This window comes from Pseudomonas sp. 28 E 9 (assembly GCF_900004785.1).
Lineage (GTDB): Bacteria > Pseudomonadota > Gammaproteobacteria > Pseudomonadales > Pseudomonadaceae > Aquipseudomonas > Aquipseudomonas orientalis_A.
On record NZ_CVTK01000050.1, the window covers coordinates 249,977 to 294,947 of the forward strand.

Below are 44,971 nucleotides of genomic sequence, written 5' to 3' on the forward strand. Positions count from 1 at the left end.
CGTGATACTGGCCGGGCGGCCGTAGTCGAACAACTCATTCATGGCCGCGCGGATGGTACGACCGCTCATCAGCACGTCGTCGATCAGCACCAGGTGCTGGCCTTCAACCTCGAACGGCAGCGCCGAGGGTTGCACTTGCGGGTGCAGGCCGTTCTGGCTGAAATCGTCACGGTAGAAGGACACATCCAGCGTACCCAGCGGCGAATCACTGCCCAGCGCTTCCAGCAAGGCCTGGGCCACCCACACACCGCCGGTGCGGATGCCAATGAAGCGCGGTTCGCTGATGGCGCGGTGTTGCAGATGGGCCGTGAGGCGCGTGGCCATCTGGCTGATCAGTTCGGCGGGGTTCGGCAAGCTCATGGTGGCTCCTTCAAGGCAGGCGATGGTGTGTAGGAGCGAGCTTGCTCGCGAAGAACCCACAGGCACCGCGTTTATCCAGGTCATGCGTTATCGTTGACGTTCTTCGCGAGCAAGCTCGCTCCTACAAAAAGCGTTGATGACAGGCAAGCCGCGTCAGTCAGGATTCAAATAAAGCGGTGTTTTCATCCAGCCAGCCCTGCAACAACAGGGCGGCGGCGATGGCGTCCACGGGGTTGTCGCGGTAGCTGCCTTTCTGTCCGCCACGGTCGCGTCGCTCGCCCTTGGCTTCAAAGGTGGTCAGGCGTTCATCGTGGGTATAGAAGGGCAGGTTGTAGCGGCCGTTGAGGCGGCGGGCGAATTTTTCGGCGCGCAGGCACATGTCGCTGGGGGTGCCGTCCATGTTCAAGGGCAGGCCGACCACCACTGCATCGGGCTTCCACTCCTTGATGAGGGCTTCGACCTGGTTCCAGTCCGGCACGCCGTTCTGGGCCTTCAATGTGCACAGCTCGCGGGCCTGGCCGGTAATTACCTGGCCGACTGCCACGCCGATCTGCTTGGTGCCGTAGTCAAACCCGAGAATCAAACGCAAGGCCATCAGGCGTGCCCCGCCTGGCTGGTCAACAGGCTGAGGTTGACCCGCAGCTTGGCGGCGGCCGCTTCCAGGCGCAGTTCGCTGGCGGTGTTGAACAGGATGTCGGCGTCGAAGGGGCAGGTCAGCCAGGCATTGCTGGCCAGTTCGGCCTCCAGTTGCCCGGCTTCCCAGCCGGCGTATCCCAGGGTGATCACACTTTGTTCAGGGCCGACGCCATCGGCAATCGCGAACAACACGTCCTGGGACGTGGACAGGGATACGCCCTCAAGGTCCACCGTGGCCTGGAATTTCGGCCCGGTGGGGTGCAACACGAAACCGCGATCGGTCTGCACCGGGCCGCCGATATAGATCGGCACGCCCTGGCAACTGGCGGGAGGGTCGATTTCCGGGCGCAGCTGCTCGAGGATATCGGCCAGGTTCAGCGCCTGCGGGCGGTTCACCACCAACCCCATGGCACCATTGGCCGTGTGCTCGACGATGTAGGTCAAGGTCTGCGCAAAGTTCGGGTCGGCCATGTGGGGCATGGCGATCAGGAAGTGGTGCTTGAGGTAGGTCGGGCTGACATTTTTCATGTCCGCTAGTGTGGCGTCGGAGGGGCGAACTGACAAGCTGAGCGTGACCCGAATAGAGCGCCGTCTGCTTTTCTGTAGGAGCGAGGCGGGCGGCTAGCCCTTGCTCGCGAAGGTCGTTAACGATGACGCAGTGTTATCAGGTAGTCCGCGCCGCCTATGCGTTTTTCGCGAGCAAGCTCGCTCCTACAGTGAAGGAAAGTGCTGGAGTCAGTTGCTGGACAGCCGATCGCCCCTGGCGAATTTCCAGGTACGGATGATTTCCAGGCGGTCCACGTCGTTCAAGTCGCCGGTAAAGGGCGCAAAGGGTGCGGCCAGGCGCACGATGCGCTGGGCGGCCTGATCCAGCAGGGGCTGGCCGGATGACTCCAGCACCTGCACTTCATAGAGCGAACCGTCGCGGTTGATCGACACCAGCAGGCGCAAATTGCCATAGATCTGCTGGCGGCGTGCTTCTTCCGGATAGTTGAGGTTGCCGATGCGCTCGACCTTCTTGCGCCATTCATCCTTATACCAGGCGCCTTTGTCGCGCATGGTCGAGGCGGCGTTCAAGCGGTAGATGCGCGGGCGTTTGGCGTAGAGCTGTTGTTCGTGGGCCAGTTCGGCTTCCAGGCTGGAAATTTCGTCGGACAGCGTCGAGCTGTCGAATGTCGGCGCAGGCTTGACGGGCTCGGGGTTGGGCTCGGTTTTGGTTTTTTCGCGCTGGGTCGGGGCTTTTTGCGGCTTGGGCGCGACGGTGGTCACGGCAGCCTTGGGCGTCGCCTGTTTGACTTCCGGCCTGGCGGCCGGTGGCGGGGTGACTTTGTTGACCTTGTTGTCCTGGAACGGCGCCACTTCGGTGGTCTTGGGTACGGCTTTCTTGTCGAGGGTGCCGCTGCCTTGCTGGTTTTCCTGGGCGAGAAAGTCGGCCTTCTCGGGCTTTTTATCGCTCTTGAAGGTGGCGAGCGTGATTTCCAGGGTCTTGGTGATCTGTTTGGGTTCGACCAGGGTGAAGCCCACGCCGAGAATCAGTGCAAGGTGAACCAGCGCCGCCAGGAACAGGGTAAATCCGAGCCGATCAGCCGGGCGCACGCCGCTGTGGGAGAGTTCGGGGGGCAGATCGGACGGGAGCGTCATGACAAAAAAACCAACATCGCGCGTTTCACAGGTGGCGCATGATAACGCAATGTTGGCGTGTGTCCGGCTGTTCTATGTCACTTGGCTTGTAGCTTGCGCTCAATGGCCGCCATCAGCATTTCGCCGATGTTCGTGCCAAATGCGTGATCAATCTCGCGAATACAGGTCGGACTGGTGACGTTGATTTCGGTGAGGTTCTCACCGATTACGTCAAGTCCTACGAACAGCAGGCCTTTTTCGCGAAGGGTCGGGCCGACTTGGGCGGCGATCCAGCGATCCTTGTCCGACAGCGGTCGCGCTTCACCACGGCCACCGGCGGCCAGGTTGCCACGGGTCTCGCCGGCCGCCGGGATGCGCGCCAGGCAGTAATCCACCGGCTCGCCGTCGATCATCAGGATGCGCTTGTCGCCGTCCTTGATCGCCGGCAGGTAGGCTTGGCCCATGATCTGCTGGGTGCCCAGCGCGGTCAGGGTTTCCAGGATCACCGACAGGTTCGGATCGCCCGCGCGGTGACGGAAGATCGAGGTGCCGCCCATGCCGTCCAGCGGCTTGAGGATCACATCGCCATGTTTGGCGGCGAATTCACGCAGCACGTCGGCGCGGCGGCTGACCACGGTCGGCGGCGTGCACTGCGGGAAGAGGGTGGCGAACAGTTTTTCATTGCAGTCGCGCAGGCTTTGCGGCTTGTTGACGATCAACACGCCGGCGCGCTCGGCCTGCTCCAGCAGGTAGGTGGAATACACGAATTCCATGTCGAACGGCGGGTCCTTGCGCATCAGGATCACGTCCAGATCGCTCAGGGGGCTGTCGATTTCATCCTGCAGCTCGAACCACTTCTCGGGGTTGGCGAATACCTGCAACGGACGCATCCGCGCACGGGCTTCGCCGTCGCCCTGGTAAAGGTCGCGCTGTTCCATATAGAACAGGCTCCAGCCGCGGGCCTGGGCGGCCAGGAGCATGGCCAGCGAGCTGTCCTTTTTATAGGAGATGCTGGCAATAGGGTCCATGACAATGCCGACGCGAACGCTCATGGGTTATTTCCTCTGGCAAATAGGGCGCATAAAAGTGGCGTCAGAGTGGCGCTGCGGCTGTTGCGGGTCAAGGAAAAACCACCAGGCGAGTGCCTCGATAGATTGCGCCCGGAGACTGTGCTAAAAAGACTGCCACAGCGCAGCAGCCCTTGAATTCCAAGGCCTGCGGGGCTCATCCTGTGACACATCAGGCAGTACACACCGAAAACCGATTCGCTGTGGCGATGGTAGAGCAACTATGGAACAGCATTCCAACGCCTTGAGAGTGATGGTGATCGACGATTCGAAAACGATCCGCCGCACCGCCGAGACGCTGTTGAAGAACGTGGGGTGCGAGGTCATCACGGCCATCGACGGTTTCGATGCCCTGGCGCGAATCGTGGATCATCACCCGCACATTATCTTTGTCGACATCATGATGCCGCGCCTGGATGGCTACCAGACCTGTGCCCTGGTGAAGAACAACCCGGCGTTCAAGTCGATCCCGGTGATCATGCTGTCCTCCAGGGACGGCCTGTTCGACAAGGCCAAGGGGCGTACCGTGGGGGTCGATCAGTTTTTGACCAAGCCTTTCAGCAAGGAAGAACTGCTGGGTGCGATCAAGGCCTATGTGCCTGCCTTCGCCGCAGTAGAACAAGCACACTGACGCCGCCCCCGAGGGCCGGCGCCGACCAATGTAGTGGGGAAAACCATGGCACGTGTTCTGATCGTCGACGATTCGCCGACTGAAATGTACAAACTGACCGGCATGCTGGAAAAGCATGGCCACCAGGTCTTGAAGGCCGAAAATGGCGCGGACGGCGTGGCCCTGGCCCGCCAGGAAAAGCCCGACGCAGTACTGATGGACATCGTGATGCCGGGCCTCAATGGCTTCCAGGCCACGCGCCAGTTGTCCAAGGAGCCGGAAACCAACGGCATCCCGATCATCATCATCACCACCAAGGACCAGGAAACCGACAAGATCTGGGGCGCGCGCCAGGGGGCCAAGGATTACCTGACCAAGCCGGTGGACGAAGAAACCCTGATCGCCACGCTGAACAAGGTGCTGGCCGGTTGACGGCACGCCATCATGACCGAGTCGCAAACCGCCTTTGAGCTGCTGCTGGACATTGACCGCCGCTGCCGCCTGCTGGCCGCCGACCTGCCGTCCCAGGAAACCCGCCTGCAACGCTGGAGCGGGATCGGCTTTCGCCTGGGGCAACACTGGTATGTGGCGCCCATGGGCGAAGTCGCCGAGGTGTTGCATGAGCCGCGCTGCACCCTGATGCCTGGAGTAAAGCCTTGGGTCAAGGGCGTGGCCAACCTGCGCGGGCGCTTGTTGCCGGTGATGGACCTGGGCGGGTTTCTCGGCCGGGAACTGTCCAAGGCGCGCAAGCAGCGGCGGGTGCTGGTGGTGGAATACAACGATCTGTTTGTCGGGTTGCTGGTGGACGAGGTGGTGGGCATGCAACATTTTGCACTCGACGCGTGGATGGCGAGTACCGCCTCCGGCGCGCCGTTTATCCAGGGCCAGTTCGATGGCGACCCGCAGTGGCAGGTCTTCAGCCCCTTCGCCCTGGCCCAGGCTCCAGGCTTCATGGATGTGGCCGCATGAGCACCGTGACCCCGCCCAAGCCCCAGGCGGCCTCGCGCAGCCGCTCGCAGATCATCGTGCTGTTTATCGCACTGATCGTGTTCATCATGCTGTTGTTCGCCAACTTCGCGTACCTCAACACCCAGTCCACCTACGACAAACAGTACATCGGCCACGCGGGCGAACTGCGGGTGCTGTCCCAGCGCATCGCCAAGAACGCCACCGAAGCCGCCGCCGGCAAGGCGGCCGCGTTCAAGCTGCTGGGCGAGGCGCGCAACGACTTTGCCCAGCGCTGGGGCTACCTGAAAAAAGGCGACCCGCAAACCGGCCTGCCGGCCGCGCCCACTGCCGTACGCGCCGAGATGCGCGCGGTGCAGACCGACTGGGAAGCCCTGCTGAAAAACACCGACGCCATTTTGGCCAGCGAACAGACCGTACTGTCGTTGCATCAGGTGGCCGCTACCCTCGCCGAAACCGTGCCGCAATTGCAGATAGAGTCGGAAAAAGTCGTCGACATCCTGCTCCAGCGCGGCGCCCCCGCAAGCCAGGTGGCGCTGGCCCAGCGCCAGTCGCTGCTGGCCGAGCGCATCCTGGGCGCGGTCAATACCGTGCTCGCCGGCGACGAAACCGCCGTGCAGGCCGCCGATGCCTTTGGTCGCGACGCCAATCGTTTTGGCGTGGTGCTCAATGGCATGCTCAACGGCAACCCCGGCCTGCGCATCACCCAGGTCGAAGACCCTGACGCCCGCGCGCGGCTGGGGGAAATTGCCGAACTGTTCGAATTCGTCTCGGGTTCCGTGGATGAAATCCTCGAAACCTCGCCGCAGTTGTTTCAAGTACGCGCGTCGGCGAGCAATATTTTCAACCTGTCGCAAACCCTGCTAGATGAAGCCTCGCACCTGGCCACCGGTTTCGAGAACCTGGCCGGCGGGCGCAGCCTGGATACCCTCGGCGGCTATGCGCTGGGGCTGCTGGCGCTGGCCTCGATCATCCTGATCGGCCTGGTGATGGTGCGCGAGACCAACCGCCAACTGCGCGAAACCGCCGAAAAGAACGAGCGCAACCAGAACGCGATCATGCGCCTGCTGGACGAAATCGAAGACCTGGCCGACGGCGACCTGACCGTCACGGCCTCGGTCACCGAAGACTTCACCGGCACCATTGCCGACTCGATCAACTATTCGGTGGACCAACTGCGCGACCTGGTGGCCACCATCAACCTCACCGCCGGGCAAGTCGCCGGCGCGGTGCAGGACACCCAGGCCACCGCCATGCACCTGGCCCAGGCCTCGGAGCATCAGGCCCAGCAGATCGCCGAAGCCTCCACCGCGATCAACCAGATGGCCCAGTCCATCGACCAGGTGTCGGCCAACGCCGCCGAGTCCTCGGCGGTGGCCGAGCGTTCGGTGGAGATTGCCAACAAGGGCAACGAGGTGGTGCACAACACCATCCACGGCATGGACAACATCCGCGAGCAGATCCAGGACACCGCCAAGCGCATCAAGCGCCTGGGTGAATCGTCCCAGGAGATTGGCGACATCGTCAGCCTGATCGACGACATCGCCGACCAGACCAACATCCTGGCCCTGAACGCGGCTATCCAGGCGAGCATGGCCGGCGATGCCGGGCGCGGTTTTGCGGTGGTGGCCGATGAAGTGCAACGGCTGGCCGAGCGCTCCTCGGCCGCCACCCGGCAGATCGAAACCCTGGTGCGGGCGATCCAGGCCGACACCAACGAAGCGGTCATCTCCATGGAGCAGACCACCACCGAAGTGGTGCGCGGTGCGCGGCTGGCCCAGGACGCCGGAGTGGCGCTGGAAGAGATCGAAGGCGTGTCGAAAACCCTGGCGGCGCTGATCCAGAGTATTTCCAATGCGGCGCAGCAACAGACCTCGTCGGCGGGGCAGATTTCGCTGACGATGAATGTGATTCAGCAGATCACTACGCAGACATCGTCGGGTTCCACGGCGACCGCCGAAAGCATTGGTAACCTGGCGAAAATGGCCAGCCAGTTGCGCCGGTCGGTGTCGGGGTTCACGCTCCCGCCGCCCAGGCAGGTCGAAGAGTGAAATGAGCTCCAAATGTGGGAGGGGGCTTGCCCCCGATTACGGTCTAACAGTCAAAAGTGGGTCGCCTGACACACCGCCATCGGGGGCAAGCCCCCTCCCACATTGGATCTCCATCGTTTGTGAGATACCAGCAACCCATGAATTCCAAGCGGAGCAGTTATGGTTGATCGGCACGACTACGTGGCCCTCGAATGGGTCAAGGGCGACATTGCCGAAACCCTGAAGCAGGCCCGTTCGGCGCTGGACGTTTACGTTGAAACCGGCGACGCCATTGAGGCGTGCCTGGCCGGTATCCACCAGGTACATGGCGCGCTGCAGATGGTCGAGTTCTACGGCGCGGCGCTGCTGGCTGAAGAGATCGAAGCCCTGGCCCTGGCGCTGCAGGCCGGGCACGTCGGCCAGCGCGACGAAGGTATCCGCCTGCTGCACCAGGCCCTCGGCCAATTGCCGCTGTACCTGGACCGCGTGCACAGCGCCCGTCGCGACCTGCCGCTGGTGGTGTTGCCGTTGCTCAACGACCTGCGCAGCGCCCGCGGTGAAAGCCTGCTGTCGGAGACCAGCCTGTTCAGTCCACAACTGTTGACCATCGCGGCGCTGCCCGATGAGGCACTGGCCCAACGCACGCCGCCGGACTTTCACCCGCAACTGCGCCAATGGCACGCACTGCTGCAACAGGCCCTGGCCGGGTTGCTGCGCGAGGACCACGGGCCGAGCAACTTGGAAGACATGGCGCGGGTGTTCGCGCGCCTGGAAGCGCTGTGCCAGGGCGCGCCGCTGTTGCCGCTGTGGCAGGTCGCCTCGGCGCTGGTCGAAGGCATGCTGACGGGCGTGATCGCCAACAGCCCGGCACTGCGCAGCCTGCTCAAGGCCAGCGGCAAGCAACTCAAGCGCCTGCTGGCGCAGGGCATCGGCGGGATCAACCAGCCGGCGCCGGACGAATTGCTCAAGAGCCTGCTGTTCTACGTCGCCAAAGTCACTCGGCCGACGCCGCGCATGCAAAGTCTCAAGGAACGCTACGGTCTGGATGAGGCCTTGCCCGACAGTGCCGTGGTCGATGCCGAGCGCGCGCGCCTGGCCGGGCCGGACCGCAACGCCATGGGCTCGGTACTCGGCGCATTGTGCGAAGAGCTGGTACGGGTCAAGGAGCGCCTCGATCTGTTCGTGCGCAGCGACCGCCAGCACACCCAGGACCTTGACCCGCTGCTGGCACCGCTGCGGCAGATCGCCGACACCCTGGCGGTGCTCGGTTTCGGCCAGCCGCGCAAAGTCATCATCGACCAGCTTGCCGTGGTATTGAGCCTGGTCCAGGGGCAGCGCGAACCCAGTGACGCCGTATTGATGGACGTCGCCGGGGCGTTGCTCTACGTCGAGGCCACGCTGGCCGGAATGGTCGGCACCGTCGAACCGCAAAGCCGTGAAGACAGCCGCCTGCCGACCACCGACCTGACCCAGATCCATCAATTGGTGATCCGCGAATCCTGTCAGTGCCTGCGCCAGGCCAAGGAATTGGTGATCGACTGCATCGAGGCCGACTGGGACCGCCAGCGCCTGGAATCCCTGCCTGAGCTGTTGAGCCAGGTACGCGGCGCCCTGGCGATGATTCCACTGCCCCGTGCGGCTAGCCTGATGCGCGGGTGTACCGATTATGTTGATGAGCAACTGATGGTCAATGACACCGCGCCCGCTGAGGCGCAGTTGGCGCGCTTTGCCGATGTGATCAGCAGCCTTGAATACTACCTGGAACGCATGCTCCAGGACCCCGACGCTGCGGGCGAAAAAGTCCTGGAACTGGCCACTCAGGCCCTGAGCGAGCTGGGCTATCTGCCGCAGGAAAAACCCTGGCGCCAGGCATTGGCTGCACCCGAGGGTGTCTTGTCCGGCGACACCGCGCCAAGCCAATCGCGGTTCGATGCGCTGGCCAGTCCCACCTCGCGTCTCAACCCGCCGGCCCTGCAACGTCCGGGCAGTCTGCTGCCGCCTCCCCGCGATGAAGCGCCGATTGACGACGAGTTGCGTGAAGTCTTCCTCGAAGAGACCGATGAAGTCCTTCAGGTGCTGCACCGTTACTTGCCCGACTGCGCGGACAAAACCGCCCAGGGCGAAATGCGCCGTGCCTTCCACACCTTGAAAGGCAGCGGTCGCATGGTCCGCGCCCTGGTCGTGGCCGAACTGGCCTGGGCCGTGGAAAACCTGCTCAACCGCGTGCTGGAGTGCAGCGTGGCGATCGGTCCCGAGGTGCGGCAGGTGCTGGATGAGGCGGTGGCGCTGCTGCCGGAGCTGATCGCCGACTTCGCCACCGGCCAACAGCGTCAGCGCGATGAGGTCGACGCCCTCGCTGCCCGCGCCCACGGGTGGGCCAGCGGCGCCCAGGTAGCGGTCATCGAGCCGCACGACCCGATGCTGCTGGAGATTTTCCGCAACGAAGCCCAGAGCCATCTGGACAGCCTCAACCACTTCCTGCGACAGGCCGCCGAACACATGCCGTTGCAGGTCAGTGATGAACTGCAACGCGCCCTGCACACCCTCAAGGGCAGCGCCTATATGGCCGGCGTGTTGCCGATGGCCGAACTGGCGCGTCCCCTCGACCACCTGACCCGCGAATACAAGGCCCATCGCCTGCCGCTGGACCTGGATGAAGTCGAGCTGCTGCTGGAAGCCGAAAGCGTGTTCCAGCGCGGGCTGCGTGAACTGGACAGCAATCCCCTGGCGCCGATCAAGGGCGCAGCGGACTTGATCAAGCGCACCCAAAGCCTGTTGGACCAACAGCTTGAAGCCCTGCTCAACGGCCCCGGCACCGGCCCGCACGTCAAGCGCGATCCGCACCTGATCACCAACTTCCTGGCCCGGGGCATGGACATCCTGCTCGACGCCGAAAGCCTGCTGCGTCGCTGGCAGCAACACCCCGGCGAGCGCCAGGAACTCACCGCGCTGCTGGACGAGCTGACCACCCTGGGCGAGGGCGCGCACCTCGCCGACCTGCACCCTATCGATCAACTGTGCGAAGCCTTGCTCGACCTGTATGGCGCGGTGGAAGAGAGCAGCCTGGCGGTCAGCGAACGGTTTTTCCATGAGGCCGAGCAGGCCCATGAAGCGTTGATCACCATGCTCGACCAACTGGCAGCCGGGCAGGAAATCAGCCCGGCGCCGGCACGGGTCCAGGCCCTGCGCGAATTGCTCGATGACGCCCTCGATCCGTCCGCCACCGGCCTGATCACACGTGACGGCAACCGCGCCCCGAGCATCGCCGAGCTGGGCGCCGCGACCGAGCAACTGAGCCGGCACACGGCGATGGACGACGAGATCGTCGACATCTTCCTTGAAGAGGCCGTGGATATCCTCGACAGCGCCGGGCAGTCCCTCAAGCGCTGGTTGCTGGAGCCCGAGGGCATGGCGCCGTTGTCCTCGTTGCAGCGCGACTTGCATACCCTCAAGGGCGGCGCGCGCATGGCCGAAATCGACGCGGTGGGCGATCTGGCCCAGGAGCTCGAATGCGTCTATGAAGGCCTGGTGGACCGTCGCTACAGCTACTCCACCGAGCTGTCCCAGGCACTGATGGCCAGTCATGAACGCCTGGCCTTGCAACTGGACGAGCTGCACCGGCAGCAGCCATTGAGCGACAGTGTCGAGCTGGTTGCCAGGTTGCGCGAACTGCGCCAGAGCAGTCTGCCGACGGCCCCGGTCGCAGCGGCGCAACCTTCGGGCGCCGACCCCGAGCTGCTGGATATTTTCCTCGAGGAAGCTGCCGATATTCTCGACAGTTCAGGCAGTGCATTGCTGCGCTGGCAGGCCGAGCCCGGCAACCGCCAGGAGGTCGAAACCCTGCTGCGTGACCTGCACACCCTCAAGGGTGGCGCACGCATGGTCGAGATCGGCCCGATTGGCGACCTGGCCCACGAGCTGGAGTTTCTCTACGAAGGGCTGTCCGCCGGGCTGCTGGCGCCGTCGCCCGAACTGTTCGCGCTGTTGCAGGGTTGCCATGACCGCCTGGCGCAGATGATCGACGCCGTGGCGGACGGCTTGCCGGTGGGCTCGGTGGACAAGCTGATCGAGCGCATCAAGAGCCTGGTGCACCCGGGCGAAGAGCCGGTGGTGCCGGTGGCGTTGCCGGCGGGTAAGGCGGAGACGGTGGTCGATCCGGCTGCCGACATGGTGAAGATCTCCGCCGAACTGCTCGACGACCTGGTCAACCTGGCCGGCGAAACCTCGATCTTCCGTGGCCGTATCGAGCAGCAGGTCAACGATGCGCGCACCGCGCTCACGGAAGTGGAAACCACCATCGAGCGCATGCGCGATCAGCTGCGCCGCCTCGACAGCGAAACCCAGAGCGGTCTTTTCAGTCGTCAGCAGACCGAGGCCGAGCGCCTGGGCTACGAGGAATTCGACCCGCTGGAAATGGACCGCCATTCGCAATTGCAGCAATTGTCCCGCGCGCTGTCCGAATCCGCCTCCGACTTGCTCGACCTCAAGGAAACCCTCGAGCGCCGCAACCAGGACGCCCACGACCTGTTGCAGCAACAGGCGCGCATCAACACCCAATTGCAGGAAGGCCTGATGCGCACGCGCATGGTGCCGTTCGAGCGCATGCTGCCGCGCCTCAAGCGCATCGTGCGCCAGGTGGCCGATGAGCTGGGCAAGGACGTGGAATTCGTGATCGGCAATGCCGAGGGCGAGATGGACCGCAACGTGCTGGAACGTATGGCGGCGCCGTTGGAACACATGCTGCGCAACGCCGTAGACCATGGTCTTGAGTCCCGCGAGGTGCGCCTGCAGGCGGGCAAGCCAGAGAAGGGCCGCATCACCTTGGACCTGACCCACGAAGGCGGCGATATCGTCTTCGACATGCGCGACGACGGCGCCGGCGTGCCCCTTGAAGCCGTGCGCCGCAAGGCGATCAAGCGCGGCTTGCTTGACCCCGATCAAGAGATCAGCGACCGCGACGTGCTGCAGTTCATCCTGCAACCGGGGTTTTCCACGGCGGAAAAGATCACCCAGATTTCCGGACGCGGCGTGGGCATGGACGTGGTGCATGAGGAAGTGCGCCAGCTCGGCGGTTCGATGGTGATCGACTCGATCCCGGGCGTGGGTGTGCATTTCAGGATTCGCCTGCCGTTTACCGTGTCGGTCAATCGGGCCCTGATGGTGCAATGCGCGGACGATCAATACGCGATTGCGCTCAATACCATTGAGGGCCTGGTGCGTGTGCTGCCCCATGAATTGGCGGGGCACTACCAGCAGGACCCGCCGCGCTATGAATACGCCGGCCAACGCTACGAACTGTTTTACCTCGGCGACCTGTTGCACACCGTCAGTCGCCCCAGGCTGCTCGGCCAGTACCAGCCGGTGCCGGTGTTGCTGATGCAGTGCAACGAGCGGCATGTGGCGGTGCATGTGGATGCCATGGCGGGGACGCGCGAGATCGTGGTCAAGGGCCTGGGGCCGCAGTTTGCCGGGGTGCAGGGCTTGTCCGGTGCGACGATCCTCGGCGATGGGCGCGTGGTGCTGATTATCGACCTGTTGGCGCACATCCGTGCGCGGCCACCGGCGTTGCCGGCGCAGTCGGTGGACACGCCACTGACCCTCAACGACCCGCTGAAAAAGCGCCCGCTGCTGGTGCTGGTGGTGGACGATTCGGTCACCGTGCGCAAAGTCACCAGCCGCCTGCTGGAGCGCAACGGCATGAACGTGCTGACCGCCAAGGACGGCATCGACGCCCTTGCCCTGCTCGAAGAACACACCCCGGACCTGATGCTGCTCGACATCGAAATGCCGCGCATGGACGGTTTTGAAGTGGCGATCCAGGTGCGCAACGACCCGCGCCTGATGCGCCTGCCGATCGTCATGATCACCTCGCGCACCGGCCAGAAACACCGCGACCGCGCCATGGCCATCGGCGTCAACGACTACCTCGGCAAACCGTACCAGGAGTCGGTATTGCTCGAGAGCATCGCTTACTGGAGCAAGTCCCATGCTTGACCACCGCACGAGCCAACTCACCGGGCTGTTGTTGCCGTTGGCTGATCGTCACCTGATCCTGCCGAATGTCGCGGTGGCCGAACTGATCGACTTCCAGCGCGGCGAACCGGCCAGCGATGCACCGCCGTGGTACCTGCGCCAAGTCACCTGGCGGGATCGGCACATACCCTTGATCAGCTTCGAAGCCGTGTGCGGCGAAGCCAGCGTGACCGGCGAACGCTCCAGGATCGTGGTGTTGAACGCCTTGGGCGGACGGCCGACGCTCAAGTTCATCGCAGTGGTGATCCAGGGCATTCCTCGCTCGTACAAACTCGACAGCGAATTGAGCTACGTGGACGTACCGCTGTGCCCGCTGGAACTGGCGGCGGTGCAGGTGGGCGAGCATGTGGCGAAGGTGCCGGACCTGATGGGGCTTGAAGCGCTGCTGGCCGAGTCCGGCCTGGCCTGAGCTTTGAGCGCTATGAAGATCCACTGTGGGAGGGGGCTTGCCCCCGATGACAGAGTGTCAGTTGATAAATCTCTGGCTGGCCCACTGCCATCGGGGGCAAGCCCCCTCCCACATTAAAGTATCGGTGTTTGACAGACTGCGGGTGGCTTCGGACTTTTCCTGCAAGATTTTGGGCCGTGCATGAACTTCTAAGGCGCTACTGAGCAAATGTGGGAGGGGGCTTGTAAGATGGAGTTGTTGTAGGCGAGTTCTGATTTGGATTAGGCGGGTATTCAGGCCGTAGTGGAGTGCTTAGTTTCTCCGTTCCTCACTGCCAGCAAGGACCCGCAAATGGCCTTAGTGTTAATGCCGCCGGATTTTGGATCATGGTGGGGCGGTGAGCCTATTGGTGATGACCCACGGGACCAATATTGGATAAGAAGAGGTATTGAATATGCCATTTCGCAAGGCCACTGAGCGCCTCATGCCTGTTCTGCGTAATTGCCTGCTTGTGGTCTGCCTGATCTATATCGGCGGCAGTTGGATCCTGTCGCCCGGAACACCCGACCTGGATGAAGTGGTGTTGAAGCATTCCCTGGGCAACGGTATGTCGATTTATGGTGCGCGAGATAGCCAAGGTGGTGCGACGGTGGGGTTTTCCTACAGGTACTACGTGCATAAGGATTTGGGAAGTGATCAGGAAATACTCAGCGCATTAGTATCTGCGCCTCCTTTTCTCAAAACAAAAGAGCCGGATGTTCAAGTCAATAATGAAGGGGGGGCTCTGCAGCTGGTTATTCAGGGAGAAGTGTATGAGTACCACAGTTATGCACTGGAAGGCCTGGGGAAGGTCAAGGTGATGATGGTGTTGTGATGGGCCAGCCTTCGGATTTTTCCTGCAAGATTTTGGGCCATGCATGAACTTCTCGGGGGCTGCTATCAAATGTGGGAGGGGGCTTGCCCCCGATAGCGGTGTATCTGCCAGAAATGTGTTAGCTGACCCACTGCTATGGGGGGGTAAGCCCCTCCCACTTTCTCCATTCTCAATCAATCCGCGCAAACCGCTCAATCACCGGCTGCTCCCGATGCTCGGCCTGCCACAAGTCGTAGGCACTCTGCATCGACAACCATAACTGGGCTGTACTCACACCGGCCCGTTCCAACCGGACGGCGAGGTCCGGGCTGACCGGGGCGTGGCCATGCAAGATCCTTGAAAAAGTCTCGCGGGCGAAGCCAAGACGTCGTGCCATTTCAGTAATGGTAATGCCCAAGGCAGGAATCACATCTTCAAGCAATATTTCACCTGGGTGAGGTGGGTTGTGCATACCCATATCAATGCCTCTACTCAGTGGTAGTCAAGATAGTCGACCAGTTCGACCTGGTCGTCGAACATCCGAAAAATGATGCGCCAGTTACCACTTTTCGGATGGGAAAGGCTAGAGAGGCGAGTTCCGAGCAACAACCTGAAAAGCCTGTCGGAGCATTCTTTGCTGCCTATCGGAAGGATGACATTGGGTGTGGCCTTCGGATTTTTCCTGCAAGATTTTGGGCCATGCATGAACTTGTGGTGAGAAGTCCGCGCGCCTAGTCTTCGTCACGTCATCGCAAAAAAGGGTGACACGGACGTGCAAGTCCGGTTACATGTCGGCGCACCAACGCCCATAGCCATTCAACGGGCGTTTTTTATGCCTGCTGTACGCGTTATGGCGGCTGTGCGTGGGAGATTCTTCGGGATCTGCCGGGGTCCGATATGCCCGGTCTTGCACACCTGCGCACAGCTGCCACCTTCATTCGCATGCAAGCGGAAGAGGGCAGTTTCCATCACATATCGGAGCTGTCAATCATGATCAAACCTACCCCCAATCCACCCCTCTTCACCGTAAACCCTCACCAAAACACCGAAACCCTGCTGGTCAACGCCAGCGAAACCCTGTCCTCCCTCAACGCGCTTACCTGCACCCTGGCCTTCGATCTGGACACCTCCCAGCGCGCCATCATGCTTGGAATTCAGCAGATGGCAGAGTTGGGTCAGTTGCTGGTCGATAGAGCGCTGGAGCAAGTCAGTCCTTCGCCGGAATTTTAAAGCGGTCCCAAATAGGGACTGATCGGTCCTTGTTTAGGACCGCTATCTAACAGGCGCCACAGAGCAAATGTGGGAGGGGGCTTGCCCCCGATAGCGGTGTATCAGCCACATATCTATTAGCTGACCCACCGCAATCGGGGGCAAGCCCCCTCCCACATTTTGAGTTTCATTACTCCCACCGTAATGATCCGTCGTCGGGCTTGATTGATGGCCTTCCGAATCACTCCTAAGGTAAAGCCCCACGACAGCAACCCCCCGTGGAGCAACCATGACAGCAACCATCACCCCCGACTCGCGCTGGACGCGGCGGCGCCACGAGAAGCAGCGGCGGCTCGGGCTGGTCAAGCAGTATGCAGACGGGGCGGTGTTGCCCAGTGACAAGATCGTCGAGGCCCTTGAAGCCTTGATCCTTCCCGGCGACCGCGTGGTACTGGAAGGCAACAACCAGAAGCAGGCCGACTTCCTCTCGCGCTCCCTGGCCAAGGCCGACCCGGCCAAGCTCCACGATTTGCACATGATCATGCCCAGTGTCGGCCGTTCCGAGCACCTGGATCTGTTTGAAAAAGGCATCGCCCGCAAGCTGGATTTCTCCTTCGCCGGCACCCAATCCCTGCGCATCAGCCAGTTGCTGGAAGATGGCCTGTTGGAAATCGGCGCGATCCACACCTACATCGAACTCTATGCGCGCCTGGTGGTGGACCTGATTCCCAACGTGGTGCTTTCAGCCGGCTTCATGGCCGACCGCGCCGGCAACATTTACACCGGCGCCAGCACCGAAGACACCCCCGCGCTGATCGAACCCGCGGCCTTCAGCGATGGCATCGTGATCGTGCAGGTCAACCAATTGGTCGACGACGTCACCGACTTGCCGCGCGTGGACATCCCCGCCAGTTGGGTGGATTTCGTGGTGGTGGCCGACAAGCCGTTCTATATCGAGCCGCTGTTCACCCGTGATCCGCGTCACATCAAGCCGGTACACGTGCTGATGGCGATGATGGCGATCCGTGGCATCTACGAAAAACACAATGTGCAGTCGCTCAACCACGGCATCGGCTTCAACACCGCCGCCATCGAACTGATCCTGCCCACCTACGGCGAATCCCTGGGCTTGAAGGGCAAGATCTGCCGCAACTGGACCCTCAACCCGCACCCCACGCTGATCCCGGCGATTGAAAGCGGCTGGGTGCAAAGCGTGCATTGCTTCGGCACCGAACTGGGCATGGAAAACTACATCGCCGCACGCCCGGATGTGTTCTTCACCGGCCGCGACGGCTCGATGCGCTCCAACCGCATGTTCTGCCAACTGGCCGGCCAGTACGCGGTGGACCTGTTTATCGGCGCCACCCTGCAAGTGGATGGCGACGGGCATTCCAGCACCGTGACCCGTGGCCGCCTCGCCGGTTTCGGTGGCGCGCCGAACATGGGCCACGACCCACGCGGTCGCCGCCACGGCACACCGGCCTGGCTGGACATGCGCCACGATGATGCGCCCGAAGCCTTGCTCGAACGCGGCAAAAAACTCGTCGTGCAAATGGTCGAGACCTTCCAGGAAGGCGGCAAACCCACCTTTGTCGACACCCTCGACGCGGTGGAAGTGGCGCGCAAAAGCGGCATGCCCCTGGCGCCGATCATGATCTACGGCGACGACGTCACCCACCTGCTCACCGAAGAAGGCATCGCCTACCTGTACAAGGCGCGTTCCCTGGAAGAACGCCAGGCAATGATCGCTGCCGTCGCCGGGGTCACCGCCATCGGCATGCGCCACAACCCCAAGGACACCGCCCGCATGCGCCGCGAAGGCTTGATTGCGCTGCCCGAAGACCTTGGCATTCGTCGCACCGACGCCACCCGCGAGCTGTTGGCCGCCAAGAGCGTGGCCGACCTGGTGGACTGGTCCGGCGGCCTGTACAACCCACCCGCCAAATTCAGGAGTTGGTAGATGCGCGCCCTCAAACTGCATGAAGTGAGCCTGGCCGATCGCCTGGCGGATAGGGCGGTCGATGCGCTGATCGACGAAGCGGATTTGTCGCCCAAGCCCGCCCTGGTAGACCGGCGAGGCAACGGCGCCCACACCGATTTGCACTTGGGCTTGATGCACGCCTCGGCGCTGTCGCTGTGGCCGATGTTCAAGGCAATGGCCGAGGCCGCGCTTGAAATCGGCGAAATCGGCCTGCCTCTGCGCGAAGCCCTCGGCCGTATTGGCCGCGAAGGCGAGCAAGCGATGCTCATTACCACCAACGGCGTAAATACTCATCGCGGTGCGATCTGGGCGCTCGGTCTGCTCACCGCCGCAGCGGCCCTGGACCCTGGCGGCGTTACGCTGAACGCGGCCAGATTGGCCTTGCTCGACGACCGACATGCGCCACAAACCCTGAGCCACGGCGCGCTGGTCGCCCAACGTTACGGCGCTCGCGGTGCCCGCGAAGAAGCGCAGTTGGGCTTCCCCTCGGTGACGCAACGCGGCCTGCCGCAACTGCACAAGAGCCGCCGGCAAAACGTCGGAGAACAGAACGCGCGCCTGGACGCCTTGCTCGCGATCATGACCGAACTGGCCGACACCTGCGTGCTCTACCGCGCCGGCTACGCAGGCCTGACCACCCTGCAACAGGGCGCCCAGGCCGTGCTGGACGCCGGCGGCAGCGCAACCCTGGCCGGCCGCCGCCAACTGCACGCGCTGGACCAACAACTGCTGGCCCTGAATGCCTCCCCCGGCGGCGCCGCCGACCTGTTGGCCGCCTGCCTGTTTATCGACCGCCTCGACGGAGCGTTGTGATGCAGACCCTATCCTTTGAATTCCCCGCCGGGCAGCCGCCAAAAGGCCGTGCGCTGGTGGGGTGCGTCGGCTCCGGCGACCTTGAAGTGCTGCTGGAACCGGGCACCGCCGGCACGCTGACCATCCAGGTACAAACCTCGGTCAATGGCGCCGAGCAACGTTGGCAGCACCTGTTCGAACGCATTTTCCAGGAACAGATGCCACCGGCCTTGAACATTGATATCCACGATTTTGGCGCCACGCCCGGTGTGGTGCGTTTGCGCCTGGAGCAAGGCTTCGAGGAGATCGGCCATGACTGATTGGCTCAACAAACACAGCTTCGTTGAACTCGGTGCTCGGCAGCGCGCCAAGGCGTTGCTGGATGCCGGCACCTTTCGCGAGCTGATCGACCCCTTTCAACGCGTCATGTCGCCGTGGCTCAGCCGCCAGGGCGTGGTGCCCCAGGCGGATGACGGGGTGGTCATCGCCAAAGGCAGCGTTGCCGGTCTGCCGGTAGTGATTGCCGCCATCGAAGGTAACTTCCAGGGCGGCAGCCTCGGTGAAGTCGGCGGCGCGAAAATCGCCGGAGCGCTGGAACTGGCCGCTGAAGATAACCGCAACGGCATCCCGACCCGCGCCGTGCTGCTGCTGGAAACCGGTGGCGTACGCCTGCAGGAAGCCAACCTGGGTCTGGCCGCCATTGCCGATATCCACGCCGCGATTGTCGACCTGCGCCAGTACCAGCCGGTAATCGGCGTGGTGGCGGGCAGTGTCGGCTGCTTCGGCGGCATGTCCATCGCCGCAGGGTTGTGCAGCTATCTGGTGGTCACCCGTGAAGCGCGCCTGGGCTTGAACGGCCCGCAGGTGATCGAGCAGGAAGCCGGGTTGGACGAATACGACTCCCGCGACCGGCCGTTTATCTGGAGCCTTACGGGGGGCGAACAGCGCTTCAACAGTGGGTTGGCCGACCGTTATGTGGCCGACGATGTGGCGCAGATCCAGCAGACCGTCAGCGCGCTGTTGCAGCAAGGCGCGCCCGAACAACACCGTAGCCGCCGCGCTGATTTTTATCTGGCGCGCCTGGCCGAACTGGACGCCACGGCGCAGATCGAACCGGCGACGGTGCGCACGCTGTATCAGGGAGAACGCCCATGAGAGGTTTGCAGTGGTTTAACGCGCTAAGCGCCGGCGCAACGCGGGTGCAAGGCTTGCCTGACTCGCTCAGGATCGCCGATGGCCAGTTGAACGGCCAGAGCGTGCGTTTTCTCGCCGTGGTCACCGACACGAACAACCGCTTCCCGCGCGCACGCAATGGCGAAGTCGGTTTGCTGGAAGGTTGGGGGCTCGCCAAGGCCGTCGATGACGCTATCGCCAGGGGTGACAAACGCCCGCTGATCGCCATCGTCGATGTACCCAGCCAAGCCTACGGTCGTCGCGAAGAAGCCCTCGGCATCCATCAAGCCCTGGCCGCCGCCGCCGACAGCTACGCCCGCGCCCGTCTGGCCGGACACCCGGTGATTGCGCTGCTGGTGGGCAAGGCCATGTCCGGTGCGTTCCTCGCCCACGGTTACCAGGCCAATCGCCTGATTGCCCTGCGCGACCCCGGCGTGATGGTGCATGCCATGGGCAAGGCCTCGGCGGCGCGGGTCACCCTGCGCAGCGTCGAAGAACTCGAAGCCCTGGCCGCCAGCGTGCCGCCGATGGCGTACGACATCGACAGTTATGCCAGCCTTGGGCTGCTCTGGGAGACGCTGACGGTCAGCCAGATTGAACAGCCCACGGCAGACGACGTGGCGCGGGTCAGCGATTGCCTGGTGAACGCGATCAAGGATATCGATGGCCCCAATCTGAGCGGGCGCCTGGGGGCGTCCAATCGTGCGGCGTCCAGCCACGTGCGTCAGCTGCTGCGGGAGCAATGGTGAACGCTCACGACTTGCTCTGGGGCATGACCCCGGCCCATCTGCCTGCCGATGCGCCCGGCTGGGTGGTGGATGCGCTCAGCGCCGGCCACCCGGTGGTGGTGCGTCGCGCCGTCGTCGCGCCGGGCCATGTGGCGGTCGGTGTAAGGGGACGTTTGCGCGAGCAGCGGTTTGCCGCGCAGATGCCGATTGCCGCGGTGCAACGGCGCGTGGCCCCCGAAGCCCTGCGGGACGTGACCTCGCCACGGGATGTGCCGGCGCTGCGGGCACTTGACCACCTACGGCCGCTGTTGGCGCATAACGACTGGGGCGTCAGCGGCAGTGCCGGATTCGAATTGGCCAGCGGCATCGAAGCGTTGCATGCCGCGAGCGATCTGGATTTGATCCTGCGCACCCCCGAGCCGCTTGAGCGTGACCAGGCGCACGCGTTATTGGCGATGCTCGATAGCGCACCGTGCGCCGTCGACCTGCAACTGCAAACCCCCGTCGGCGCTGTCGCCTTGCGTGAATGGGCGGGCGCGTCACGCCGGGTGCTGCTGAAAACCGCCGACGGGGCGCACCTTGTCGTCGATCCCTGGCAGGCGGTGGCATGAGCAGCTTGCTGGTATTTCCGGGGCAGGGCGCCCAGCGAGTCGGCATGCTCCAGTCGCTGCCCGTCGACGTCCTTGACGAGGCCAGCGCTGCCCTGGGTGAAGACGTGCGCCGGCTCGATTCGGCACAGGCCCTTGAATCGACGCGCGCCGTCCAGCTTTGCCTGTTGATGGCTGGCGTGGCGCATGCGCGTCTGTTGCAGCACGCGCCGGACTATGTGGCGGGCCTGTCCATCGGTGCCTATCCCGCCGCTGTCATCGCCGGCGCACTGGACTTTGCCGATGCCATCAAACTCGTCAGCCTGCGCGGCGAACTGATGCAAAGCGCTTATCCACAAGGCTACGGGATGACCGCGATCATCGGCCCGCAGTTATCCACTGTCGAAACATTGCTCGCCGAAATCCACAGCCCACAGACCCCGGTGTACCTGGCCAATATCAATGCCGATAACCAGACGGTCATTGCCGGCAGCGACGCGGCGATGAAGCGTGTCGCAGAACGTATCAAGGGCAACGGCATCGCCAGGCGCCTGGCGGTCAGCGTGCCGTCCCATTGCGCTTTGCTGGACGCACCGGCCAGGGTCCTCGCCCAGGCCTTCGTCCCGCTCAAGGCGCCGCGCATCACCTACCTGAGCAGCACTCGCGCGCGGCCTATCCACAACCCTGAGCAACTGCGCGATGACCTGGCCTTCAACATGTGCCGCGTCGTCGACTGGCGCGGCACCGTGCAAAGCGCCTACGAGCGTGGCGTGCGCCTGCAGATCGAAGTGCCGCCGGGCGCGGTGCTCACCGGCCTGTCACGTCGCGTGTTCGAACAAGGCACGGTGATCGCCTGCGAAGGCGCGCGCCTGGATACCTTGCAGGCCCTGCTGCAAGAGGAGGAGCGCCGCCACCGATAAAGCACGACCCAAGGCTTTCGAAGCACAACAACAACAATTTCGATCGAGCACTTTGAGGACAACAACAATGATTATTTACGGTGTGGCATTGCTGGCGATCTGCACGCTCGCGGGCGTGATCATGGGCGACATGCTCGGCGTGTTGCTGGGGGTCAAATCCAATGTGGGCGGCGTGGGCATCGCGATGATCCTGCTGATCTGCGCGCGGTTGTGGATGCAAAGGCGCGGCGGCATGACCAAGGACTGCGAGATGGGTGTGGGCTTCTGGGGCGCCATGTACATCCCCGTGGTGGTGGCGATGGCCGCGCAGCAGAACGTGGTCACCGCCTTGCACGGCGGCCCGGTGGCGGTGCTGGCGGCCATCGGTTCGGTGGTGGTGTGTGGTTGCACCATTGCCCTGATCAGTCGCACGCACAAGGGCGAGCCTTTGCCGCCCGAAGAGCCGCTGATCCTCGCTGCAGGAGGTCGCTGATATGTGGGACCTCATCGAAAAAGGTTTGGAGCACAATGGCCTGATCACCGCGTTCGCCTTTGTGGGCGTGGTGATGTGGATTTCGGTGGTGCTGTCCAAGCGCCTGACATTCGGACGCATCCATGGCTCGGCGATTGCCATCGTCATCGGCCTGGTGCTGGCCTGGGTTGGCGGCACGCTCACGGGCGGGCAGAAGGGCCTGGCGGACCTGGCATTGTTCTCCGGTATCGGTCTGATGGGCGGGGCGATGTTGCGGGATTTCGCCATCGTTGCCACGGCGTTTGAAGTGCAGGCCACTGAGGCGCGCAAAGCCGGGATGATCGGGGTGATTGCCCTGCTGCTGGGCACGATCCTGCCGTTCATCGTCGGTGCGAGCATGGCCTGGGCCTTCGGCTATCGCGATGCGGTCAGCATGACCACCATCGGCGCGGGCGCCGTGACCTACATCGTCGGCCCGGTGACCGGCGCGGCGATTGGCGCGACCTCGGATGTGATGGCGCTGTCGATTGCCACCGGGTTGATCAAGGCGATCCTGGTGATGGTCGGCACGCCGGTGGCGGCGCGCTGGATGGGCCTGGACAACCCGCGTTCGGCGATGGTGTTCGGGGGCCTGGCCGGCACCGTGAGCGGTGTGACGGCGGGGCTGGCGGCGACGGATCGGCGGTTGGTGCCGTATGGCGCGCTGACGGCGACGTTTCATACCGGCTTGGGCTGCCTGCTTGGGCCTTCGCTGTTGTATTTCATTGTGCGTGGGTTGGTCGGTTAGTTTTGGAGATGGTGGTGTTTGGTCGGGCGCCATCGGGGGCAAGCCCCCTCCCACATGTTGACCGCATTCTCATGTTGGAACTCGGTCAACTGTGGGAGGGGGCTTGCCCCCGATAGCGATCTCAAACCTGCCGATTGGCATACATCCGACACTCCGCCAACAACGCCAGCAAGTTCGGATCGCGCTCCTTGGCCTTCAGGAACACCACGCCGATATGCTGCTGCAACCGATACCTGGGCTGCAGCGGTATCAGCTTCACGCGGTTCTCGTACACCGCCGCGATCCGGCCCGGCAACAGCGCATAGCCCACCCCCGAGCTGACCATGCTCAGCAACGTGAAGATGTCATTGACCTGCATCGCCACCTTTGGCTCGAAGCCCGCCTGCTTGAATACCCGGTTGCCATCCTGATGGGTGGCGAAGCCTTGGGTGAGGGTGATGAAGGTGGCGTCGCGCACGTCGGCCAGGTCGATTTGCCGTTCGCGGTCGAAGGGGGAGTCGGCTGGGGTGGCGAGGAAGATGTCGTCGGAAAACAGCGCGATCTGTTCGCAGTCGGGGTCGTTGGCGTGCTCATCCAGGGAGATAAGGATGGCGTCCACTTCCATGTTCTTGAGCTTGTAGAGCAGGTCGAAGTTGGAGCCCAGGATCAGGTCGATATTCAGTTCGCTGCGGCGGATTTTCAGGCCCATGATCAATTGCGGCACGGTCTTGACCGTCAGCGAATACAGCGAGCCGAGCTTGAAACGTTCGGCGGAGAAACCGGCGGCTTCGCGGGTCAGGCGCACGCTGTCGACCACGTCGGCCACCAGCTTCTGCGCGCGCTCTTCGAGTACGTAGGCGCTTTCCAGCGGCGTCAGGTTGCGGCCCTCGTGTTTGAACAGCGGGCAGCGCAGGGCATTTTCCAGCGAATGAATGGCGCGGTGCACGCTGACGTTGCTGGTCTGCAATTCGGCGGCGGCGCGGGCCAGGTTGCCGGTGCGCATGAACGCCAGGAAGATTTCCAGTTTCTTGAGGGTGAATTCTTCGTCGATCAACATGGCCGTGGCTCTGGTTCGCATGCCCTCGATTGTGCCCGCAAAACGGCGCGGCGTCGTCGGAACGTCATAACGCGCTTGCACTCTGATGCGCAAGGCTGGACGCTTGTCCGCGTGTGCTTGGAGTTACAGGAGGTCGGTGACAGATGTACCACGGAGAACGATTCAACGCCTGGAGCCATTTGCTCGGTGCTGTCGCGGCGTGCATTGGCGCTGTGTGGATGTTGGTGGTGGCGAGCCTGGATGGCAGCCCCTGGAAGATCGTCAGCGTGGCGATTTATGGCTTTACGCTGATCGTGCTGTACAGCGCCTCGACGGTGTACCACAGCGTGCGGGGGCGGCGAAAAGAGATCATGCAGAAGGTCGATCACTTTTCGATCTACCTGTTGATCGCCGGCAGCTACACCCCGTTTTGCCTGGTGACGCTGCACGGGCCGTGGGGCTGGACGCTGTTCGGGATTGTGTGGGGGCTGGCGGTGATCGGCATTTTGCAGGAGATCAAGCCGCGCTCCGAAGCGCGGATTCTATCCATCGTGATCTATGCGGTGATGGGCTGGATCGTGCTGGTGGCGGTCAAGCCGCTGCTCGCCGCGCTGGGCACCGCAGGGTTTATCTGGCTGGCGTCGGGCGGGGTGTTGTACACCGTGGGGATTATCTTTTTTGCGTTGGAGGACCGCCTGCGGCACTCCCATGGGATCTGGCATTTGTTTGTGATTGGCGGCAGCCTGCTGCATTTTGTGGCGATCATGCATTACGTGCTTTGAATGTCAGAGGGGACAAGCCCTAATGTCATTCAGTTAAGGCTTTTTTGTAGGAGCGAGCTTGCTCGCGAAAAACTCACAGGCGCCGCGTTCATTCAGGAAGCACGCGTTATCGTTGACGTTTTTCGCGAGCAAGCTCGCTCCTACAGGGCTTGCGCCTCCCACAATGGGTGCTCTTAGAGACGTGCCAATAGTTCACAGGCGCGACTGCCGAAAATCTCCAGCAGCTTGGCCAGCATATGCGGCGGTGGCTCGTTGGCGCGGGTCAGGGCGTAGAGGGTGATGGGCAGCGGTGGGGTGAGCGTGCGGATCTGGGTGGTGGCCGTTGAGGCACCCAGCGCGGTGAACGGATCGATCACGGTCAGGCCGGCGCCGGATTCGACCATCGCACGCGCCAGGGAATAGGTTTGCACCGAGATCGTCACCCGGGGCGGCGGGTCGATATTTTCCAGGTAGCTGCCCAGCTTCGCCGCCAGCGGGTCGGCGCTGGACAGGCCGATCAACGGCGCTCCGGCCAGCTCGGCCAACGGCAAGGGCTGATGCCGTTCGGCATCCGGCCAATAGCCTTTGGACGCCAGCGCCACCAGTACACCGTTGGCCAGCACTTGGGTCGTCAGCCCGGGATGGCCGGAGAAGTTGAGCGTCAGCGCCAGGTCGATCTCGCGCATCAACAGCTTTTGCACCAACTCGCGGCTATGGTCGCTGGACAGTTCGCAGGCCATATCCGGGTAATCGCGTTTCCATTCCAGGATCGACGGCGGCAGCAGCGATAGCGCCAGCGTCGGAATCGCGCCGATGCGGATACTCTGCCCAGGTTCGCGGCGCAAGCTATTGGCCAGGCGCCTTACGCCTTGCAGGCTTGCGGTGACTTTCTCGACTTCACTCTCCAGCGCCAGCGCTTCCGGCGTGGGCTGCAATTTGCCGCGTACGCGCAGGAACAGCGCAAAGCCCAACTGCAATTCGGCGTGCTGCAACACCTTGGTCACCGCCGGTTGCGAGACATGCAGCAACTGCGCGGCGGCGCTGATGGAGCCCGTCTGGCGGATGGCCTGGAAGATTTCGATATGACGCAAGCGCATGGCAAGTCCATAACCTTTGTTTATAGGTGACCCATCTTTATTCATTGTCGGTGGTCTGTCACCTGCCCCTAGGCTTGAGGCTTCTTGATTCAGCGGCGGGCGGCGGAAATGGTGCACATCATTGGGGGTGGGGTGATTGGTCTGGCGAGCGCGTATGCGCTGGTGCGTGCGGGCCACGAGGTGACGGTGATCGACGCGCGCGAGACCCTGGGCAGTGAAACCAGCTTTGCCAATGGCGGGCAGTTGTCCTATCGCTACGTGGCGCCGCTGGCCGATGCCGGCGTGCCGCTTCAGGCCATCGGTTGGCTGTTGCGCGGTGACTCGCCGTTAAAGCTGCGCCCACGCCTCGACCCTCAGCAATGGCGCTGGATGGCCGCGTTCCTCGGTGCATGCCGTAGCTCGGTGAACACACGCAATGCCGCCCACCTGCTGCGACTGGCCTCCCTGAGCCAGCACACGTTGCAGCAATGGCGCGAGGATGATCACCTGGACGGCTTCGACTGGCGGCGCAACGGCAAACTGGTCACCTTTCGCAACGCCAGCTCATTTGCGCATGCCCGCAGCAAGGTCACCGATATCCTTCAGCAGCAGGTGCTGTCGGCCGCCGATTGCGCACGCCTGGAGCCGGCGCTGGCGGGCGGTGGTTTTGTCGGCGGGATCTACACGCCGAATGAGGAGGTGGCTGATTGTCATGCTTTCTGCCAGCGCTTGGCGGCGCGGCTTGACGCGTCCGGGCGCTGCCGCTTTTTGCTGGGGCGCAAGGTCACCGGCATTCGCCACGCTGACGGTGCGGTGCAGGCTATCGAACTGGGCGCTGAGGTGGTGCCGGTCGAGCATCTGGTACTGGCGGCCGGTTATCGCAGCGCCGAGTTGGGTGTGCCGCTGCCGCTTTACCCGCTCAAGGGTTACAGCCTCAGTGTGCCGATTGGCGCGCAGCACCAGGCGCCGAACGTGAGCATTACCGACTACGACCGCAAGATCGTCTATGCGCGCATCGGCGAACAACTGCGGGTGGCGGCCATGGTGGATATCGTCGGCTTCGATGCCAGCCTTGAACCCAAGCGCCTGGCGCTGATGAAACGCCAGGCACTGGAGACATTTGCGCAGGCTGGCGATTACGCCAGTGCGGTGGAGTGGGCGGGTATGCGCCCGGCCACCCCCACTGGCGTGCCGCTGATTGGTGCCAGCGTGTATCGCAACCTGTGGCTGAACCTGGGCCACGGCGCCCTTGGTTTTACCCTGGCCTGCGGCAGCGGCCAGTTGCTGGCTGAGTTGATCGGACAACACGCGCCTTCCATTGATATGCAGGGCCTTGCGCCCCGCGCCGCATGAGGATGTACGGATGACCATCACCCGAATAAGCAGCAATGAGCGCCTCTCGGGCGCAGTGACCTTCAAGGACCTGGTTTTCCTCTCGGGCCAGGTGCCCGGTGATGGCCAGGACGTGGCGACACAAACCCGGGAGGTGCTGACCAGGATCGATGCGCTGCTGGCCCAGGCGGGCAGCGATAAGGATCATCTGCTCAACGCAACGATCTATTTGAAAGATATCGGCAGCGGTTTTGCACCGATGAACGAGGTGTGGTCCGCCTGGCTTTCACCGGGCATGGCGCCGACGCGCACGACCCTTCAAGCGGAACTGGCGCGGCCGAGTGTGCTGGTGGAAATCAGCGTGATTGCTGTACGTAAATAATCGAAAAACCAACGGAGAATAACAATGAAAAAAAGCCTGTTGACCGGCTGCACCCTCGCGCTTTTGCTGGGCGCACAAGCCCATGCGAACCAAGCGCCGTTGGACGGCACGCTGGGCAAGATCGCTAACGCCAAGTCCATCACATTGGGCTATCGCGATGCGTCGGTGCCGTTTTCCTACGTGGGGGATAACAGCGGCAAACCCATGGGCTACTCGGTGGAGCTGGCAGATAAGATCGTCGAGCGCATCCAGCAGAAAATCGGGGTGGGCACGCTCAATGTGAAGTACAACCTGGTGACCTCCCAAACCCGTATCCCGCTGGTGCAAAACGGCACTGTCGACCTGGAATGCGGTTCTACCGGGGTGACGGCCGAACGGCAGAAGCAGGTGGCGTTTTCCTACGGGTTTATCTACGTGAAGGGGCAATTGCTGACGGCCAGGGACAGTGGTATCCAAGGCTTTGCTGATCTTGCGGGCAAGAACGTGGTGACCACCGCGGGTACCACCAACGAGCGTTTCCTCAAAAGCTACAACGCCGAGCACAAGGCCAATATGTTCGTGATCAGCGCCAAGGACCATGGCGAAGCCTTCAAGATGCTCGAGACCGGCCGTGCAGCGGCGTTCTATATGGATGACGCGTTGCTTTACGGCGAGCGCGCCAAGGCCAAGGATCCGCACAATTGGGTGGTGGTGGGGGAGGAGCAGTCGCGGGAAATCTACAGCTGCATGGTGCGCAAGGACGACCCGCAGTTTCTTGCGGTGGTCAACGAAGCGTTGGGCGACCTGTACCGCTCGGGTGAAATTAACGGGATCTACCAGCGTTGGTTCGAACAGCCGATTCCGCCCAAGGGCCTGAACCTGGAATTCCCGATGACCAGCGAGTTGAAAGCGATTATCGCCAAGCCGGTCAGCGACCCGGTGGAGTAAGAAGTGCCACCCAGGATCGTTCCCACGCAGAGCGTGGAACGATCACTGGGAGGCTTAGAAGTCGCCCCACAATTGCTGAGCCACGGACAGCGCCACCACCGGGGCGGTTTCAGTGCGCAGAACCCGTGGGCCGAGGCGGGCGGCGTGGAAGCCGGCGCCTTGGGCGGTGTCGACTTCGCCGTCGGTCAAACCGCCTTCAGGGCCGATCAGGAAGGCCAGGCTTGAAGGCTTGGCATGGCTGACCATCGGCTCGGCCACCGGGTGCAGCACCAGCTTCAAATCCGCCTCGGTCTGTTTCAACCAGTCCGCCAGCAACAGCGGCGGGTGAATCACCGGCACCGTTGAACGCCCGCATTGCTCACAGGCGCTGATCGCCACCTGGCGCCAGTGCAGCAGGCGTTTGTCGGCGCGTTCGTCCTTGAGGCGCACTTCGCAGCGCTCGCTGAAAATCGGGGTGATGGCGTTGACGCCCAGTTCGGTGGCTTTCTGGATCGCCCAATCCATGCGTTCGCCCCGGGAAAGGCCTTGCCCCAGGTGGATGTGCAGCGGCGATTCGGCCTGGCCGTTGAAGCGTTGCGTCAGTTGCACGGTGACGCGTTTTTTACCGACTTCCAGCAGGCTGCCGAGAAACTCCTGGCCGGAGCCATCGAACAGTTGCACGGCGTCGCCTTCGACCATGCGCAACACACGGCTGATGTAATGCGCCTGGGCTTCGGGCAGCTCAAGGTCGCCGAGGCTCAGCGGGGTGTCGGTGAAAAAGCGGGACAGTCTCATTTCTGTTCTCTGGAAAAATTATGCATACACACGTTCTGTCTTTCTGTAGGAGCGAGCTTGCTCGCGAAAAACGTATACCCGACGCCGTAATGTGCCTGGAATACCTTCGCGAGCAAGCTCGCTCCTACAGGGATTTTGGACACTATCCCGGATCACGGAAACCTGGGTGAAAATCCTTCGGCACGGCAACGCTGACCTGGCTGTTGGTGGCGATATCGATGCCTTCACTCGCAACCTCGGCAAGGAAATCAATCTGCTCCGGGGTAATCACATACGGCGGCAGGAAATACACCACGCTGCCCAGCGGTCGCAACAACGCGCCACGTTCCAGGGCATGTTCGAACACCTTCAGGCCTCGGCGTTCCTGCCAGGGGTAGGGGGTCTTGGTCGCCTTGTCCTGCACCATCTCGATGGCCAGCACCATGCCAGTCTGGCGCACTTCCGACACGTGCGGGTGGTCCACCAGATGGGCCGTGGCGCTGCCCATGCGCTGGGCCAGGGCCTTGTTGTTTTCGATCACGTTGTCTTCTTCGAAGATATCCAGGGTCGCCAGCGCCGCCGCGCACGCCAGCGGGTTGCCGGTGTAGCTGTGGGAGTGCAGGAAGGCGCGCAGGGTCGGGTAGTCGTCGTAGAAGGCGTCGTACACGTCATCGGTGGTGACCACGGCGGCCAGCGGCAGGTAGCCGCCGGTCAGGGCCTTGGACAGGCACAGGAAATCCGGGCGGATGCCGGCCTGTTCGCAGGCGAACATGCTGCCGGTGCGGCCAAAGCCCACGGCGATTTCGTCGTGGATCAGGTGCACGCCGTAACGGTCGCAGGCTTCGCGCAGCAGTTTGAGGTACACCGGGTGATACATGCGCATGCCACCGGCGCCCTGGATCAACGGCTCGACGATCACGGCGGCGACGCTGTCGTGGTGGTCGGCCAGGGTCTGTTCCATCGCCAGGAACATCGTGCGCGAGTGTTCTTCCCAGCTCATGCCCTCGGGGCGCAGGTAGCAGTCGGGGCTCGGCACCTTGAGGGTGTCGAGCAGCAGCGCCTTGTAGGTTTCGGTGAACAGCGGCACGTCACCCACCGACATCGCGGCGATGGTTTCGCCGTGGTAGCTGTTGGTCAGGGTGACGAAGCGCTTTTTGTTAGGCAGGCCACGGTTGAGCCAGTAGTGGAAGCTCATCTTCAGCGCGACTTCGATGCACGACGAGCCATTGTCGGCGTAGAAGCAGCGAGTCAGGCCTGCGGGCGTCATGGCCACCAGGCGTTCGGACAGCTCGATCACCGGCTGGTGGCTGAAACCGGCGAGAATCACATGCTCCAGTTGGTCGACCTGGTCCTTGATGCGCTGGTTGATGCGCGGGTTGGCGTGACCGAACACGTTGACCCACCAGGAACTGACGGCATCGAGGTAGCGCTTGCCCTCGAAGTCCTCCAGCCATACGCCTTCACCGCGTTTGATCGGCACAAGGGGCAATTGCTGGTGGTCTTTCATCTGGGTGCAGGGATGCCACAGCACCGCGAGGTCGCGTTGCATCCACTGGTTATTCAAGCCCATCGGTGATCTCCTCGAAGCGGTCCTGCAACCTGCGCAGGTGAAACAATCGCGCAAGCCTATGCAATGGTGACGTGGGTCACAAGCCATTGTGGGGAAAATCGCGGTAAATGCAGGACGGTCTGTCACGTTTGTTGGGAATAGTCTTAATCCCTTGTTAACTTATGATGCATAGCCTTCAGATCGGCTTTCTCGATATTTCAAAGCAAAATTTTCCGCTTTAATTCGATAGGTAAAGCGCTAGTCTTGGGCACAGTTCTTACGGGATTAAGTACATGCAGCTACGCAACTCACCGGCCCGCTATGGCTGGGTCAGCATGGTTTTGCACTGGGGCGTGGCCCTGGTGGTGTTTGGATTGTTCGCCCTGGGCCTGTGGATGGTCGGCCTCGATTACTACAGCGCCTGGCGCAAAGACGCGCCGGACCTGCACAAGAGCATTGGCATCACGCTGTTCGCCATCATGCTGGTACGCATTGTCTGGCGCCTGGTCAGCCCGCCGCCGCCGCCGTTGGCCAGCTACAGTCGCCTGACCCGCATCGGCGCCGCGTTTGGTCACGCGTTCCTGTATCTCGGGTTGTTTGCCGTGATGATTGCCGGTTACCTGATTTCCACCGCAGACGGTGTCGGTATTCCGGTGTTTGGCCTGTTTGAAATTCCTGCCGTGGTTTCCGGTCTACCGGACCAGGCAGATACCGCCGGCTGGGTGCATTTGTACCTGGCCTGGGTGCTGGTGGTGTTCGCCGGCTTGCACGGCGTGGCGGCACTGAAACACCATTTTATCGATCGTGATGCGACCCTGACGCGAATGCTGGGGCGCAAAGCCTGATGTTCAACCTCGACTCACAAGGAATAGAAAACATGTTGAAGAAGACACTCGCCGCTTTGGCAATCGGTACCGCCCTGCTGTCTGCCGGCCAGGTAATGGCTGCTGACTACAAGATCGACAAGGAAGGCCAGCACGCCTTCATCGATTGGAAAATCAGCCACCTGGGCTACAGCTACATTTACGGTACCTTCAAGGACTGGGATGGCACCTTCAGCTGGGACGCAGCCAAGCCTGAAGCCAGCAAAATCGCCGTCGACGTGAAAACCGCCAGCCTGTGGTCCAACCACGCTGAACGTGACAAGCACATCGCCAGCAAAGACTTCATCGACGTGGCCAAGTTTGCCGACGCCAAGTTCGTGTCCACCGCCGTTAAACCCACCGGCGAAAAAACCGCTGACGTGACCGGCGACCTGACCTTCCACGGCGTGACCAAGCCGGTGACCTTCAAGGCCACCTTCAACGGTGAAGGCAAGGATCCATGGGGCGGCGAACGTGCCGGCTTCAACGCCAAGACCACGATCGACCTGAACGACTTCGGCGTGAAAGGCCCAGGCCCGACTTCGCAGACTGTCGACCTGGACATCACGCTGGAAGGCGTGAAACAGAAGTAATGCTTCGTATGTAGGAGCGAGCTTGCTCGCGACAAACGTCAACGATGACGCGTGAAACCTGGATGTACGCGGTGTCTGTGAGTGTTTCGCGAGCAAGCTCGCTCCTACAGTTTAAAAGCAAAAAAATGCCCCGTCTCGAAAGAGGCGGGGCATTTTTTATGGCGCTTTGAAACTCAGCGGTTGCGGGTCAGCAGCGCTGGTTTTTCACCACGAGGACGGCCAGGCAATTGATCCAACTGCTCGGGTGTCGGGAAGCGATCCGCTTTCGACTCCTTGTGGATAATTTTCGGCGCCGGGCCGCCGCGCGGGTTTTGCACTGCTGGCTCGGACGAACGTGGCTGCTCGTCACGGGCCGGGCGGCGGTTGTTGCTGCGCGAGTCTTCGCGACGGGCCTGACCGTCACGCGGTGCACCGTTACGCGGGCCGCTGCGCTTGGCCGGCGGCGTACCGGTGGTGCCACCGCTGCTGTTGCGCGGGCCATTCTGACGAGCGCCCTGTGGCTGGCCGCCACGTGGTGCCGCTGCGCCTGCGCCTTGTGCCGGGGCGCCTGGGCGACGGCCGCGGCCCTGTGCAGGCTTGGCCTGTGGCACGTAGTCGACGCGGTTACCGAAGTTATCCACATCGTCGTCGAGGAATTCGTCCGGGGCACGATCGGCTGCAGCACGTGGCGGCTGGCTCGGCTGGCGCTGTTCGCGGGCCGGGGTGCCTTCACGTGGCTTCTGCTCGCGGGCCGGGCGTTCGCCACGGCTGCTGGTCGCGGTTTTTTCCTTGCCCTTGTCCTTGCCCTTGTCGCGACGACCACCGCCACCACCGCCGCCGTTCGGGCCATCGCCCTTCGGACCACGTGGGTTGCGTGGGTTACGCACGTCCGGACGCTCGCGCGCTTCTGGCTTTTCGGCCTCCACGGTGCTGGCATCGAAGCCCATCAGGTCGCCGTCGGCGATTTTCTGCTTGGTCATGCGCTCGATGCTTTTGAGCAGTTTTTCTTCGTCCGGCGCGACCAGGGAAATGGCCTCGCCCGAACGACCGGCACGGCCTGTGCGGCCGATACGGTGCACGTAGTCTTCATCGACGTTTGGCAGCTCGAAGTTGACCACGTGCGGCAGTTGGTCGATGTCCAGGCCGCGAGCGGCGATATCGGTGGCGACCAGGATGCGTACGGAACCGGCCTTGAAGTCAGCCAGGGCCTTGGTGCGTGCGTTCTGGCTCTTGTTACCGTGGATGGCAACGGCGGTGAGGCCATGCTTGTCCAGGTACTCGGCCAGGCGGTTGGCGCCGTGCTTGGTGCGGGTGAACACCAGCACCTGTTCCCACGCGCCGTGGGTGATCAGGTGCGCCAGCAGCGAGCGCTTGTGGCTGGCGGCCAGACGGAAGACGCGTTGTTCGATACGCTCGACCGTGGTGTTGGGCGGCGTGACTTCGATGCGCTCCGGGTTGTGCAGCAACTTGCCGGCCAGGGCGGTGATGTCCTGGGAGAACGTTGCCGAGAACAGCAGGTTCTGACGTTTGGCCGGCAGGCGCGCGAGCACTTTTTTCACGTCATGGACAAAGCCCATGTCGAGCATGCGGTCGGCTTCGTCCAGCACGAGGATTTCCACGTGGGACAAATCGACGCTGCCCTGGCCGCACAGGTCGAGCAAACGACCCGGGCATGCCACCAGCACGTCGACACCACGGGACATGGCCTGAACCTGAGGGTTCATGCCGACGCCGCCGAAGATGCAGGCGCTGACGAACTTCAAGTCGCGGGCATACAGCTTGAAGCTGTCGTGCACTTGGGCGGCGAGTTCGCGGGTGGGGGTCAGGACCAGTACGCGTGGTTGGCGCGGGCCGTGACGCTGGGATTTGTCCGGGTGACCGTTGGGGAACAACCGCTCCAGAATCGGGAGGGCGAAACCACCGGTTTTACCGGTACCTGTCTGCGCCGCAACCATCAGGTCGCGACCTTGCAACACGGCGGGAATGGCCCGCTGTTGCACCGGAGTAGGCTCGGTATAGCCCGCTGCCTCGATGGCGCGGACTAAAGCCTCGGAGAGACCGAGGGAAGCAAAGGACATGAGTAATCCTGTTTTAGTTAGGGCTTGGCCCAAAGGGATAATCTTGCCGGGCGTGAATGGCGCTTAGGGGAGCGTAATCCCGTCCGGTCCTGCTGTGTCTGGCGGGCACTCCACCGGCTCGCGCGGGCTGCAAAGCTGCGCTGTAGCGGGGTTGGGTGCCTTTTTCAAGACCCGAGCGGCCGGGCGTAAGCCTGGCGGAAAGGCCGGAGTATAACAGAGCAATCACTGTACGCTGCTTTCCTGCTGCTCAACGGTGTAATCGAACGCGTTGATCGGGGTCGTTTGTGCCTGGATACCGCCGTATTTGGCGCTCAACGCGGCATAGGCCGGCTCTTGCTTGAAGCGCCTGAGCTCGGCGGCGAAGCGCTGGACCAGCAAATCCATGCCCGCACCACGGCGCACGGCAAGAAACTGCGGCTGGCGGCTGACCACCACGGGCGCCTGGCTGACCTTGCCCTCCAGGCCCAATTGTTTGATCAGGTGCTGCCCCACGCGACGGTCAGTGACCACCATGTCGATGCGCCCCAGCATGAGCTTGCCGAAGTTGGCTTCATGGCTGGGGCCCGGTTCACGCGCGAAAGCGTTGGAGGCACTGAATGCCTCGCCATACAGGTAACCGGGCGAGACGCCGACGGTCAGGCCGCGCAGGTCGTCAAGGGTTTCGGCGGGGTGAGGGCGCTCGTTGGCATAGAACAGCACGAACTCGACCGCCGACAAGGGTTCGCTGGGGTAGAGCAGCAAGGCGTCGCGCTCGTGGCTGTGGAAAATATCCAGCGCGCCGTCGGCGTGGCCCTGGTCGAGCATGGCCAGGCAACGCTTCCAGGGCAGGAACTGCCATTGCACATCCACACCGAGGCGCTGGAACACGACCACCGTGGTTTCATAGTCCAGGCCACGCATGGTGCCGTTGTCGTCGTAGACATAGGGCGCCCATGGCTCGGTGACAATGCGCAATTTCTCGCCATGGGCCGCCAGGCTCAGGCAAGTGAAAAGCGCAGCGATCAACAACTTGAAAGTGACGGGCATACCCGGAGGTTACGACGCTCCCGGCATAAAGAGAAGCTCTGGCACGCGCTTTGGCGGGCGGGCTTATTTTGCCGGTGCGTCCATCAGGTGGGCATGGATCGCGGCACGGCGCTCGCCGAGAATCAGGCGCACCACCGGGTTGGCGAACCAGTGTTCGAGTTGGTGCGCGTCAATCGGACGCTGCTGGCGCTCTTCCTGGTTTTGTCGCGCCTTGTCCCACCAAACCGGGCCACAGGCCTGGTCGAACTCGTTTTCGTGTTCATAGCAACCGTAGAGAATCTCGCGGATGAACTGCTGCTGGTGCCTGGGCAGCAACAGGGTAATCAGCTTGTACAGCGTGCGCTGCAAACGCGGCGGGCGCGGCAGGTGGGCGGAGACCTGGCGCGTGTCGGCCAGGGCCAGCGCACTGGTGGGCGCGGCGGCGTGCTTGGCGATCCAGGCCTTGACCTTGGCGCGAAACAGCTGCTTGCGGCTCCAGTAATGGTGGATCAGGTCCGGACACTCGCGCACGTTGAGCGTGCGATAGGCGGCGATGGACAGGCAGAACTCTTCCAGGGTGTAGGCGCCCTGGGCATGGGGGAACAGTTCATCCATCAACTCGATGGAACGGTCGAGGATGTGCGCGTCCTGTTGGGTCAGGCCCATCACGCCGGAGTTGAGGGTCATCATGTCGTCATCGGCCACGCCCATGTCGAGCAGGCGCTGGTGAAGCGCGGTGTAGAGAATGCTTTCGTGGTTGTCGCCGTACCGGGTGTAGAAGGCGTTGCACAGCAGCGTGCCCGGCTGCATGCGCTCGAACAAGGCCAGGGGGGAGCGGTGAAAAAACGTGTCGGTGTCGATCAGCAGCGCCACCGGCGATTCCTGCAGCACCTGGCGCAGCACCACGTGCTTGGTGCGAAAGTGATAACCGTGGGGTTCGCTCCAGCGTTTGCGGGTGGCTTCGTCCAGGGGGCGCACGCTTACCGGCAGCAGGCGATAGGGTTCGGGGTTGTCGCTGAATACCTGGATGTCCACGGCCGCATCGGGGTCGTCTTGCAGGAAGGCCAACGCGCTGGCGATGCTGAATACCGCTTCCTGGTGATAGGTCTCGGCGCCGAAGACCAGGTAGACCAGTTGCGGACGGGAAGTGGAAGGCACTGTATTCATGGACTGCGGGGTTCCCCTTGGATACCTGAAACGACAACGTAAAACGACAAAGGCCCTCGTCTGAACGAGGGCCTTGGCACCACCGGACAAGCCTTAGCGTGGCAGCTTGAGGTTGTTCCAGACGGCCAGGCTGGGTTCAGCCTGGTTCAGGGTATAGAAGTGCAACCCTGGCGCGCCACCTTGCAACAATTGCTCACACATCTCGGTGATGACCTGCTCACCGAACGCCTGGATGCTTTTGACGTCGTCGCCATAGGCTTCCAGCTGCTTGCGCACCCAGCGTGGAATCTCGGCACCGCAGGCGTCGGAGAAGCGCGCCAGCTTGCTGTAGTTGGTGATCGGCATGATGCCCGGCACGATCGGGATGTTCACCCCCATGGCCTGTATACGTTCGACGAAGTAGAAGTAGCTGTCGGCGTTGAAGAAGTACTGGGTGATCGCGCTGTTGGCGCCGGCATTGGCCTTGCGCACGAAGTTCTTGAGATCGTCTTCGAAATTGCGCGCCTGGGGGTGCATCTCCGGGTATGCGGCCACTTCGACATGGAAGTGATCGCCGCTTTCTTCGCGGATGAAGCTCACCAGGTCGTTGGCGTAGCGCAGCTCACCGCTGGCCATGCCCATGCCGGACGGCAGGTCGCCACGCAGGGCCACGATGCGCTTGATGCCGGCGGCCTTGTATTGGGTCAGCAGGCCGCGCAGGTCGGCTTTGCTGTCGCCCACGCACGACAAGTGCGGAGCGGCGGGAACGTTGACTTCACTTTCCAGCTGCAACACGGTGTTGATCGTGCGGTCACGGGTCGAACCGCCGGCGCCGTAAGTGCAGGAGAAGAAGTCGGGGTTGTAGCTGGCCAGCACCTTGGCGGTGGCCATCAGTTTTTCATGCCCAGCATCGGTCTTGGTCGGGAAGAACTCGAAGCTGTAGCGACGGTCTTGGGACATGGTAATACCCTTTGAAACTCGGAAGCCGACTGTGCAACCCACCTGCACTGTAGGAGCGAGCTTGCTCGCGAAGAACCTGAGAGCGCCGCTGTAAACCAGAAGCGCTGCGTCATCGTTGGCGTTCTTCGCGAGCAAGCTCGCTCCTACAGGTAGAGCAGGTGGAGCTGATTACTTAGTAACGATAAGCGTGCGGCTTGAACGGACCTTCAACGGTCACGCCGATGTAGTCGGCCTGGGTCTTGGTCAGTTGGGTCACAACGCCGCCGAAACCGCGAACCATTTCCAGGGCCACTTCTTCGTCGAGTTTCTTCGGCAGTACTTCCACGGTCAGGCGCTCGGCTTTCTGGGCGGGCGACAGGTCGGCGTACTTCTGCTGGAACAGGAAGATCTGCGCCAGTACCTGGTTGGCGAACGAGCCATCCATGATGCGGCTTGGGTGACCGGTGGCGTTGCCCAGGTTAACCAGGCGGCCTTCGGCCAGCAGGATCAGGTAGTCATCGTTCTGCGGGTCGAAATCGCCGGCGCCGGTACGGTGAACCTTGTGGACCTGCGGCTTCACTTCTTCCCATGCCCAGTGCTTGCGCATGAAAGCGGTGTCGATTTCGTTGTCGAAGTGACCGATGTTGCAGACCACTGCGCGTTTTTTCAGGGCCTTGAGCATGTTCGCGTCACAGACATTCACGTTGCCGGTGGTGGTGACGATCAGGTCGATCTTGCCCAGCAAGGCCTTGTCGATGCTCGCTTCGGTGCCGTCGTTGATGCCGTCGATGAACGGCGACACCAGTTCGAAACCGTCCATGCAGGCTTGCATGGCGCAGATCGGGTCAACTTCAGACACCTTGACGATCATGCCTTCCTGGCGCAGGGACTGGGACGAACCCTTGCCCACGTCGCCGTAGCCGATCACCAGGGCTTGCTTGCCCGACAGCAGGTGGTCGGTGCCGCGCTTGATCGCATCGTTCAGGCTGTGACGGCAGCCGTACTTGTTGTCGTTCTTGCTCTTGGTCACCGAGTCGTTGACGTTGATGGCCGGGATTTTCAGCTCGCCCTTGGCCAGCATGTCCAGCAGACGGTGCACGCCGGTGGTGGTTTCTTCGGTCACGCCGTGGACGCGGTCGAGAATCTGCGGGTATTTCTTGTGCAGCAGCTCGGTCAGGTCGCCGCCGTCGTCAAGGATCATGTTGGCATCCCAAGGCGCGCCGTCCTTGAGGATGGTTTGCTCCAGGCACCACTCGTACTCTTCTTCGGTTTCGCCTTTCCAGGCGAATACCGGGATACCGGCGGCGGCGATAGCGGCAGCCGCCTGGTCCTGGGTCGAGAAGATGTTGCACGACGACCAACGCACTTCGGCACCCAGGGCAACCAGGGTTTCGATCAGCACGGCGGTCTGGATGGTCATGTGGATGCAGCCGAGAATCTTCGCGCCCTTGAGCGGCTGCTCAGCGGCGTACTTGCGGCGCAGGCCCATCAGGGCTGGCATTTCGGATTCGGCGATAAAGGTTTCGCGACGGCCCCAGGCGGCGAGGGACATGTCGGCGACTTTGTAGTCGGTGAAATCTGCAGGCGTGTTGACAGCGCTCATGAAGAGCCTCCATTCGTAGTGTGCGAATGGGCGCCGTTGTGCGTTTAGTATCCAGCTGCAAGACCAGGCCGGACAACGCCCCATCCGAGCCTGACAGGCCAAGCCTGCTGCAGCGCCCCTCGGACAGGTGGCGGGAGAACGGTATCAACTGAAGATGACCGTTTTGAAACGGGGGCGATTATAGCCGTGTATGCGGCACTTCCCAAGCCTTTCCGTCGGCGGCATGAAGATCGCTCATGGGGGTGATAGCCAATGGCTCATAGAGCTTGGCTCCGGGCTCTGCCATGATGTTACCCATCATTTCGCAAGACGCTTTGGAGTGACCATGAACTTCCACACCCGCAAATGGGTAAAACCCGAAGACCTAAACCCCAACGGCACCCTGTTCGGTGGCAGCCTGCTGCGCTGGATCGACGAAGAAGCGGCTATCTACGCGATCGTGCAATTGGGTAACCAGCGCGTCGTGACCAAGTACATTTCCGAAATCAACTTTGTCAGCGCCTCGCGCCAGGGCGATATCATCGAGCTGGGCATCACCGCCACCGAGTTCGGGCGTACCTCCATCACCCTCACGTGTGAAGTGCGCAACAAGATCACCCGCAAGAGCATCCTGACCGTGGAGAAAATGGTCTTCGTCAACCTCGGTGAAGATGGCCTGCCGGCGCCCCATGGTCGCACTGAAATCAGATACGTGAAGGATCAGTTCAAGGAAGACAGTCTGTCCGAGTGACGACGTAGCGGTGTGATTTGCTTTACCAAATCATTCCGTACGGATCGTCACGAGACGCTTTCATCACTCAGGCTCACACCCTATGGAGAGCCTGTGTATGCAAGTGTTCAGTTCAAGTGCCCGGATTCAGCACTCATTGGATAACGAGGTCAAGCCAGCGGCCACGCCCGGCGCCAAGATGCCTCTGCTGGAGGGGGTGGGCGAGCGCAATGTGACGCTGCTGCGTGATGACCGGGGACGGGTCGAAGTGATTTTGTCGGCGGCGCCTGCCACCAGCCTGGTGCTCAGCGGCGGAGGAGCCAAGGGCATCGCTTTTTCGGGGGTGGTGCAGGCCCTTGAGCAGGCGGGAAAGCTGCAAGGCATCCAATTGGCTTGCGGCTCATCCGCCGGCGCGATTTCGGCGGCGTTGATCGCCAGTGGCTTGGGGGCGGCAGCCTTCGACAGGTTATGCGATAGCATTGATCTGCCGAGCCTGCTCAACAGCACGGATACCGTGACGGCGTGGATGCAGGACGCCAGTAGCACACTCGGCACACTCATCGGCCGCTTGCCCGGCCCCGTCGGCCATGTGTCTCAGTTATTGGTGACATTGTTGCCGCGCCTGCAAACTGAAGCCTGTCCTCTGGAGGAAATGATCCGAAATGAGTCGCGTCGGTCGCTGCTTGCGCATATCGCGCAAAGCCCTCGGGACACCCGGCCCGCGCAAGTGATGAAGATTGCCGACAAGTTGAGTGCCGGCAGCGCACCGACGTTCGGTGACCTTGAGGTGTTGAACCGGTATATCCCCGCGATCAAGCAACTGAGTATCACCGGCACCGGTATGTTTGCCGAGCGCCCGCAGTTGGTGGTGTTCAATGCCGATTTGACCCCACAGATGGACATCGCTCGGGCGGCGCATATTTCCGGTTCCTTGCCGGTGGTGTTCAAAAGCCCCGTGGAACAAGGTCATGGCTTCCAGGCCTCAGGTGAAATCACCGCCTTCAAGGACGGTGGCTTATTGCTCAATACCCCGGCGCCGGGAGTGGTGCACAGGTCATTTCCCGATAGCCCCTTGAACAAGCCTGAAGCGTTGATCGTCAAGTTTGAGTCCAGCACCAGCGAGACACCGGCGCGAAGTGGCAGCTTTCTCAGCAGTGTGGCCGATCGCGTCACCGGTGTTGCGCATTCGGCCGCTGAAGCCTTCCAGGAGAAAAAGCTCGAAGCGTTTGCCGATCAAGTCGTCACACTGCCGCTGAAGACCGAAAAAGGTGATTTTCGTGGCCTGCTCGGCGGCACCGTCAACTTCATTATGCAGGATGAGCACAAGCAACATTTGCAGGCCAAGGCGCGTCAAGCGGTGGAGATGCATTTGGAACGCCGCTCCACAGCCCTTGAGCATCATGGGTTTCAAAGCCTGCATGACGCGGTGCTGGCCATGGATGATCGACTGCTCGCCAGCGTTCAGTCGGTGCTGCAAAAAGATGCGGCCGCCGTAGATGTACTGACGTTCAGAAGCAACGCGCAGCAGGCGTTGCAAGCCTTGGATCAGGCGATCACCGAAGCGAATCAGGCCCACGATGCGTTGATGTTTACGCCGCAAATCTCATCAGCGCTGCGCAACCTGGATGCCCTTGTACAACGGCCTGAGCAAATCGACTGGTTGGCAGGGCGACTCAATGGCGCCGATCAGCGCAACTTTCAGCAATTGCTGCAAATGGCGGCCAGGCAGGTCGCAGGCAGTGCGCCGCCGGTGTCCAAAGTCCTGGTCGGCGCTGTCGCCCAGATGGGTGTGCGCGATATTGCGATCAAGGCAGACAACTTCACACGGGAGGTGATCTACCCTTCGTTGTTTCGGCCCGGCCAACCCGAGGCCAATGTCGAACTGCTCCATCGTACGGCTCAAGACTTGGGGTGGGCTGCCACGCCCAACGAGTTCAATCGTGTGCTCGACACCCTCGGCGAGCGCTATAGCGCACGTAATAAACCATGGGATAAAGCGTCCGGTTCGACCACGGTGCAAATGGCCAGGGCCTGGAGGATTCCGGTTTAGTTGCGGGGCCACTGAACAGGTACGGTGGCCGCGTGTCGTAGCTACACGCCCCCCTTGGACTCCGGATAATCATGGCCACCGACGAAGCAGGTAAAACCCCCAATCTGTCGCAGGAAGAACAGCAGGACGTAGACGAAAACCAGCCGCCCCGCGCGGCGGTGCTGCACGAAATCATCCGTACCCAGGGCGACCAGGAGCTGGAGCGCAGCGTCGCGGCGTTGTGGTGGTCTGCGCTGGCTGCCGGCCTGACCATGGGCTTGTCGCTGATGGCCATGGGATTGCTCAATTCGCGCCTGCCGGACGGCGAAGCGTTCAAGGTCATCGCCAGCTTTGGTTATTGCGCCGGTTTCCTCGCGGTGATCCTTGCGCGCCAGCAACTGTTTACCGAAAACACCCTCACCGCCGTGTTGCCGGTGATGAGCAAGCCGACCCTGGCCAATGCCGGGCGCCTGTTGCGACTGTGGGCGGTGGTGCTGGTGGGCAACCTGTGTGGCACCCTGCTGGTGGCCTACGTGATGCTGCACCTGCCGATATTCGACACCAAGACCGACATGGCCTTCCTCGAAATCGGACGCAAGATCATGGAAAACGACGCCGGCCAGATGTTCGCCAAAGGCATCGTCTCCGGCTGGATGATCGCCACCATGGTGTGGATGATTCCGTCGATGGAAAGCGCCAAGATGTGGATCATCATTCTGATCACCTACCTGATGGCGCTGGGCGATTTCACCCACATCGTGGTGGGCTCGGCGGAAGTGTCATACCTGGTGTTTGCCGGTGAATTGTCGTGGCATGACTTCTGGCTGGTATTTGCCGGCCCCACCCTGGCCGGCAATATCATCGGTGGCAGCTTTATCTTTGCGTTGATCAGCCATGCACAGATTCGCAGTGAGGGCAGCTTGCCGGGCAAGAAGGCTGCGGACCCGAGGCATCCGCAGCAGGTCGACAAGGATCAGTGATGTTCTTCGGCCGTGGCCTCGGGTTCGCCCCGGGTCACGCGCTTGACCAGTTTGCCGATGCTCAGGCCCTGGAGCAGGATCGACGATAGCACCACGATATAGGTGATGCTCAGCAGCAGGTCGCGTTCCGGGCCCAGCGGCAATGCCAGGGCCAGCGCTACCGAGACGCCGCCGCGCAACCCGCCCCAGGTGAGGATGCGGATAGTGCCGCGCGGGACCGTGCGCCAGCGTCGCAGCAGGAGGATCGCCGGGGCCACGGTCAGCAGGCGTGACAGCAGGATCGCCACCGCCAGCAAGCTGGCCGCCAATACGTGCAGCCAGTTGAAGGGCAACAGCAGCAGTTCCATGCCGATCAGTGCGAACAGCAAGGCGTTGAGCATGTCGTCGAGCAACTCCCAGAAACCATCCAGATAGCGCCGCGTCATGTCGTTCATCGCCAGCTTGCGCCCCAGGTTGCCGATGATCAGGCCGGCCACCACCATCGCAATCGGTGCCGAGACGTGCAACTCGGTGGCCATCGCCGAGCCGCCGATCACCAGCGCCAGGGTCAGCATGACTTCGATCTGGTGTTGTTCGATGCTCTTGATCATCAGGTACACGAGGTAACCGATCAGTCCGCCGAATACCACGCCGCCAATCGCCTCATGGGCGAACAGCATTGCGGTGGCGCCCAGGGTCGGTGTTTCACCCAACTGCGCGATGCCCAGCAGCACGGTAAACACCACCACCGCTGTGCCGTCGTTGAACAGCGACTCGCCGACGATAGTGGTTTTCAGCGGCTTCGACGCATTGGCGGTACGCAGCACACCCAGCACCGCAATCGGGTCGGTGGGCGAGATCAGCGCGCCGAACAGCAGGCAGTACAGGAAGCTCACGTGCCAGCCGAACAGGGCAAAAATGTAGTACGCCAGGCTGCCGATCACGACGGTGGCGATCAAGACGCCAAAGGTCGCCAACAGGCCGATGGGCCAGCGGTAGCTGCGCAGGTCGCTCAAGTTGACGTGCAACGCGCCGGCGAACAGCAGGAACGAGAGCATCCAGTTCATCAGCAAATCGCCGAAGTCGATCTGGCCGATCAGTTGCTGGATGCGTTCCTCCAGGCCCGGGTAGCCGATGAAACTGAGGCCTTGCAGGAGCAGCGAAAACAGCAGCGCAGTGACCATCACGCCGATGGTTGGCGGCAGGCCGATGAAACGGAAGTTCACATAGGTGAGCAGGGTGGTGAGGCAAATGAAGGCGGCAACAAGTTCAAGCATCCGGGGTCCTTGGGGCGGGGAAGTAGAGGCGCACAGCGTGCGTCGCGAAGTCGTTTGGTATAAGAAGTCGTTTAGTATAAACAGGTGCAATTACCTGAAAGAACCTTTCGGCCGGTCACGGCTCATAGCTTGTGGGTGGGGCTGATTGGCACATGGGTGATGAAGCTTTGACTGCCTTGATAAATCTTAAAAGGGAATGACTGATGACAGTGGCTTTCTGGTGTGTGTTGATTGCGATCTTTCTGCCGTACCTGTGTACGGGTGTGGCCAAGTTCAGCGAGGGCAGGTTTGAGCTGCGGCATAACCGCGACCCGCGCGCGTTTCTGGACACGGTCGGAGGCGTTGCCAAGCGTGCCCACAATGCGCAGCTCAATAGCTTTGAAGTGACCCCGGCCTTTGCGGCGGCGGTGATTATCGCCCACTTGGCCGGTACGGCCGAGTTGGTGACGATCAATGTGCTGGCGGTGCTGTTTATCACCAGCCGCCTGCTGTACATCATTTGCTACCTGGCGGACTGGGCGATGTTGCGTTCGCTGGTGTGGATTGTGGGGATGGCGCTGATTGCGAGTTTCTTCTTTGTTTCGATCTGAAGCCTGACGCGGAATCTTGCGGGAGGGGGCTGGCCGCAATGCCAGTCGGTTAAGCGCAGATCCCCTGTGGGAGGGGGCTGGCCCCCGATGGCGGCCTCTGGGCCGACCAGGGTGTTGGATTAGATCGAGTACATATCCGTTTCTGCGGTAACGGCCACTTAGGGTTCCGCCCTGACGGCGGCTCACTTTTGAAAAGCGCAAAAGTAAGCAAAACG

43 protein-coding genes and 1 riboswitch (1 of these 44 only partly in view) are annotated in these 44,971 nt (G+C 62.2%); of the genes, 27 read left to right on the forward strand and 16 right to left on the reverse strand.

The features are described 5' to 3' along the window. From pyrR to gshB, 5 genes are all read right to left on the reverse strand, one after another. Positions 1–360, reverse strand: partial view of a bifunctional pyr operon transcriptional regulator/uracil phosphoribosyltransferase PyrR gene (gene pyrR, locus BFQ00_RS17390; RefSeq protein ID WP_065934219.1) — the 5' portion only. 147 nt of this gene lie to the left of the window's left edge; the window shows 360 of its 507 coding nt (coding positions 1–360); the start codon lies at positions 358–360; the stop codon falls past the left edge of the window. A gap of 157 nt (positions 361–517) precedes the next feature. Further along, positions 518–955, reverse strand: a complete 438-nt coding sequence (gene ruvX / locus BFQ00_RS17395; protein ID WP_003195067.1) for a Holliday junction resolvase RuvX — start codon at positions 953–955, stop codon at positions 518–520. Further along, on the reverse strand, positions 955–1,524 hold the full coding sequence (locus tag BFQ00_RS17400; protein WP_065885358.1) for a YqgE/AlgH family protein: 570 nt from the start codon (positions 1,522–1,524) through the stop codon (positions 955–957). The genes ruvX and BFQ00_RS17400 overlap by 1 nt, the downstream gene beginning before the upstream one ends. A 207-nt stretch (positions 1,525–1,731) precedes the next feature. Further along, the gene (locus BFQ00_RS17405; protein ID WP_065885359.1) at positions 1,732–2,637 is read right to left on the reverse strand and encodes an energy transducer TonB; all 906 of its coding nucleotides are present in this window, start codon (positions 2,635–2,637) and stop codon (positions 1,732–1,734) included. Between the two features lie 77 nt (positions 2,638–2,714). Beyond that, positions 2,715–3,668, reverse strand: a complete 954-nt coding sequence (gene gshB, locus BFQ00_RS17410) for a glutathione synthase (RefSeq protein ID WP_065885360.1) — start codon at positions 3,666–3,668, stop codon at positions 2,715–2,717. A 238-nt stretch (positions 3,669–3,906) separates the two neighbouring features. Between gshB and pilG the strand changes: the two genes are divergently transcribed. The 7 genes from pilG to BFQ00_RS17445 all read left to right on the forward strand — a co-directional run bounded on the left by pilG (position 3,907) and on the right by BFQ00_RS17445 (position 14,584). After that, positions 3,907–4,314 (forward strand): twitching motility response regulator PilG, encoded by a 408-nt coding sequence (gene pilG, locus BFQ00_RS17415; protein WP_065885361.1) that lies wholly within the window; start codon positions 3,907–3,909, stop codon positions 4,312–4,314. A 45-nt stretch (positions 4,315–4,359) separates the two neighbouring features. Next, positions 4,360–4,725 (forward strand): twitching motility response regulator PilH, encoded by a 366-nt coding sequence (pilH, locus tag BFQ00_RS17420; protein WP_014720320.1) that lies wholly within the window; start codon positions 4,360–4,362, stop codon positions 4,723–4,725. A gap of 12 nt (positions 4,726–4,737) precedes the next feature. Further along, positions 4,738–5,262 (forward strand): chemotaxis protein CheW, encoded by a 525-nt coding sequence (locus BFQ00_RS17425; RefSeq protein WP_065885362.1) that lies wholly within the window; start codon positions 4,738–4,740, stop codon positions 5,260–5,262. Continuing rightward, positions 5,259–7,310: a methyl-accepting chemotaxis protein gene (locus tag BFQ00_RS17430; RefSeq protein WP_065885363.1), complete on the forward strand. Its 2,052-nt coding sequence runs from the start codon at positions 5,259–5,261 to the stop codon at positions 7,308–7,310. The genes BFQ00_RS17425 and BFQ00_RS17430 overlap by 4 nt, the downstream gene beginning before the upstream one ends. 159 nt (positions 7,311–7,469) lie before the next feature. After that, positions 7,470–13,283 carry an Hpt domain-containing protein gene (locus tag BFQ00_RS17435; protein ID WP_065934220.1) on the forward strand — a complete coding sequence of 1,938 codons (5,814 nt, stop codon included), beginning with the start codon at positions 7,470–7,472 and terminating at the stop codon, positions 13,281–13,283. Further along, positions 13,276–13,731, forward strand: a complete 456-nt coding sequence (locus BFQ00_RS17440) for a chemotaxis protein CheW (RefSeq protein ID WP_065934221.1) — start codon at positions 13,276–13,278, stop codon at positions 13,729–13,731. Before BFQ00_RS17435 ends, BFQ00_RS17440 begins: the two co-directional genes overlap by 8 nt. Before the next feature lie 433 nt (positions 13,732–14,164). Then, positions 14,165–14,584: a hypothetical protein gene (locus BFQ00_RS17445; protein ID WP_065934222.1), complete on the forward strand. Its 420-nt coding sequence runs from the start codon at positions 14,165–14,167 to the stop codon at positions 14,582–14,584. 169 nt (positions 14,585–14,753) lie between these two features. Here the strand turns inward: BFQ00_RS17445 and BFQ00_RS17450 are convergent, their stop codons facing one another. Continuing rightward, positions 14,754–15,041 carry a HigA family addiction module antitoxin gene (locus BFQ00_RS17450; RefSeq protein WP_020301914.1) on the reverse strand — a complete coding sequence of 96 codons (288 nt, stop codon included), beginning with the start codon at positions 15,039–15,041 and terminating at the stop codon, positions 14,754–14,756. A 512-nt stretch (positions 15,042–15,553) separates the two neighbouring features. On the opposite strand from BFQ00_RS17450, the gene BFQ00_RS17455 reads away from it, so the two are divergent. From BFQ00_RS17455 to madM, 10 genes are all read left to right on the forward strand, one after another. Then, a complete protein-coding gene (locus BFQ00_RS17455; protein WP_065885367.1) occupies positions 15,554–15,793 on the forward strand; it encodes a DUF6124 family protein in 240 nt (79 codons plus the stop codon). Between the two features lie 268 nt (positions 15,794–16,061). Continuing rightward, positions 16,062–17,732, forward strand: coding sequence for a malonate decarboxylase subunit alpha (mdcA, locus tag BFQ00_RS17460; RefSeq protein WP_065934223.1), 1,671 nt, complete (start codon positions 16,062–16,064; stop codon positions 17,730–17,732). Next, entirely contained in the window at positions 17,733–18,566 is an 834-nt protein-coding gene (locus BFQ00_RS17465; protein WP_065885369.1) for a triphosphoribosyl-dephospho-CoA synthase, read from the forward strand. Further along, the gene (locus BFQ00_RS17470) at positions 18,566–18,865 is read left to right on the forward strand and encodes a malonate decarboxylase subunit delta (protein ID WP_065885370.1); all 300 of its coding nucleotides are present in this window, start codon (positions 18,566–18,568) and stop codon (positions 18,863–18,865) included. The genes BFQ00_RS17465 and BFQ00_RS17470 overlap by 1 nt, the downstream gene beginning before the upstream one ends. Beyond that, the gene (locus tag BFQ00_RS17475) at positions 18,858–19,700 is read left to right on the forward strand and encodes a biotin-independent malonate decarboxylase subunit beta (protein WP_065934224.1); all 843 of its coding nucleotides are present in this window, start codon (positions 18,858–18,860) and stop codon (positions 19,698–19,700) included. Before BFQ00_RS17470 ends, BFQ00_RS17475 begins: the two co-directional genes overlap by 8 nt. After that, positions 19,697–20,467: a biotin-independent malonate decarboxylase subunit gamma gene (mdcE, locus tag BFQ00_RS17480; RefSeq protein ID WP_065934225.1), complete on the forward strand. Its 771-nt coding sequence runs from the start codon at positions 19,697–19,699 to the stop codon at positions 20,465–20,467. The genes BFQ00_RS17475 and mdcE overlap by 4 nt, the downstream gene beginning before the upstream one ends. Then, entirely contained in the window at positions 20,461–21,057 is a 597-nt protein-coding gene (locus tag BFQ00_RS17485) for a malonate decarboxylase holo-ACP synthase (protein WP_065934226.1), read from the forward strand. Before mdcE ends, BFQ00_RS17485 begins: the two co-directional genes overlap by 7 nt. Further along, on the forward strand, positions 21,054–21,953 hold the full coding sequence (mdcH, locus tag BFQ00_RS17490) for a malonate decarboxylase subunit epsilon (RefSeq protein WP_065934227.1): 900 nt from the start codon (positions 21,054–21,056) through the stop codon (positions 21,951–21,953). Before BFQ00_RS17485 ends, mdcH begins: the two co-directional genes overlap by 4 nt. Before the next feature lie 67 nt (positions 21,954–22,020). Next, positions 22,021–22,425 (forward strand): malonate transporter subunit MadL, encoded by a 405-nt coding sequence (gene madL / locus BFQ00_RS17495; protein WP_065934228.1) that lies wholly within the window; start codon positions 22,021–22,023, stop codon positions 22,423–22,425. Between the two features lies 1 nt (position 22,426). Next, positions 22,427–23,191 (forward strand): malonate transporter subunit MadM, encoded by a 765-nt coding sequence (gene madM, locus BFQ00_RS17500; protein WP_065885376.1) that lies wholly within the window; start codon positions 22,427–22,429, stop codon positions 23,189–23,191. A gap of 121 nt (positions 23,192–23,312) precedes the next feature. Here madM and BFQ00_RS17505 read toward each other — a convergent pair whose 3' ends face one another. After that, positions 23,313–24,227, reverse strand: coding sequence for a LysR family transcriptional regulator (locus BFQ00_RS17505; protein ID WP_065934229.1), 915 nt, complete (start codon positions 24,225–24,227; stop codon positions 23,313–23,315). A 143-nt stretch (positions 24,228–24,370) separates the two neighbouring features. Between BFQ00_RS17505 and BFQ00_RS17510 the strand changes: the two genes are divergently transcribed. Beyond that, a complete protein-coding gene (locus BFQ00_RS17510; RefSeq protein WP_065885378.1) occupies positions 24,371–24,988 on the forward strand; it encodes a PAQR family membrane homeostasis protein TrhA in 618 nt (205 codons plus the stop codon). A 173-nt stretch (positions 24,989–25,161) separates the two neighbouring features. Here the strand turns inward: BFQ00_RS17510 and BFQ00_RS17515 are convergent, their stop codons facing one another. Next, a complete protein-coding gene (locus BFQ00_RS17515; RefSeq protein ID WP_065934230.1) occupies positions 25,162–26,064 on the reverse strand; it encodes a LysR family transcriptional regulator in 903 nt (300 codons plus the stop codon). A 108-nt stretch (positions 26,065–26,172) separates the two neighbouring features. Here BFQ00_RS17515 and BFQ00_RS17520 point away from each other — a divergent pair, with 108 nt between their 5' ends. From BFQ00_RS17520 to BFQ00_RS17530, 3 genes are read left to right on the forward strand one after another with little or no spacing between them, the layout of a single operon-like run. Continuing rightward, positions 26,173–27,396, forward strand: a complete 1,224-nt coding sequence (locus BFQ00_RS17520) for a D-amino acid dehydrogenase (RefSeq protein WP_065934231.1) — start codon at positions 26,173–26,175, stop codon at positions 27,394–27,396. 10 nt (positions 27,397–27,406) lie between these two features. Then, on the forward strand, positions 27,407–27,757 hold the full coding sequence (locus tag BFQ00_RS17525) for a RidA family protein (protein ID WP_046034957.1): 351 nt from the start codon (positions 27,407–27,409) through the stop codon (positions 27,755–27,757). A 24-nt stretch (positions 27,758–27,781) separates the two neighbouring features. Continuing rightward, on the forward strand, positions 27,782–28,684 hold the full coding sequence (locus BFQ00_RS17530; protein ID WP_065934232.1) for a transporter substrate-binding domain-containing protein: 903 nt from the start codon (positions 27,782–27,784) through the stop codon (positions 28,682–28,684). A gap of 54 nt (positions 28,685–28,738) precedes the next feature. Here BFQ00_RS17530 and BFQ00_RS17535 read toward each other — a convergent pair whose 3' ends face one another. Together BFQ00_RS17535 and BFQ00_RS17540 are read right to left on the reverse strand one after the other, a co-directional pair. Continuing rightward, positions 28,739–29,458 carry a 16S rRNA (uracil(1498)-N(3))-methyltransferase gene (locus tag BFQ00_RS17535; RefSeq protein ID WP_065934233.1) on the reverse strand — a complete coding sequence of 240 codons (720 nt, stop codon included), beginning with the start codon at positions 29,456–29,458 and terminating at the stop codon, positions 28,739–28,741. Between the two features lie 142 nt (positions 29,459–29,600). Next, entirely contained in the window at positions 29,601–31,007 is a 1,407-nt protein-coding gene (locus BFQ00_RS17540) for an adenosylmethionine--8-amino-7-oxononanoate transaminase (RefSeq protein ID WP_065934234.1), read from the reverse strand. A gap of 272 nt (positions 31,008–31,279) precedes the next feature. On the opposite strand from BFQ00_RS17540, the gene BFQ00_RS17545 reads away from it, so the two are divergent. Both BFQ00_RS17545 and BFQ00_RS17550 read left to right on the forward strand, forming a co-directional pair. Continuing rightward, positions 31,280–31,831 carry a cytochrome b gene (locus BFQ00_RS17545; protein WP_005792225.1) on the forward strand — a complete coding sequence of 184 codons (552 nt, stop codon included), beginning with the start codon at positions 31,280–31,282 and terminating at the stop codon, positions 31,829–31,831. A 32-nt stretch (positions 31,832–31,863) separates the two neighbouring features. Then, positions 31,864–32,442 carry a YceI family protein gene (locus BFQ00_RS17550; RefSeq protein WP_065885385.1) on the forward strand — a complete coding sequence of 193 codons (579 nt, stop codon included), beginning with the start codon at positions 31,864–31,866 and terminating at the stop codon, positions 32,440–32,442. Positions 32,443–32,615: 173 nt separating this feature from the next. On the opposite strand, the gene BFQ00_RS17555 is transcribed toward BFQ00_RS17550, so the two are convergent. The 5 genes from BFQ00_RS17555 to ahcY all read right to left on the reverse strand — a co-directional run bounded on the left by BFQ00_RS17555 (position 32,616) and on the right by ahcY (position 39,192). Next, complete coding sequence (locus BFQ00_RS17555) at positions 32,616–34,499, reverse strand: DEAD/DEAH box helicase (RefSeq protein WP_065885386.1); 1,884 nt, start codon at positions 34,497–34,499, stop codon at positions 32,616–32,618. A gap of 222 nt (positions 34,500–34,721) precedes the next feature. Next, entirely contained in the window at positions 34,722–35,525 is an 804-nt protein-coding gene (locus tag BFQ00_RS17560) for a substrate-binding periplasmic protein (protein ID WP_065934235.1), read from the reverse strand. Between the two features lie 63 nt (positions 35,526–35,588). Then, complete coding sequence (locus BFQ00_RS17565; RefSeq protein ID WP_065934236.1) at positions 35,589–36,671, reverse strand: hypothetical protein; 1,083 nt, start codon at positions 36,669–36,671, stop codon at positions 35,589–35,591. Between the two features lie 93 nt (positions 36,672–36,764). Next, complete coding sequence (gene metF / locus BFQ00_RS17570; protein ID WP_065934237.1) at positions 36,765–37,610, reverse strand: methylenetetrahydrofolate reductase [NAD(P)H]; 846 nt, start codon at positions 37,608–37,610, stop codon at positions 36,765–36,767. 172 nt (positions 37,611–37,782) lie between these two features. Beyond that, a complete protein-coding gene (ahcY, locus tag BFQ00_RS17575) occupies positions 37,783–39,192 on the reverse strand; it encodes an adenosylhomocysteinase (protein WP_065885390.1) in 1,410 nt (469 codons plus the stop codon). Between the two features lie 21 nt (positions 39,193–39,213). Beyond that, positions 39,214–39,319: riboswitch (S-adenosyl-L-homocysteine riboswitch) on the reverse strand. A gap of 198 nt (positions 39,320–39,517) precedes the next feature. Between ahcY and BFQ00_RS17580 the strand changes: the two genes are divergently transcribed. The 3 genes from BFQ00_RS17580 to BFQ00_RS17590 all read left to right on the forward strand — a co-directional run bounded on the left by BFQ00_RS17580 (position 39,518) and on the right by BFQ00_RS17590 (position 42,910). Further along, entirely contained in the window at positions 39,518–39,922 is a 405-nt protein-coding gene (locus BFQ00_RS17580) for an acyl-CoA thioesterase (protein WP_065885391.1), read from the forward strand. A 178-nt stretch (positions 39,923–40,100) separates the two neighbouring features. Next, positions 40,101–41,951 (forward strand): patatin-like phospholipase family protein, encoded by a 1,851-nt coding sequence (locus tag BFQ00_RS17585; protein ID WP_371914200.1) that lies wholly within the window; start codon positions 40,101–40,103, stop codon positions 41,949–41,951. Between the two features lie 71 nt (positions 41,952–42,022). Then, a complete protein-coding gene (locus tag BFQ00_RS17590; protein WP_065885393.1) occupies positions 42,023–42,910 on the forward strand; it encodes a formate/nitrite transporter family protein in 888 nt (295 codons plus the stop codon). Here the strand turns inward: BFQ00_RS17590 and BFQ00_RS17595 are convergent. Further along, entirely contained in the window at positions 42,904–44,166 is a 1,263-nt protein-coding gene (locus BFQ00_RS17595) for a cation:proton antiporter (protein ID WP_065885394.1), read from the reverse strand. The two genes, BFQ00_RS17590 and BFQ00_RS17595, sit on opposite strands and share 7 nt — an antisense overlap. 203 nt (positions 44,167–44,369) lie before the next feature. On the opposite strand from BFQ00_RS17595, the gene BFQ00_RS17600 reads away from it, so the two are divergent. Then, positions 44,370–44,756, forward strand: a complete 387-nt coding sequence (locus BFQ00_RS17600; RefSeq protein WP_065896311.1) for an MAPEG family protein — start codon at positions 44,370–44,372, stop codon at positions 44,754–44,756. The last annotated feature ends 215 nt before the right edge of the window (positions 44,757–44,971 follow it).

What these genes read in the sequence shown, in the direction of transcription:
- metF (WP_065934237.1), bottom strand. Translation starts at nt 37,610, where the DNA reads ATGTCCCAAGACCGTCGCTACAGCTTCGAGTTCTTCCCGACCAAGACC.
- BFQ00_RS17445 (WP_065934222.1), top strand. Translation starts at nt 14,165, where the DNA reads ATGCCATTTCGCAAGGCCACTGAGCGCCTCATGCCTGTTCTGCGTAAT.
- BFQ00_RS17550 (WP_065885385.1), top strand. Translation starts at nt 31,864, where the DNA reads ATGTTGAAGAAGACACTCGCCGCTTTGGCAATCGGTACCGCCCTGCTG.
- BFQ00_RS17545 (WP_005792225.1), top strand. Translation starts at nt 31,280, where the DNA reads ATGCAGCTACGCAACTCACCGGCCCGCTATGGCTGGGTCAGCATGGTT.
- BFQ00_RS17470 (WP_065885370.1), top strand. Translation starts at nt 18,566, where the DNA reads ATGCAGACCCTATCCTTTGAATTCCCCGCCGGGCAGCCGCCAAAAGGC.
- BFQ00_RS17580 (WP_065885391.1), top strand. Translation starts at nt 39,518, where the DNA reads ATGAACTTCCACACCCGCAAATGGGTAAAACCCGAAGACCTAAACCCC.
- BFQ00_RS17475 (WP_065934224.1), top strand. Translation starts at nt 18,858, where the DNA reads ATGACTGATTGGCTCAACAAACACAGCTTCGTTGAACTCGGTGCTCGG.
- BFQ00_RS17525 (WP_046034957.1), top strand. Translation starts at nt 27,407, where the DNA reads ATGACCATCACCCGAATAAGCAGCAATGAGCGCCTCTCGGGCGCAGTG.
- BFQ00_RS17590 (WP_065885393.1), top strand. Translation starts at nt 42,023, where the DNA reads ATGGCCACCGACGAAGCAGGTAAAACCCCCAATCTGTCGCAGGAAGAA.
- BFQ00_RS17405 (WP_065885359.1), bottom strand. Translation starts at nt 2,637, where the DNA reads ATGACGCTCCCGTCCGATCTGCCCCCCGAACTCTCCCACAGCGGCGTG.
- madL (WP_065934228.1), top strand. Translation starts at nt 22,021, where the DNA reads ATGATTATTTACGGTGTGGCATTGCTGGCGATCTGCACGCTCGCGGGC.
- BFQ00_RS17585 (WP_371914200.1), top strand. Translation starts at nt 40,101, where the DNA reads ATGCCTCTGCTGGAGGGGGTGGGCGAGCGCAATGTGACGCTGCTGCGT.
- BFQ00_RS17520 (WP_065934231.1), top strand. Translation starts at nt 26,173, where the DNA reads ATGGTGCACATCATTGGGGGTGGGGTGATTGGTCTGGCGAGCGCGTAT.
- ruvX (WP_003195067.1), bottom strand. Translation starts at nt 955, where the DNA reads ATGGCCTTGCGTTTGATTCTCGGGTTTGACTACGGCACCAAGCAGATC.
- BFQ00_RS17440 (WP_065934221.1), top strand. Translation starts at nt 13,276, where the DNA reads ATGCTTGACCACCGCACGAGCCAACTCACCGGGCTGTTGTTGCCGTTG.
- ahcY (WP_065885390.1), bottom strand. Translation starts at nt 39,192, where the DNA reads ATGAGCGCTGTCAACACGCCTGCAGATTTCACCGACTACAAAGTCGCC.
- pilH (WP_014720320.1), top strand. Translation starts at nt 4,360, where the DNA reads ATGGCACGTGTTCTGATCGTCGACGATTCGCCGACTGAAATGTACAAA.
- mdcA (WP_065934223.1), top strand. Translation starts at nt 16,062, where the DNA reads ATGACAGCAACCATCACCCCCGACTCGCGCTGGACGCGGCGGCGCCAC.
- BFQ00_RS17425 (WP_065885362.1), top strand. Translation starts at nt 4,738, where the DNA reads ATGACCGAGTCGCAAACCGCCTTTGAGCTGCTGCTGGACATTGACCGC.
- BFQ00_RS17450 (WP_020301914.1), bottom strand. Translation starts at nt 15,041, where the DNA reads ATGGGTATGCACAACCCACCTCACCCAGGTGAAATATTGCTTGAAGAT.
- BFQ00_RS17515 (WP_065934230.1), bottom strand. Translation starts at nt 26,064, where the DNA reads ATGCGCTTGCGTCATATCGAAATCTTCCAGGCCATCCGCCAGACGGGC.
- BFQ00_RS17560 (WP_065934235.1), bottom strand. Translation starts at nt 35,525, where the DNA reads ATGCCCGTCACTTTCAAGTTGTTGATCGCTGCGCTTTTCACTTGCCTG.
- BFQ00_RS17400 (WP_065885358.1), bottom strand. Translation starts at nt 1,524, where the DNA reads ATGAAAAATGTCAGCCCGACCTACCTCAAGCACCACTTCCTGATCGCC.
- BFQ00_RS17505 (WP_065934229.1), bottom strand. Translation starts at nt 24,227, where the DNA reads ATGTTGATCGACGAAGAATTCACCCTCAAGAAACTGGAAATCTTCCTG.
- BFQ00_RS17435 (WP_065934220.1), top strand. Translation starts at nt 7,470, where the DNA reads ATGGTTGATCGGCACGACTACGTGGCCCTCGAATGGGTCAAGGGCGAC.
- BFQ00_RS17485 (WP_065934226.1), top strand. Translation starts at nt 20,461, where the DNA reads ATGGTGAACGCTCACGACTTGCTCTGGGGCATGACCCCGGCCCATCTG.
- mdcE (WP_065934225.1), top strand. Translation starts at nt 19,697, where the DNA reads ATGAGAGGTTTGCAGTGGTTTAACGCGCTAAGCGCCGGCGCAACGCGG.
- gshB (WP_065885360.1), bottom strand. Translation starts at nt 3,668, where the DNA reads ATGAGCGTTCGCGTCGGCATTGTCATGGACCCTATTGCCAGCATCTCC.
- BFQ00_RS17530 (WP_065934232.1), top strand. Translation starts at nt 27,782, where the DNA reads ATGAAAAAAAGCCTGTTGACCGGCTGCACCCTCGCGCTTTTGCTGGGC.
- BFQ00_RS17430 (WP_065885363.1), top strand. Translation starts at nt 5,259, where the DNA reads ATGAGCACCGTGACCCCGCCCAAGCCCCAGGCGGCCTCGCGCAGCCGC.
- BFQ00_RS17535 (WP_065934233.1), bottom strand. Translation starts at nt 29,458, where the DNA reads ATGAGACTGTCCCGCTTTTTCACCGACACCCCGCTGAGCCTCGGCGAC.
- BFQ00_RS17565 (WP_065934236.1), bottom strand. Translation starts at nt 36,671, where the DNA reads ATGAATACAGTGCCTTCCACTTCCCGTCCGCAACTGGTCTACCTGGTC.
- madM (WP_065885376.1), top strand. Translation starts at nt 22,427, where the DNA reads ATGTGGGACCTCATCGAAAAAGGTTTGGAGCACAATGGCCTGATCACC.
- BFQ00_RS17595 (WP_065885394.1), bottom strand. Translation starts at nt 44,166, where the DNA reads ATGCTTGAACTTGTTGCCGCCTTCATTTGCCTCACCACCCTGCTCACC.
- BFQ00_RS17455 (WP_065885367.1), top strand. Translation starts at nt 15,554, where the DNA reads ATGATCAAACCTACCCCCAATCCACCCCTCTTCACCGTAAACCCTCAC.
- BFQ00_RS17465 (WP_065885369.1), top strand. Translation starts at nt 17,733, where the DNA reads ATGCGCGCCCTCAAACTGCATGAAGTGAGCCTGGCCGATCGCCTGGCG.
- BFQ00_RS17555 (WP_065885386.1), bottom strand. Translation starts at nt 34,499, where the DNA reads ATGTCCTTTGCTTCCCTCGGTCTCTCCGAGGCTTTAGTCCGCGCCATC.
- BFQ00_RS17510 (WP_065885378.1), top strand. Translation starts at nt 24,371, where the DNA reads ATGTACCACGGAGAACGATTCAACGCCTGGAGCCATTTGCTCGGTGCT.
- pilG (WP_065885361.1), top strand. Translation starts at nt 3,907, where the DNA reads ATGGAACAGCATTCCAACGCCTTGAGAGTGATGGTGATCGACGATTCG.
- BFQ00_RS17600 (WP_065896311.1), top strand. Translation starts at nt 44,370, where the DNA reads ATGACAGTGGCTTTCTGGTGTGTGTTGATTGCGATCTTTCTGCCGTAC.
- BFQ00_RS17540 (WP_065934234.1), bottom strand. Translation starts at nt 31,007, where the DNA reads ATGGGCTTGAATAACCAGTGGATGCAACGCGACCTCGCGGTGCTGTGG.
- mdcH (WP_065934227.1), top strand. Translation starts at nt 21,054, where the DNA reads ATGAGCAGCTTGCTGGTATTTCCGGGGCAGGGCGCCCAGCGAGTCGGC.